Origin of the sequence: Vibrio sp. La 4.2.2 (assembly GCF_027586995.1) — a bacterium.
GTDB lineage: Bacteria > Pseudomonadota > Gammaproteobacteria > Enterobacterales > Vibrionaceae > Vibrio > Vibrio mediterranei.
The window spans coordinates 115,344-173,014 of record NZ_JAPPTJ010000008.1 but is presented as its reverse complement, the minus strand read 5'-3'; the positions used below and the strand labels follow the sequence as shown (position 1 = coordinate 173,014).

Below are 57,671 nucleotides of genomic sequence, written 5' to 3'. Positions count from 1 at the left end.
ATCGTAGCGATGCAACCTGACCTCATTCTTGTCTGGCCTGCGGGAAACCCTGCACGTGAATTGGAGAAACTAGAAAAGCTGGGATTTAACCTATTTTACTCACAAACCAAAACTCTCGATGATATCGCTATCAACATCGAGAAATTAAGCCAATATGCCGATGACCCTTCCATTGGCTTAAACGCAGCCAAAGAGTTTCGTCGAGGTTTAGCGCAGTTAAAGCAAAAATATGACACAGAAACACCCGTTCGCTACTTTTACCAGCTAAGTGAAAAGCCCATTATCACCTTAGCGCAAGGCAGTTGGCCGAGCGAAGTGTTTGAGTTTTGTGGTGGTGAAAATATTTTTGCCGATAGCAAAGCCCCCTATCCACAAGTCAGCCCTGAACAAGTAATAGTTCGCCAGCCCCAAGCCATTTTTACTTCAGAACATGCCATTAAAAACGGCACCATGTGGCACAAGTGGCAGCGGGAGTTACCAGCAGTTAGCCAACATCATGTGTGGTCATTGACGTCTGACTGGCTAAACAGACCAACACCAAGAACACTTCTAGCCATACAACAGGTTTGCAAGTATCTGGATCAGGTAAGAACTCAATAATAATTGAGAGATGGATCACATTCAGCTACGAACCACTAGGCGCAATCGTTAAATCCCGTAAAATTGGCGAACTTTCCTTTTAATGCTTCAGTGAGAAACTAGCTGTGGACTCCATGCTCTATTTGGTCGACTTATTTGGTACGGCAGTGTTTGCGATATCAGGAGTGATACTTGCAGGAAGACTCAGGATGGATCCTTTTGGTGTAATGGTACTCGGTAGCGTCACAGCGATAGGTGGCGGCACGATTCGAGACATGGCACTCGGTGCAACGCCAGTTTTCTGGATCACCGACAACACTTACCTTTGGGTCATTTTCATCACCTGTATTGTGACCATGCTATTGATTCGCCATCCACGTCGACTTCCTTGGTATGTGTTACCAGTGTGCGATGCCGTTGGTCTTGCGGTTTTTGTCGGTATAGGGGTTGAGAAGTCAATGCTATTCCAAGACTCCTATATGGTTGCAGTCATTATGGGGGTAATTACCGGATGCGGTGGCGGTATTATTCGGGATGTGCTGGCTCGCGAGGTCCCTATGGTACTGCGCCGTGAGGTATACGCAACAGCCTGTATCATAGGTGGTGTTTTCCATACTTCAGCTCTGTTACTTGGTGCTTCTTCAGAAGTGGCCTTCTTGTGTTGTATTGTTGCAACGCTGGTTATTCGCTTAGGCGCTATTCGCTGGCACTTATCCTTACCTACGTTTGCTTTAGATAAGTAACCTGATTACCAAAAGCTAGAGATAACAATCTCTAGCTTTTACTCTTCATTTTTCCCTTTCGCTTTAGTATGTTGGTTCATTCATCGTCTCTCAGACCAATGACAGGGAAAAGTCTATGGATGTCATCTTCAATCACGTTTCTTTTGACCAAGCTGGTTCTATCTCTATTCCAGATTGGCGCATTCAATCTGGTGAACATTGGGCAGTATTTGAAACCCAAGGCAATGTAGGCTCCTTATTAGGCGACTTATTGTGCCAAGAAATCCTTCCTAAAGAAGGGGAGATTCTTGGTTTACAAACCGGCATCGCACAAGTTTCTTTAGCAGAACAGCAGCGATTACTTGAACTAGAAAATGCCAATGACGATACCGACTTTATGGATCGAATCGATTTTGGTCGCACCGTGATTCAACTGGTATCCGAGTTTGCCAGCAACGAAACTGTAGCAGAGCAGTTGATTCAAGAGCTGGATCTTTTGCACTTAAAAGAGCGAGGCTTTAAGCAACTATCAACCGGCGAAACACGTCGCGTTATGTTAGCCAGAGCATTAGCAACCTCACCTAAACTGCTTATTTTGGATGAGCCATTTGTCGGCTTAGATACGCTGCATCGCAAGATGCTCGCCGACTACCTTCGCGACCTATCACTGCATATTCAATTGGTGGTGATCACCTCAAGGGAAGATGAAATCCCTGTTTGGGTTAATCATGTCGCGATGTTTGAAGATGGTACATTGACCGAGCAACTAAGCTACCAGCAATGGCGCGCTCACCCTGTCATTTCACAGCTACTGGCTCAATCTTCAGCTCAAAGCGAACAATGGCTTGCGCTAATTCGTAAGCATCAACATCAATCGAAGTTTCCAGACCCCTTGGTTAAAATTACCGATGGACACGTAGAATACGTCGACCAAAAAATATTCTCCGGCGTAAACTGGCAGATTAACAATGGAGAGCACTGGCAAGTTCGTGGACCAAACGGTTGTGGAAAAAGTACATTGCTCGGCATGATCTTTGGCGATCATCCACAATGTTATAGCAATGACATTCTGATTTATGGTTTGAAGCGCGGCAGCGGAGAAACCGTTTGGGACATCAAACAGCATACTGGCATGGTCTCTTCTGCACTTCACTTGCAATATCGTGTCAGTTGCAGCGCCTTGGAAGTCTTGCTATCGGGCTTTTTCGACTCTATCGGACTTTATGATAAGCCTAGCCAAAATCAGATAGATGCGGCGAAAGAGTGGTTAACGCTGCTTCATATGGAGCACTTGCACGACCGTTCTTTTAAGTCCCTCGAATATAGTCAACAAAGACTCCTTTTAATTGCTCGAGCTATTATCAAACAGCCTACTATCCTTATCTTGGATGAGCCTTATCAAGGGCTTGATTTTCTAGGCCGTAAGCTGGTGATGAATGCCCTCGATATGATAGCCAAAGAAAACTTAAGCCAGTTGCTCTATGTCTCCCATTATGTGGAAGATGAACTAGACAGCATTCACCATTTTGTCGATTTTATTAAAGATGAAGACGATGAATACTATCGCGTTGAACTCACACAGCCTATGTAGGAGATTGATATGTCAAACATCGCTATTGTTTACTTCTCTATGAGTGGAGCGACACGAGCACTCGCAAAAGCCATTCAAAGTGGCATCGAGTGTGCGCTCTGTAATGCCACTCTGTTTGAGATTGAGAGCCGTGATATTGAAGAGGGTCGTTACGTCAATAATCATTTACTTTCATCACTAAAGCACTTCGATGCTATTGTTTTCGGAAGTCCTACTTACATGGGCTCGGCCAGCGCTCAATTTAAGGCGTTTATGGATGCAAGTAGCGATGAGTATGTCCAACTCAATTGGCGTAATAAGCTCGCCGCAGGATTTACCATGGGCGGTAGTCTCAATGGTGAGCAGCAACAAACGCTGCTTGGTTTCTTTGCCTTAGCCTGCCAGCACGGTATGATCTGGGCAGGGTTAGATGTTTCAAAACACACAGATAACAAAGCTTTGAACCGCACAGGTTCCTCAATTGGCTTAGTGGCAAGCTACTATGACAATAAGCAAGTTCATCCTAATGACTTAGAAACTGCACATTACTTTGGTAGCCGAATTGCTGACTTAACCCACCAACGTCGTCATCAGGTTATGTTAGAATAATAAAATCTATTCCCAATTTTCATCAAAGCGCATGCTATTAGAAGGCATTGAGACCTTACTTGTGCTCTCACAAGAAAAAACCATGAGCCGTACTGGCAGCAGGCTATATATCAGCCAGTCGGCAGTCAGTAAGCGAATAGCCAATCTAGAGAGAAAACTTGGTAAAAAGTTAATCGAGCCAGAAGGGAGGCAAATAAAATTGACTCCTGACGCCCTCTCTCTTATCGATCGTGTTGGTCCAAGTCTGCATGAGCTTCGCGGATTAATTGCTGAAGAGCAGACCCTTGATGATCAAACGATTATTCGCGTAGATTGTTCGGAAACCTTAGTGGCAGGTTATCTCAGTGAAGTATTTCCCACGTTGCTGCTTAAAGACCCATTCCTCACCATTACCACCAACCATACGCCCCGAATCATTGAACACGTTAAAGCAGGGGACGCGGCGATTGGACTCTGTGCAGGGCATCTTAATAGTCGTCTTGGCCTGCATGCTACCCATCTATTCAACGAACCGTTTCGAGTCGTGAGCCATCAACCGCTTACCGCACCGCCCGCTAAACTCATCACTAACGACCTCAACAATCCGGCCAATACCTATCAAGCGGGCTTACTTCAACAAGCGGGTATTATTCCAAGCATGCAGATGGACTCCTATACTGCAGCAGCCCAGTTGGCAATCAAAGGTGTCTCTGCCGCTTTGGTTCCTTTATCAATTATAAAAACCCTTCACATTGATGAAGGGCTTTGCTTTGACTTCGATTTTCTTGCTACGTTGACACGTCCCGTGCACCTTGTTTATCGTCCTTCAGCACTGAAATTAGAACGAGTTAGAACAGTGATTGAAACCATTGAGGATGCTGTTCCCAAAGTAGCTTCAATGCCATGACCATTGACATGATCACAACCAATGGGCGGATGAATTTTTTCCCCTTAGATACAACGACCTTAGCTCCCATTCTGGCACCCAAAAAACCGCCAACTGCCATAACTAAGCCGATTTCCCAAACCGGTAAGCCTGCAATAATGAAAAAGATTAATGCGGCTAGATTGGAAGTAAAATTTAGTACTTTGGTTTTTGCTGTAGCGTGAACAATCGACAGTTGTGCGATGGCGACAAAACAAATGGTAAAGATAGAACCGGTACCCGGTCCAAAGAAGCCGTCGTAAAATCCGACACCAGTACCTACGGAAAAGGCAAATAGGGTTTCTGACATTTTAGGTTTGCCACCGCCCTCTCCTGCTTGTGGAGCCAGCAAAAAGTACAGAGAAATCCCCAGCAGTAAAACTGGAATCAAGCTCGTCAGCACCCCTGCATCAATATGCTGTACTAATTCAGCACCAACTGCAGATCCTATAAAAGTACATAGAATCGCAAGTCGCATTTCCTTGAGGTCAACAATACCATTGCGCACAAAATACCAAGTTGCCGAAAAACTACCAAATGAGCTTTGCAGCTTGTTAGTTGCCAATGCTTGGGTTGGGGGAACACCGACAGACAGGAGAGCAGGAAGAGTAAGCAACCCTCCACCACCAGCCATCGCATCAATAAAGCCCGCTAATCCTGCGACCAGGAAAAGGAGTCCAAGAATTTCTATTGTAACTTCCATTATGCTAACTCAACGTTAAATATCGTCTCATTTTACTCGCGACAAATATCAACACTAGCGAAATCATGGATACAAACCTATTCCCTTAAGGAATCAATTAGAAGTAGTAACTTAAGCCGATATTGACTGCATTACCTTTATAGGACTTGCTTTGAGCTAAAGAGACTATTCTAATGACCCTTTAAGTTTATCCGTAAAGGTATAAGAGACACCGGCACCTCCCGAAAAATACCCTTTCGTTTGACTACTTGCGGAATATTCTTTCGCAAAGTTGACCCCAGCTAAGGCGTAGATCGAAAAAGTGTCACTGAGTGGATAGCTTGCTTTGGCATAAATTTGCGACTGGTGTTGAGGCAAAGAACTTGTACGATTGAGTGCATAGAAATATCGCCCCTCAAGGGCAAAATGCTGATTGAGTGAGTACCCGGCCTGAAGTCCTAAATTACTAATATTGGAAGTCGATTTGTCAACGCTCTCATCCGCTGCTCGCACCGTACTATATATGGTACCTAGGTAAAAACTATCGTCAGCCAAAGCTGAAAAAGACAATGTCATTGCCGCCGTTAAGATGGATAAAGTATGTTTAATTTTCACTGCTAATTTCCTACGTTTTAATTAGGGGTAGGAATATAACGACTAAAATAATTGATTAAAAAACACTCTCTGAATAAAGAATGCGACACAAAAAAAGCCCGCTCAAATGAGCGGGCAATGAGGTTGTCTAAAAGGCAGGCGCTAGACCTGCTTCTTAGTTTTTATCTATTAAGCACTTTTTACTTGTGCGTGAAGCTCTTGAACCGATGTCACTGTCGACTTCGCATCTGCGGTATGAGACATACAGGTTGCAAACGCCGCATTTAGCGTTGTAGTGTAGTTCACTTTCTCCGCAAGCGCGCCACGACGTAGAACTTTTGAGTCCTCAATCGCTTGACGACCTGCTGCCGTGTTAACGATGTAGGTGTACTCGTTGTTCTTGATACGGTCTAGGATATGTGGACGACCTTCGTGTACCTTGTTTACAAGACGAGGGTTGATTCCAGCTTCACCTAAGATTACTGCTGTACCGTGTGTTGCATCTAGTTGGTAGCCAAGCTTAGTTAGCTTAGAAGCTAGGTCAACTACGCGCTCTTTATCACCTTCACGAACAGACAGTAGCGCACGACCACCTTCAGGGTAAACATTGCCGCAACCTAGCTCTGCTTTCGCATAAGCTTCAGCAAATGTCGCACCGACACCCATTACCTCACCAGTGGAACGCATTTCTGGGCCTAATAGTGGGTCAACGCCAGGGAACTTGTTGAATGGCAGTACCACTTCTTTCACTGAGTAGTAAGGAGGAATAATCTCTTTAGTGAAGCCTTGCGACTCTAGAGATTGACCCGCCATAACACGAGCAGCAATCTTAGCAATAGGTGCACCTGTTGCTTTCGATACAAACGGAACGGTACGCGCTGCACGTGGGTTAACCTCAATCAAGTAAACCTTGTTGTTCTTAACCGCAAACTGAGTGTTCATTAGACCACGAACACCCAACTCAAACGCTAGCTTTTCAACTTGCTCACGCATTGTATCTTGGATTTCTTGGCTTAGCGTGTATGCGGGAAGTGAACATGCTGAGTCACCAGAGTGAACACCTGCTTGTTCGATATGCTCCATAATACCGCCGATAACCACTCGCTCACCGTCACATAGTGCATCGATGTCAACTTCAACGGCATCGTCTAGGAAGCTATCTAGTAGCACAGGAGACTCGTTCGAAACACTCACAGCTTCGTTGAAGTAACGACGTAGGTCTTGCTCGTCATAAACGATTTCCATTGCGCGACCACCTAGTACATACGATGGACGAACAACCAATGGGAAGCCGATTTCACGAGATTTCTCTACCGCTTGCTCCATTGTCGTTACTGTTGCGTTTTCTGGTTGTAGAAGGCCAAGACGGTCTACCGCTACTTGGAAACGCTCACGGTCTTCTGCACGGTCGATAGCGTCAGGGCTAGTACCAATGATTGGCACACCAGCAGCTTCTAAAGCACGAGCCAGTTTCAGAGGCGTTTGACCACCGTACTGAACGATTACGCCCTTCGGTTTCTCTACTCGAGCGATAGCCAATACATCTTCCAGTGTAACTGGTTCGAAGTACAAACGGTCAGACGTATCGTAGTCAGTAGAAACCGTTTCTGGGTTACAGTTAACCATGATGGTCTCGTAACCGTCTTCGCGTAGTGCTAGAGACGCGTGTACACAACAGTAATCAAATTCGATACCTTGGCCGATACGGTTTGGACCGCCACCTAGGATCATTATTTTGTCTTTATCTGTTGGATTCGCCTCACATTCGTCATCATAAGAGGAGTACATGTAAGCGGTATCAGAAGAGAACTCAGCCGCACAAGTATCAACGCGCTTGTAAACTGGATGGATATCGTATTGGTCACGTAGGCGACGAATTTCACTTTCCGCTACACCTAGAATCTTAGATAGGCGCGCATCAGCAAAACCTTTACGCTTAAGCTTGTTTAGCTCTTGCTTATCAAGACCTGCAAAACCTTTCGATCGCAACTCTTGCTCTAGTTTCACAATCTCTTCGATTTGAACTAGGAACCAACGGTCGATTTGTGTCAGGTTGAAGACACCATCTACAGATAGACCAGCACGGAATGCGTCAGCGATATACCAAATACGCTCAGCACCAGCTTCTTTCAGCTCGTGGCGGATTTTAGACAATGCATCTGGAGCATCAAGGTCAACCATTTCGTCAAAGCCAGTCGCGCCAACTTCTAGGCCACGAAGCGCTTTTTGTAGCGACTCTTGTTGGTTACGACCAATCGCCATTACCTCACCAACTGACTTCATCTGTGTTGTTAGACGGTCGTTAGCGCCAGCAAACTTCTCGAAGTTGAAACGAGGAATCTTGGTCACTACGTAGTCGATAGTTGGTTCAAACGATGCTGGTGTTGCACCACCCGTGATATCGTTCATCAGTTCATCTAGTGTGAAGCCAACCGCTAGTTTCGCTGCAATCTTGGCGATAGGGAAACCCGTTGCTTTAGACGCTAGAGCAGAAGAGCGAGATACACGTGGGTTCATCTCGATGATAACCATACGGCCATCTTTCGGGTTGATACCAAACTGAACGTTTGAACCACCTGTTTCAACACCAATCTCACGCAGTACCGCTAGAGAAGCGTTACGCATTAATTGATATTCTTTATCTGTCAGCGTTTGCGCTGGTGCGACTGTGATTGAGTCACCCGTGTGGATGCCCATTGGGTCGAAGTTTTCAATCGCACAAACGATAATGCAGTTGTCCGCTTTGTCACGAACCACTTCCATTTCGTATTCTTTCCAACCGATAAGTGATTCATCGATAAGAAGTTCGTTCGTTGGGGAAAGGTCTAAACCACGGCGACAGATTTCTTCGAATTCTTCTTTGTTATATGCGATACCGCCACCAGTACCACCCATAGTGAAAGAAGGACGAATGATACAAGGGAAGCCAACCATATCAAGAACCGCGTACGCTTCTTCCATAGTTTTCGCAGTATCAGCGCGTGGACATTCTAGGCCAATTGATTTCATCGCTTTATCGAAGCGAGAACGGTCTTCTGCTTTATCGATAGCGTCGGCCGTTGCACCAATCATTTCCACACCGAACTCTTCAAGTACGCCGTGCTTCTCTAGGTCAAGTGCACAGTTCAGCGCGGTTTGACCACCCATTGTAGGTAGAACCGCGTCAGGACGTTCTTTAGCGATGATATTACGAACAACTTCCCACTGAATAGGTTCGATGTACGTCGCATCCGCCATGTCCGGGTCAGTCATGATTGTTGCAGGGTTCGAGTTCACTAGGATAACTCGATAACCTTCTTCACGTAGCGCTTTACACGCTTGTGCGCCAGAATAGTCAAACTCACAAGCCTGACCGATAACAATCGGGCCAGCACCAAGAATTAGAATACTTTTAATGTCAGTACGTTTTGGCATTCTCAACTACTCCGAATTACGCTTTGTGTTTTTTAATCAGTTCAATGAAGTGGTCAAACAATGGTGCAGCATCGTGTGGACCTGGGCTTGCTTCAGGGTGACCTTGGAAGCTAAATGCCGGCTTATCAGTGCGATGGATACCTTGAAGCGTACCGTCAAATAGAGACTTGTGCGTCGCACGCAGGTTTTCAGGTAACGTCTCTTCATCAGCAGCAAAACCATGGTTCTGAGAGGTAATCATCACTACATTGCGATCGAGATCTTTTACCGGATGGTTGGCACCGTGGTGGCCAAACTTCATTTTCACAGTTTGTGCACCTGATGCTAGCGCCAAAATTTGGTGACCCAGACAGATACCGAAGATAGGCAGTCCGTTATCTAGGAAAGTCTTAGTTGCCTCAATAGCGTAAGTACAAGGTGCTGGGTCTCCAGGGCCGTTCGATAGGAACACGCCATCTGGGTTAAGCGCGAGCACTTCTTCTGCTGAAGTTTGCGCTGGAACCACCGTTAGGCGGCAGCCGCGGTCAACAAGCATGCGCAAGATGTTACGCTTGGCACCGAAGTCGTAGGCAACAACGTGATATGGCAATTCACTGTCGTCTTTCGCTTCAGGAAGTCCACCCTCGAGCGTCCACGAACCTTGTTTCCATTGATACGTTTCTTTTGTTGTAACCTCTTTCGCAAGATCCATACCTTTCAAGCCTGGGAATTCTTTTGCTTTAGCAAGTGCTAGAGCTTCATCTAGGTTATCGCCCGCTACGATACAACCGTTCTGCGCACCTTTTTCACGAAGAAGGCGAGTCAGCTTACGTGTATCGATATCAGCGATACCAACGATGTTCTGAGACTTGAGATAGTCTGAAAGGGATTGTTCGTTACGGAAGTTTGATGCGATAAGAGGAAGATCGCGAATCACAAGGCCTTGTGCGTGGATTGCTGAAGACTCTTCGTCTTCTTTATTAGTACCAGTATTGCCAATGTGAGGATAAGTAAGAGTTACGATCTGTTGAGAATAGGAAGGATCAGTGAGGATTTCTTGGTACCCCGTCATCGAGGTATTAAAAACAACTTCACCAACGGATAAACCATCTGCTCCAATGGAAACACCGTGGAACACTGTCCCATCTTCTAGGACTAACAGTGCTGATTTACTCAAGACAACCTCCAGAATAAAAATGCATAAATTTTAAATTAAATTGCAGATTTGCCTTCCTCTTCGCTATAAATAAGCGCTTTTAGGTAGTTCAGACAAATTGGCGGTATTCTAATGATGCCCGTGACAAGTGTCAACAACTGCCGAAAAATAAAATTAAATTTTATCGCCATTGACCATTTTTTTACTCTAAACCCTCAAAAAAACACATTTCAAGAGCAAAAATCAATCAGTTATGATTCCGCATAGTTTTTCGTGCTAGCAAAGTTAATAACAACCCCGCAATTTTTACCTCATAACTACGCAAACGTTAACCGAAACAAGTTAACATATAAAAATAAGACATAAGAGACGATTTTTATCTCAAAGCTACAAAACTCACACATAAATCCATTTATTTTGTACAGTTATTGTGTTTTTGGTCGATTTAGCGAGATGGCTATTCATACCCTAGAACAATACTGACCTTGAGAATAATTATGTAAAACAATTGAGCTTTGAGATTCGACGCCATGAGATATAAAAAAAGCGCCGACTGGCGCTTTTCGTTAAATGCTATCGAGACCGAGAACTTCAGTCATGGTATAAAAGCCCGCAGGCTTATCATTGAGCCATACTGCAGCTTTAACGGCCCCATTGGCAAACGTCATGCGATCGGTCGCTTTGTGGGTAATCTCGACGCGCTCACCAATATCAGCAAACATAGCGGTATGTTCACCAACAATATCGCCAGCTCGAATCGTAGCAAAGCCAATTTCGTCACGAGTGCGCTCACCAGTGATGCCTTCACGAGCATAGACGGCTACATCGTTGAGTTCATTACCCATTGCGCCTGCAATCGCTTCTCCCATACCTATAGCAGTACCAGATGGAGCATCTACTTTATGGCGGTGGTGCGCTTCAACAATTTCGATGTCGCAGTAATCGCCCATAACTTTCGCTGCTTTCTCAAGAAGCTTAAAGACTAGGTTAACCCCAACGCTGTAGTTCGGCGCCATAACCACTGGCACAGATTGAGCAGCCTCATCGATGATCGCTTTCTCTTCTTCGCTAAAGCCAGTTGTACCAATCACCATTTTTTTGCCATGCTGTTTGCATAGCTCTAGATTCGCAAGGGTACTTTTTGGCGCAGTGAAATCGATGATAACGTCAAAGTCATCAATAGACTTATTAAGATCATCCACCAAAGCGACGTCAAATCGCCCTTCACCACACAATTCACCAACATCAACACCAACTAAAGATGACTCTGGGCGTTCAGAACCTGCGCCTACTTCAGCCTGATTGTTGTGAAACGTTGCTTTCACTAGGTTGCGACCCATGCGGCCCGCTGCTCCTGCAATCGCAATTCTTACCATTGCGTTATTCTCCGTTGTTTATGTTGTTACCAATGTAACGCAAAGACACTAGGGCTACCAGAGTCGTTACAGATTTTAACGGTATTTTTCGACCACTTTATTTAGGATGGGTACATTCGCTTCGGGGAATACATAATTCGGTAAATCGGCAATATTTACCCAACAGCCTTCCTGTCCCTCTTTTCCGTATGGTTCATTGTCAAACGACGTCACCGAGATAAAATCAAACTCCAACGATTTTTCTGGGTAGTCATGAAGTAGGTGCTCGAACAACTCAAACTCTTTAACTTTTATGTCGATCTCTTCGAACAGCTCACGAGTTATCGCCTCGCCGACTGATTCTCCTACCTCGACTTTACCCCCAGGAAACTCCCAGAAGCCGCCTTTATGAAGGTTATCAGGACGTTTAGTGATATAGATTTGCGACTTATCTTGGTTAAAGATGATTGCGGCAACGATATGAACTCGCTTCACGTTTTTCCCCACCTATTTCTGTGTTTCTCGTAAATTCAGATTAAAAAAAGAGCCGCATAATGCGACTCTTCATTTTTACATCATGGTTTAGTTAATCTTACCATGGCATTGTTTGTATTTCTTACCAGATCCACAAGGACATGGTTCATTGCGCCCAACCTTACGTTCTTCACGAACCATAGGCTGTTGTGAACCATCACCAGACTCTTCTGAGTGATCAGCAAGTTGGTTCTCAGCATCCGCGTGTTGAGCATGTGCTTTTGCTGCTGCCGCCTCTGCTTGCGCTTGACGCTGAGCTTCCATACGCTCAACTTCTTCTTGCTGTTGCACACGTACTTTTGAAAGTATAGTGATCACGTCAAATTTCAGAGAATCCAACAGTTGCTCAAACAACTCAAACGACTCACGCTTGTATTCTTGTTTCGGGTTCTTCTGAGCATAACCACGAAGGTGAATACCTTGACGTAGATGATCCATAGCCGCTAGATGCTCTTTCCATAGCGTATCTAGAGTCTGCAGCATGACCGATTTTTCAAAGTTACGAAGTACTTGTGCACCAACAGTTTCTTCTTTCTGTTGATAAATCGTTACTGCTGTATCAAGGATTTTCTCACGAAGTGCTTCTTCATAGAGCTTGTCATCTTCATCAAGCCAAGTTTTGATTGGAAGCTCTAAATCGAAGTCGTTCTTCAGACGTTCTTCTAGACCCTCGATATCCCACATATCTTCTAGAGATTGAGGTGGGATGTACTCATCGATAACAGAAGTGAACACATCAGCACGGTTTTGCTCAAGCATTTCACTAATGTCTTCTGCCGTCATTAATTCATCACGAAGCTCGTAGACTACTTTACGCTGGTCATTGGCTACGTCGTCAAACTCAAGCAATTGCTTACGGATATCGAAGTTACGACCTTCCACTTTACGCTGAGCTTTCTCAATAGATCGCGATAACATCTTACTTTCAATCGCTTCACCTTCGTCCATACCACTTTGGATAAGGCTAGCCATACGATCAGAAGTGAAAATACGGAGTAGTTGATCTTCCATTGATAGATAGAAACGAGACGAACCAGCATCACCTTGACGACCAGAACGACCACGTAACTGGTTATCGATACGGCGAGATTCATGACGCTCTGTACCAATGATATGTAGACCACCAGCAGCAAGAACTTGATCATGAATCACTTTCCATTCTGCTTTAATGGCATCGATTTGCTCTTGCGTAGGCTCAGAAATCTGTTCAACTTTAGACTGCCAGCTACCACCTAACACGATATCGGTACCACGACCCGCCATGTTAGTTGCGATAGTTACCGCACCTGGCGTACCCGCTTCAGCAACGATTTCAGCTTCGCGTTCGTGGAACTTCGCGTTAAGAACGTTGTGCTTGATCTTAGCTTGCTTCAACGCATTAGATAACAGCTCTGACTTCTCAATCGAAACCGTACCAACCAGAATAGGCTGACCTTTTGCACTGCGCTCTTTAATGTCCTCGATAATCGCGTTGAATTTTTCAACTTCAGTACGATAAACCACATCAGCCATGTCATCACGAACCATTGGTTTATTGGTTGGGATAACAACTGTTTCTAAACCATAGATAGACTGGAACTCAAACGCTTCAGTATCTGCCGTACCTGTCATACCCGACAGTTTTTCATAAAGACGGAAGTAGTTCTGGAACGTAATAGAAGCAAGTGTTTGGTTTTCGTTTTGAATCTTCACCCCTTCTTTCGCTTCAACAGCTTGGTGAAGACCTTCAGACCAACGACGGCCTGGCATAGTACGACCAGTATGCTCATCAACGATAACTACTTCGCCTTGCTCGTTAACGATATAGTCAACGTTTTTCTCAAATAAAACATGAGCACGAAGGGCGGCGTTCACGTGATGCAATAGGCTAATATTGGTTGGCGAGTAAAGTGTGTCACCCTCTTCCATCAAACCATTTTTGATCAATAGTTCTTCAACAAACTCCTGACCTGTTTCGGTTAAGTGAACCTGTTTTGATTTTTCATCAACCGTGTAGTGACCATCACCACGGTACTCTTCTGAGTCTTCTTGATCTTGTTGTTCAAGCTGAGGAATTAACGTGTTAATACGTGTATATAGCTCTGAACTGTCTTCAGCAGGACCTGAAATAATAAGTGGAGTACGAGCTTCATCAATTAAGATTGAGTCCACTTCATCGACAACAGCAAAGAATCGCTCACGCTGAACTCGGTCTTCCACACGGAAAGCCATGTTGTCACGTAGGTAGTCAAAACCAAATTCGTTGTTGGTACCGTATAGAATGTCCGCTTGATAAGCTTCTTTCTTTTCTTGTGGGTGCATGTTTGGCACGTTCACGCCAACACTCATGCCTAGGAATTCAAATAGAGCGCGGTTTGTTTCAGCATCGCGTTTTGCTAAGTAGTCATTCACGGTTACGATGTGAACGCCTTTGCCCGGTAGAGCATTTAGATAAGCAGGCAAAGTTGCTGTTAGCGTTTTACCTTCACCAGTGCGCATCTCTGCAATTTGACCAGAGTTCAACACCATGCCACCGATAAGCTGAACGTCGAAATGGCGCATCCCGAAGACACGTTTAGACGCTTCACGAACTGTAGCAAATGCTTCTGGCAGAAGTTGGTCTAGGTTTTCACCTTTATCCAATCGCTCACGAAACTCTACTGTTTTTGCTTTCAGTTCTTCGTCAGACAATGCTTCGAACTGTGGCTCGTAGTTATTGATCTGCTTTACGATTTTTCTTAGTCGACGCAGTGTTCTGTCGTTACGACTACCGATGACCTTTGTCAGTAGGTTAGTAATCATTGTGTTTTTATTCTCTCTACCATTAGATCATATCGACCTATTAAAATTGCCTTCCGTCTCGACTAGGGTCTACTGACCTAACTGAGATAAAATCTATACCAACTGATATTGAGTTCAAGCTGTTAAATTTCAAGGCAGATATACCAATTAATGGCACATAGTTTAAGGAATTTTTGCCCTAACAACCAAGCTTCAATACAAACTAACCGTAATTAGTTTGATGTGTTTGGAAGTTTTGTCATATAAAGCCGTATTCAGCGCAGCATTGTGGCGGATATTTCTAAACGGAGATAGCGGCAGCATACATCAAAAGTGAAAACTTAAACTGCACAGCGAGTATCATTTAAAGCAACCAAACTGCAAGATCACGAAGATCCACTGCAGATCTTTGCCACTATTAAGTAAAGTGCAACAGGCAACAAACTGCCACTTCACTGTTTAATAGGCATAAAAAAACCAGACTCAAGGTCTGGTTTTTTTTAAACACTAGTAGTTTTTTAAGCGAGGACCATGTTTGGTTCTGCAAAAGCAACTGGAGAACCAGCTTGCTCTTCGAATGTAGCCCATTCCCACGCTTCTTGGTCTGCCAATACCGCACGCAGTAGTTGGTTATTTAGACCATGACCTGACTTATACGCAGAGAACTCACCAACAATCGCGTGACCAGCCATATAGAGATCGCCAATCGCATCCAACACTTTGTGAGTAACAAACTCATTATCGAAACGAAGACCCTCTTCGTTAAGAATACGGTATTCATCAAGAACGATAGCATTATCGAAGCTACCACCTAACACAAGATTTTGTGATTGTAGGTACTCGATGTCACGCATGAAACCAAAAGTACGAGCGCGAGCGATATCTTTAATAAAGCCTTGCGACGAGAAATCAAACTGCAGACGCTGTTCGTCAGCATCAATTGCAGGGTGGTTGAACTCAATCTCGAAATCCATACGGAAACCGTTGTATGGACGAAGCTCTGCCCACTTATCACCATCTTCGAAACGCACTGGTTTCTTGATACGGATGAAACGTTTTGGTGCATTCTGAGTTTCGATGCCTGCTTGTTGTAGCAAGTATACAAACGGGCTTGCACTGCCATCCATAATAGGGATTTCAGGCGCATCAACTTCAACGATGATGTTATCAATGCCCATACCCGCTAATGCTGCATTCAAGTGCTCGACTGTTGAAATACGAACACCGTCATCATTAACAAGCGCAGTACATAGCATTGTGTCGCGCACAGAAAGAGGATCCGCAGGAAAATCCACAGGCGGATTCACGTCAGTACGACGGTAAACGACACCAGTATTAGCAGCCGCTGGACGCAAAGTTAGTGTTACTTTACGGCCAGAGTGGAGACCCACTCCTACAGTAGTCACTATTTCTTTAAGCGTACGTTGTCTGATCATCTACAAACCTCTTCTTCAACGCTACAAATCACGGTTGATTATGTAAGCAACCGCGAATCCTACCAGATTTTTGAGCTGTGTCAAATTTAAGCAGACAGCTTAGTCTGCTTGACGACGCAAAAATGCTGGAATATCTAAGTAGCCACTTTCCTTTTCAGGTTTAGGTGCAGCACTAGTATTCGCGCCAGATGCAGGTGCATTTGATCCCGAATGACTCGGTGTGTTCACTTCAACCTTGTCCTGACTATTTACAGGCAAAGTTTGTGCCACTTTCTCTTCAACTTTCGCAGCTGGAGCTTGCGTTTGTTGTTGTGGCTGACTTGCTGTTACTGGTGTTTTACCACCTGCAACAAGCGTGATGTCAGGTTTGCGCTCATTACCGATACCAGTAGCAACCACAGTCACGCGAATTTCGTCGCTCATGTCAGGGTCTAGCGAAGTACCAATTACCACTGTTGCATTATCAGAAGCAAAAGCCTTCACTGTATTACCGACTGTTTCAAACTCGTCTAAACGCATATCCAGACCAGCAGTAATGTTCACTAGAACACCACGAGCACCAGCAAGATCGATATCTTCTAGAAGCGGGCTAGAAATCGCCATTTCAGCGGCTTCTTCTGCACGGTCTTCGCCTTTAGCAACACCGCTACCCATCATCGCATGACCCATCTCAGACATCACAGTACGTACGTCCGCAAAGTCGACGTTAATCATGCCTGGGCGAGTAATTAGCTCTGCAATACCTTGAACGGCATTCTTAAGAACATCGTTCGCACTTGCAAAGGCTTCTAAAAGCGTAACACCACGACCTAGTACTTTAAGTAGCTTTTCATTTGGAATAGTGATTAAAGAGTCAACATGCTTTGATAGCTCTTCAATACCCTGTTCTGCAAATGCAAGACGCTTTTTACCCTCGAAGCTAAATGGTTTAGTCACCACCGCAACAGTAAGAATACCAAGCTCTTTCGCTACTTCAGCAATAACGGGAGCTGCACCGGTTCCGGTACCACCACCCATACCAGCTGCGATAAATACCATATCGGCGCCAGTAATGCTTTCTTTAATTCTTTCTTTATCTTCGAGAGCTGCATCACGTCCAACTTGTGGGTTTGCACCCGCACCCAAGCCTTTTGTAATATCGCCGCCGATTTGAATGACGTGACTAATACTCGTTTTGCGAAGTGCCTGAGCATCCGTATTCACACTAATGAAATCAACCCCTTCGATTGACTCACGAACCATGTGTTCTACAGCGTTACCACCGCCACCGCCGACTCCAACTACTTTAATGACTGCTTCGTCAGACATTTCCATCATCGGTTCAAACATTTGTTATCTCCGTTTTCCTGCAACTCAGGTTAAAACTCTTTTTGTATCCAATTACGCAACTTTCCAAAGATTGTCGACACCGATTGACGTTTTGGTTCGTTATAATCATTGTCGTCATTGATCTGACTGTCTCTTGCGTAATGAAGTAATCCAACGGCCGTAGAATGATACGGCTCCTTTACATAGTCCGTGAGACCGCTAACCTCTAAAGGCTTGCCTACACGAACCTGATTGCGGAAGACGCGCTCTGCACACTCCACAACCCCTTCAATTTGTGCTGCGCCGCCCGTTAAGACCACGCCTGCTGCTAGATGATGTTTTACACCATTCTCTCTTAGTTTAGCTTGAACATTATCAATGGTTTGATTTACTAGTCCCATTAACTCTGTATAGCGTGGTTCTATCACTTCTGCCAATGTTTGGCGTTGCAAACTACGAGAAGGTCGACCACCAACGCTTGGAACGTTAACTGTATCATCTTTGCTCACTAGTTCGCTTAGAGCACAACCATACTTTACTTTTATTTCTTCTGCATCACTAAGAGGTGTACCAAATGCAAATGCAATATCACTGGTCACCGCATTACCAGCATAAGAGAACACTTCTGTATGTCGAAGTGCACCACCGGTCCAAATAGAGACATCCATGGTTCCCGCGCCAATGTCTACGACACAAACGCCCAGCTCTCGTTCATCTTCAGTAATAACAGCGTTACTGGAAGCTAATCCAGAGAAAACCAACTGCTCTACCTTTAATCCACAACGCTCAACGGCCTTGATGATATTTCTTGCCATATCATTGTGACAAGAAATCAGATGAACACTCACTTCCATTCGAACACCAGACAAGCCAAGCGGATTTTTTATCCCTTCTTGATAGTCTATGGTAAATTCCTGAGGAATCACATGAAGAATACGTTGTTCATCACCAATTTTAATGGATTTCGCGGTATGAATCGCTCGGTCCATATCATCCTGTGACACTTCTTCCTCAGAAATGGTTCCCATGCCTTTTTCAATTCGACTCGCAATATGCTTGCCTGAAAGAGAAATAAATACATTGCTAATCTGGCATTCTGCCATCAACTCAGCTTGATCGATCGCACGCTGCACGGATTTAACCACTGACTCTAGGTCGTTTACACCGCCTTTGTCCATGCCTCGAGAAGGACTGGAGCCAGCACCAATGATATTGACCTGACCGTCGGGTAATACTTCACCGACCAACGCAGATACAGTTGCAGTGCCTATATCAAGACCGACAATAATATTGTCATCCGTGGTCTTCGTCATCTGTACTCTCTTTGTTATAGATATTTCAATTTCCAGCGAACAATCTTGTTGCTCAATGTCCAAACTGAACTTAGGTATCGATAAATTGCTCTACCGATACGTAATACCAGTCATCCTACTTTTTTGCTCTCTGCGTGAGCGGTTCCAGCCTCTTCCGCAGGGAACCAGCCAACCGCAGCGCCGGTATCATATCTTAAGTCGATATAACTAATTTTAGAGACTTGATCGCCCAACTTTCGATAAAGCGAAATAAAGCGCTCCAAGCGCTCCTGCATCGAGTCTTTACCCAACTCTAAACGGATACCGTTGTCCAAAATAACTTGCCAAGCTCGGCGTTCGTTCAGTACCAATGATGATATGGATAACCCAAGCGGTGCTAATTGCCCGTTGCTGTCTCGATAAGTTTGAAGTACTTGTAACTCAGTGCCTTTTGGCCCATAAAGTTTTACTTTCTGCTCTTCAATTGCCGACACATCACCGCTAAACACAACACCGTTTGTGTCTAACATATCAATACCATTCCAGATGGCACTAGCCTGATGCTCTGTAAGAAAGACTTTTACTGTATCTGGCCATTGTTTGCGAACGGAGGCCTGAGATACCCAAGGGATTTGCTCGACGCTTTGCTGCAGCACATTGATGTCTTGAGACATAAAAGTGCCAATGTGTTCAAGGTTGGCAAATGCGTGTTGCACATCCTTGGCAGTTACATGAGTTAAATCGCCCTGCAACACTATCTTTGATAAAGGGAGGCGCTGGTCGTCCCACATCCAGCTAATGGTGGAATAAAGTGTTGAACCTATTACGGTGATTACAGCTAATAAAAAAACAGCCCCGACCCCATGTTTAGAAAACAAGGTAATTCGACGCGTTGATTCTGCACTGCTCTCTGAAGTTTCAGTCAAACTCTTTGGTCCTTTATTAACTTCTCTTCGCCTTTCCTTAAGATAGTGGAATAAGAGTCTAATCTAATATTGTTAACCTTAGGATTATACTAATGAATATCAAACTATCAAACACTGAACCTAAGAAATATCGGCTTTTACACATTGAAATAACAAAAATGTTCGACTAAGCGATCAAAATTCTCGATAGCTCGGTCGAACAGTTAAGTTTTTTACTAATTGAACTGACGTTGCTAACTATTCTGCATTAGCTGGATATCTAACTTCATCTGCTCAAGCTTTCTGGCTACTTTACCGATATCACCAGCACCTTGCGTCAGAAGAAGGTCGCCTTCTTGCAAAAGATTCGATAAAACAGATGGTAACGCATTCACGTCTGGAACAAAAACAGGATCCAACTTACCTCTTGTACGAATAGTACGACATAGTGAGCGTCCATCAGCCCCAGCAATCGGAGCCTCTCCTGCCGAATAAACATCCAACATCACTAAAACATCAACTTGTTCCAGCACATTGGCAAAGTCATCATATAAATCGCGAGTACGACTATATCGATGAGGTTGGAAAATCATCACTAAGCGTTTTTCTGCCCAGCCATTGCGCGCCGCTTTAATCGTAACATCCACTTCTGTTGGGTGATGGCCGTAGTCATCCACTAGCATCACTTTACCGTTACCTGTTTCAAACTCACCAAGGTGCTCAAAGCGTCGGCCAGTACCTTCAGTCCCTAACATGGCGTTAACGATAGCTTCATCGGCAATATTATCTTCCGTTGCAACAGCAATCGCCGCCGCTGCATTAAGAGCATTATGTTGACCTGGAATATTTAGAGTAATTTCTAAGTTCTCTCGGCCTTTTCTGACAACCGTGAATTTACCTTGCTGGCCGTCTTGACGATAGTTCTCAATTCGCACATCTGCATCATCAGAAAAACCATAAGTAATCACTTGACGACTAACACTTGGAATCAATTCACGAACTACCGGATCGTCAACACACATCACCGCCTGACCGTAGAAAGGCAGGTTATGTAAGAAATCGATAAAGGTTTGTTTTAGCGTATCAAAGTCTCCACCATAGGTATCCATATGGTCAGCTTCAATATTAGTCACAATACTCACCATCGGTTGCAGGTGAAGGAAAGACGCATCACTTTCATCCGCTTCAGCGATCAATATTCGGCTTGAGCCTAATCGAGCATTAGTACCAGCACTTTTTACCAAGCCACCGTTAACAAACGTCGGATCCATTCCAGCTTCCGAATAAATCTGAGTAACCAGTGCAGTCGTCGTGGTTTTACCGTGCGTACCAGCCACAGCGATCCCATGTCTAAAACGCATCAGTTCCGCTAGCATTTCAGCACGGCGAACTACAGGAATTCTCAGCTCTTTTGCAGCAACTAATTCTTGGTTTTCTGGATCGATAGCCGTAGACACCACTACCACACTTGCATTTTCAATATTGCTCGCCTGATGGCCAATATAGACAGTGGCACCTTTTTGAGTCAGACGCTCTGTCACAGCATTTTCAGCAAGATCTGAACCGGTAATCTGATAGCCTTCATTAAGCAGTACCTCTGCGATACCACTCATGCCAGCACCACCAATTCCGACAAAGTGAATACACTTCACTCGTCTCATTTCAGGTATCAGGGCCCGTATTTGTGCTAGGTCTTGAGTATGTTGCTGTGTCATGGATTAAATCTCGTCAATCTATTTTGTTAATTCGATAATTTCTTGGGCGACGCGTGTATCTGCATCAAGTTTAGCGGCTTTTCGTGCATTCTTCGCAAGCTCTAGTAGTTGCAGTCGATCGAGCTGTTTTACCTGTTGCGCCAATTTTTCTACCGTTAAATCCGGCTGTTCAATCATATAGGCAGCGCCACTGTGCACTAGGTGATCACCATTAAGTGCTTGCTGCCGATCTTTGTGCATAAATGGAATAAATATTGCGCCTACGCCGACCGCAGCTAATTCAGAAACAGTCAAAGCACCAGAGCGACAAATTACTAGGTCAGCCCAACGATAGGCTTGGGCAACATCGTCGATAAACTCAGTAACGTCTGCATTGTCAACTGCATTGGAGCGATATAGCTCAGCCACTTCTTCGCTATTACCTTTACCCGCTTGATGACGGATTGTGTAGCCTGAACCAAGCTTTGCCATTACGGGAGGTAGCGTCTGGTTTAAAATACGTGCACCTTGACTGCCACCCATGACAAGAATACGAATATCACCTTCGCGGCCTTCAAGTCGCTGTTGCGGTTCTTCAGTATCAATTAAATCTTGTCTTACTGGGTTCCCAACTACTTCAGCGTTAGGGAATGCACCAGGGAACGCCTGGAATACTTTCTTGGCAATTTTCGACAACCATTGATTGGTTAATCCCGCTACACCATTTTGTTCGTGTAATACAACTGGAATGCCCATGGTCCAAGCCGCAATACCACCAGGGCCACTCACATAACCACCCATGCCTAGCACGGCATCCGGTTGCCATTTTTTTAGGTGCTTTCTAGCCTGTAATATAGCGCTAAATATCTGAAATGGCGCTTTCATAAGCTTGGTAATGCCTTGTCCTCGAAGACCTTTCACTTTAATGAAATCGATCTCAATACCATGCTTGGGAACCAAGTCGGCTTCCATACGATCAGCCGTTCCTAACCAGCGAATCTCCCAACCTTGTTCTTGTAGTCGATGCGCAACAGCAAGCCCTGGAAACACGTGACCACCAGTACCACCAGCCATCACCATCAAACGTTTATTCTTTTTCATCTTTGGCTTTTTTCTTGTCTTTCTCAGGAGGCGCTTCCTGAGGTGTAGGTTCATCTATGTCTGGTAACAGACGGCATTCGTGGTCGATACGTAGCAGTATCGACACCGCAACGGACATAATTATAAGACTGGAGCCACCATAACTGATTAAGGGCAATGTCAAACCTTTGGTAGGAACCATACCAGCAGCAGCACCAACGTTGACTAACGTTTGAAAAGCAAACCAAATTCCGATGGCAAAAGAGAGATAGCCCCCAAACAGTTGCTTCTTCTCAAAGGCACGCTTGCCGATGTACAGAGCTTTAATCACCAAAGCAAACACCAACATCAACACGAGAAGCACACCAATAAAACCTAACTCTTCAGCTAAAACCGCAAATACGAAGTCAGTATGCGCTTCAGGCAGGTACTCCAATTTTTGTACCGAGTTACCTAACCCTTGCCCCATCAAATTACCGCGGCCGAACGCCATCAATGATTGTGTTAGCTGGTAGCCACTTCCGAAAGGGTCTTCCCATGGGTCAAGGAAAGATGTCACTCGGCGAACACGATAGGGCTCCACCAAGATCAGGGCAATAACCGCACCAACACCAGCTACCAATAACGCGATAAACTGAGACAGCTTTGCGCCCGCTATAAACAGCATACCAAATAGGGTCACCAACATTACCACCACGGTTCCTAAGTCAGGCTGACCAAGCAACAAAATAGCAAAGGTAGTAAACACCATGATAGGTTTGATAAAGCCGCCAAAGAAGGATTGCCTTACCTCATCTTGCTTGCGAACTAGATAGCTCGACATGAAAATGAACAGTGACAATTTAGCGACTTCAGCGGGCTGCAGGTTAAAGAGCCCAAGAGGGATCCAGCGCGAAGCACCATTAACCGACTTCCCGACGGCCAATACGACGACCAGAAGAAATATCGACAGCGCAAGCAAATAAGTACTGTAACGAAACCATTTTTCCGTTGGAACTTGGAGAACAATGGACGATGTCCCAAGCGCTAGCACCAAGAAAATCGCATGTCGAAACATGAAGTGGAATGGTTGGTCAGTGAGTCTTGAACTAATAGGAAAAGAAGCCGATGTTACCATAACCAAGCCGGTAATCATCAATGCAAACGCTAACCACACTAACTGTCTATCGTAGAGGGCATCAGGAGCTGGATGTGAAAACCAACCTGTTACCCTTTGTCGAAATTGATGGAACATAGTAGCGAGTCCGTTTAACTAACTTGTTTTGAAAATTGCTGAGCCAGCTGGGTAAAGTCATCTCCACGAGCCATAAAATTGGCAAACTGATCAAAGCTTGCACAAGCTGGAGATAACATAACCATATCACCCTTTTGCAGTTCGGGTGTAATATCGGTTAGGACATTGTTGAGCGTGTCATATCGAACCGCCGATGGATGCAAGGCCATGAACTCCTCACCATCTCTCCCAAAACAGCACAACTTCACATTCAGCTCAGACAGTGGTTTGGCTAACTCAGAAAAGTCAGCGCCTTTGCCAACGCCACCTACCAAAAGATACAGTTTACCCTCTAAGGTTAAGCCAGATAACGCCGCAAGTGTGCTCGCCACGTTAGTAGCCTTGGAATCATTCACCCACTTGACGCCCTTTTCATCTGCAACCACTTGGCAACGATGACTCAAACCAGTGTACGCAGCCAAACACGCCAAACCTTTTCGGTAGTCGATACCGCTCAGTTTGAGCAATGCACAGGCCACCAGCGCATTGGACCAATTGTGCTTGCCAACCAAACGAAGTTGGTCGGTGGAAATAATGGTTTCATCGTTATCGACTAGCCAGACTTGTCCGTCGATTTCACGCATACCGAAGTCTTGCTCATTAAAACCAAACGTTGCTACAGGAAGCCCGCTCAGCTCAGGGGAAGTCTCTGGCTCATCACGATTCACCAAAGCATGTTCTGCATTGAAGAAAATACGTCGTTTCGCTTGTGCATAATCTTCCATCCCATGGTAGCGATCCATATGATCTTCGGACAGATTCAAAAATGTCGATACTTTGGTTTTTAGAGAATAGGTTGTTTCGAGTTGGAAGCTAGATAATTCTAGGACATACAAGTCGGCATTCAGTTCCAGCAAATCTAAAGCAGGAACACCAATATTACCGCCAACACCGACGTTGATACCCGCAGCTTTGGCCATTGCCCCTGTTAGGTCGGTCACTGTACTTTTACCGTTGGAGCCTGTAATAGCAATAACAGGCTTGGTAGTTGCCCACGCAAACAGTTCAATATCGCCAACAACGCGAATACCTTTTTCCAGTGCCTGCTGAATTTCTGGTGTTGCCAAAGCAATACCAGGGTTGCAAACAATCAGGTCTGCTTGATTCAACCACTCAGTATTAAAGCTTCCAGCATGCAGTTCTGCACCTTCTGGCAACTGCTCAGCACCGGGAGGGTTCTCCCGACTGTCCATCACACGAACAGTCACGTCAGGATGGTTTTTACTAACATGATTAACGACAGAGAGCCCGGTAATACCGAGCCCAACTACAACGACTTGCTTTATGTCTTGCCAAGAATCCATGAACTGATTGTCCTACTGCGTTTCTAACGTACTTTAAGAGTGGCTAATCCAATAAGAACTAGTACGATTGAAATAATCCAAAAACGAACAATAACACGTGGTTCCGGCCATCCTTTTAGCTCGTAGTGGTGGTGAATAGGCGCCATACGGAAAATACGCTGGCCACGCAGTTTGTATGAACCTACCTGAAGAATAACCGACAGCGTTTCCATTACGAATACACCGCCCATAATAACAAGCACAAACTCTTGACGAACCAACACCGCAATCACACCAAGTGCACCACCAAGTGCCAGTGAGCCAACATCACCCATAAACACTTGTGCTGGATACGTGTTAAACCAAAGGAAACCAAGGCCAGCACCAACCATTGCGGTACATACAACGACCAACTCTGAGGTATATGGGATATAAGGAATATGTAGGTAGTTAGCGAAGTTAACGTTGCCCGTAGCCCAAGCAATAACCGCAAAACCCGCCGCTACAAGTACTGTCGGCATAATAGCCAAGCCATCCAAACCATCCGTCAGGTTTACAGCGTTACTTGTGCCTACAATAACAAAATAGGTGAAGACGATATAAAACAGCCCCATCTGCGGCATTACGTCTTTGAAGAAAGGCACAACCAGCTGAGTTGCAGCCGTATCTTGTCCATGAGCATATAAAGCGAAAGCCACGAACAGAGCGATAACTGACTGCCAAAAATACTTCCAACGAGCAATCAAACCATCAGTGTTCTTACGGACAACTTTGCGATAATCGTCGACAAAACCCACTGCGCCGTAGCCAAGTAAAACAACCAATACAGCCCAAACATAAGGGTTGCTTAGGTCAGACCACAACAACACTGTTAATGTAATCGCAAACAAGATCATCACGCCGCCCATGGTTGGCGTTCCGCGCTTACTAAAGTGCGATTCAGGACCTTCGTTACGAACAACTTGACCGATTTGCAACATTTGCAGGCGAGCAATCATTTTAGGTCCCATCCATAAGGACAACCCTAAAGCGGTTAACACACTGACTATGGCTCTGAATGACAGGTATTCAAACAGTCGAAAAAAAGAAAAGTATGGCTGTAGTAATTCCGCAAGCCAAATAATCATGTGTAAGTCTCCTTCAGTGCATTAGCAATGGTGTACATGCCTGCACTTAGTGCCCCTTTCACCAATAAGGTATGAGAGGTCTGGTTTAGCTGTGTTAAATTGCGCTCGATATATTCAAGCATGCTGTCGTGACTCTGAAAATGCATACCACCACATAGGTCACTGATAATCTTCGCATCTTCACCATAGGTCAAAACATGTTCAAATGCGAAAGGAGCAGCATGTTGTCCGACTTCTTTGTGAAGTGCAAGACTTTCATGCCCCAATTCTGCCATATTACCCAGAATCAACCAGCGCTGCCCTTGCTTAAACTGTGCAAGCAAGTCAACCGCCGCTTTCATCGCAGGCACACTGGCGTTATAGCTGTCATCAATTAAGGTAATGTGCTCAGTAAGTTTTTCGACATCAACACGACGTTTAACCTTACTTAGCGATTGCAAACCTATTTTGATTTGCTCTAAGGTCGCACCACATTGAATCGCCAAAGCACTCGCAGCAACGGCATTCGCCACATTATGCTCACCTAGCAATGACAACTGCAGTTCGACATTGCCGATTGGTGTGTGCAGTGTAAATAACGGATAACCCTCTGATGACATCGCTATGTCAGAGCCATAAAAATCGGCGTTAGTGTTTTGTTTAGAGAACGTTATAAGGTTTTTATCTTGTAAAACTTCTGACCAAATCGACTCACCTTGACTATCGAGATTGATCAGCGCTGTCCCGTTGGCTGTAAGACCCTGGTAAATTTCACCTTTCGCAGTTTTCACGCCATCAAGAGAACCAAAGCCCTCTAGGTGCGCTTCTGCCACATTATTAACCATGGCAATATCAGGTTTCACCAGCGCCGTGGTGTAAGCAATCTCGCCAATATGATTCGCACCTAGTTCGATAACAGAAAAGTCATCTTGTGGTGTGCTGCGAAGTAATGTCAGTGGAACACCAATATCATTATTGAAGTTGCCAGCTGTGTATAGCACTTGTCCAAGGCCAGATAAGATACTCGCCACCATCTCTTTTACTGTGGTTTTGCCACAGCTACCAGTAATGGCAAGAGTTTTTGTCCCACAACGACGATGCACTTCAGCCCCTAATAAGCCAAGTGCAACTTTACTATCTGCTACGATAACCTGCGGAATATCAATATCCAGTTGACGTTCAACAATGAGTGCGGCGGCACCTTTATCAGCAGCTTGCTGGCAGAAATCGTGAGCATCAAAGCGCTCACCGACTAACGCAATAAACAGTGCTCCAGACTGAATCGCACGAGTATCTGTCGTGACTTTTTGGATTTGAACCTCACCGCCACTCTGCGTACCTTCAACAATATTGGCAATGTCAGATAGTGTTAATGCAATCATAATGTAAGTCCCAATAATGTTGCGGCCGATTCTCTGTCCGAGTAATGCACCGTTTCGGTGCCAATAACCTGATAGTCTTCGTGACCTTTACCAGCGAGTAAAATAATGTCCGATGCCCCAGCTTGGTTCATCGCCACCTGCGCCGCATCAAACCGTTTGTGTTCAACAATAGCAGCTTGCGGTTGGCTCATACCGGCCAACATATCTTCGACAATAGCAGCAGGGTCTTCACTTCGAGGATTATCATCACTAAGAATAACGTGGTCAGCTAAGCGTTCAGCGATCGCCGCCATCATTGGTCGTTTACCTTTATCTCTGTCACCACCGCAGCCGACAATCACCCAAAGTTTACCTTCACAATGTACTCGCAACGCCAACAGCGCTTTTTCAAGAGCATCGGGGGTGTGAGCATAATCGACAACTATTTTAGGTTTACTAGTGGTTTGGAATAGTTCCATTCTGCCAAGCACTGGTTGCAGTTTCGGCGCAGTTTGTTGCAGATGTTCGATATCAAAGCCGAGCGCTAATAACGACGCAAACGCCAGCATGAGATTGCTAGCGTTAAACTGACCAATCAGTGGGGCATGCAAATTGCCTTGCCCAAAGTAACCATCAAATTCAAGTGAGATTCCGCTATCGCTGTATTCTACTGTTGTTGCCCACAGCCCTCTTTTACCCTCTTGACGTCCTTCAACAGACACCGCGATGGCATCACTTCGTTCCGACAACCAACGGCGACCAACGACATCATCAATATTGAGAACCGCATGTTCGCAATGATGGCCGGTAAACAGGAGCTTCTTCGCGGCCTCGTATCCTTCCATTGTGCCGTGATAATCGAGATGATCACGGCTCAGATTGGTAAAAATACCCAGCTTAAATGGCACAGCGGCAACGCGACCTTGAACTAAGCCGTGAGAAGACACTTCCATCGCTGTATAGTGCGCACCTTGCTGATCTAACTTTGCTAAGATTCGCTGTACATCAATGGCATTGCCTGTGGTGTTTTTTGCCTCTTCAAGCTGATCTAAGAAGCCATTGCCCGTCGTGCCCATAATGGCGGCTTTATCACCGAGTAAATCAATCCATTGAGCAATAAGCTGGGTGATGGTGGTTTTGCCATTCGTCCCAGTTACACCAATGACTTGTTGCTGATATTGATATAGGCGTGCCGCGATGACAGAAAGCAGCGTATCGAGTTGGTAGAGATGGATAATTGGCACGTCACCAATATAGGTCACTTCACCATGCTTATGCTCACTGTCTGCTTGAGCCAGCACAGACGTAGCGCCTGCTTGCACTGCTCTTTCGATAAACAGACGGCCATCGACAGTATGACCAATGATAGCGACGAAGCTATCGCCTTGTTGAATAGCCCTGCTATCTAATTCCAAATTGGAAACGACTATGTCATCAAGTGACAAGTAGCTCACTGAGCCTTCCATTTCGCTAATCCAAGGTTTTAGCAGTTTTGCCAATGTCAAAGAGGTCAACATTGTTTTCACCTATTTTTGAAACTGATTTTCATCAGGCGCTACATTTAATATTTGCAGCGAGCCTTTCATAATTTCTGAGAATACTGGGCCAGCAACGGCACCACCATAGTACTGATCACCTTGTGGTTCGTTAATCACCACAACAAGTGCAATGCGAGGGTCACTCACAGGAGCAACACCCGACGTAATTGCCACGTATTCGTCACTATAGCCACCTGCTGCTGCTTTTCGTGATGTACCTGTTTTGGCTGCAACACGATATCCAGGAACGGCAGCACGCGTCGCTGTACCACCTGGTTGAGTTACCGCTTCTAGCATGTGTAATACTTCAACCGCGTAGTGATGATCTATGACCTGCTTCGATAAATCTTGCTGGTTATTCTCGATAATATGCACTGGTTGATACAACCCGCCATTACCTAATGTCGCATAGGCATGCGCTAATTGCAGTGGAGTAATCGAAATACCATAGCCAAAGGCAAGTGTAGCAATTTCAAATTGAGACCAACGGCGACGGTTAGGGAAAATACCGGTGGTTTCGCCGACTAAGTTCAACCCAGAAAGCTGGCCAAAACCGATCGAGCTATACATTCCCAATAGCTCTTGCAGTGGCATTTCCAACGCAAGTTTAGCCACACCGATGTTACTGGACTTTTGAAGAATCTTCGCCAAGTTAGCCTTACCAACTTTTGAAGTATCACGAACACGACTCCCACCAATTTGCATGATGCCATTACCGGTATCAATCACGGTATTTTCATCGGCTACACCCGCTTCTAAAGCGGCTAACACAACAAACGGTTTAACGGTCGAACCCGGTTCCATCGCATCGGTTATCACTCGGTTACGCATGGTAAAGGATTGACGAGAGGAGCGATTATTAGGATTGTATGATGGTGCATTGACCATAGCCAACACACCGCCAGTCTTCACATCGATAATCACTGCACTGCCTGAGGTTGCGCGGTAATCAGCAACGGCTTGTTTTACTGCGCGATAAGCAATCGCTTGCAAACGCTGGTCAATAGTAAGTTCGAGCGGCTTACCTTCTTCGCGCTCCTCTAGAGAGATATTTTCTACGACTCGACCATAACGGTCTTTACGAATAATGCGTTTACCCGCCTCACCTGTCAGCCATTTATCATAGCTTCGTTCCACCCCTTCGAGACCATGACCATCAATGCCAGTGACCCCAACTAAGTGCGCGCTGACTTCACCAGCAGGGTAATAGCGGCGAGATTCAGCTTTCAGTCCAACTCCCGAGAGTTTTAACTCTTTGATGTACTTTGCCATGGCTGGGCTGACTTGGCGTTGCAGATAGATAAAGCGGCGAGTTTTGTTTTTCTCAATCTTATTGATAAGGGCCTGTCGGTCAAGACCAAGTACATCCGCTAGGGCATGCCAACGGTCAAGTTTTGCCAAACCATTATCTTTAAATATCGTAGCAGGATCTGCCCATACCGCTTGAACTGGAACACTGACCGCCAAGGGCTCGCCATTGCGATCTGAAATAATGCCGCGGGCAGAGGGAAGTGCTTTAACGCGAACCGAACGTAAATCGCCTTGCTTGATTAAGTTATCCGGTTCGATAACTTGGATATAGCCGATTCTGGCTACCAGTGCAGTGAAGATTAATAACACACAACCTAAGATGAGACGAAAGCGCCATGCAATCAACGTTGGAGCTTCCGCAGTTTGTGTACTTTTCTTCTTGTTGGAGGGTTTTACAACTTTTTTGCCTTTCATTTCAGGGAAACCACTACTTCCTTGTCAGCATCAGGACGCTTCATATCCAGTTCTTGCTTTGCCATCGCTTGGACTCGACTATGTTCAGACAACGCATTTTCTTCAAGAAGTAAGTTGCGCCATTCATTATCAAGCCTTTCACGCTCTTGGAGCGCCACATCTTTTTGGTTAATTGCCTGGCGAGTATGGTGAGTAGCAAAGACGACCCCCATCGCTGACGCGAATATTAATAGCAATACCATTAAAGGTACTCGACCCACCGTTATGATATCTATTCCGATGAGTTTGGCTAAGTTGTGTTTTGGCTCGTTAGACATCCACTTGTCCGCTACAGTTTTTCTGCAACTCGAAGTACAGAGCTGCGTGATCGCGTGTTCATTTCAACTTCTTGATCGGATGGTTTAAGTGCTTTACCAATTGTTTTTAGATTTGCACTCCCCAAGGCAAGAATTTGATCTTCCGTCATCGGAATACCGTGAGGCACTTGAGGGCCTCTACTTTCTTTCCGCATAAAACGCTTTACCATGCGATCTTCCAACGAGTGGAAACTGATCACAGATAAACGACCTTCTGGTGCTAGAATGCTTGCAGCTCCTTTTAGAGCAGTATCGATCTCTTCAAGTTCACTGTTGATATAGATACGAAACGCTTGGAATGAACGTGTCGCTGGGTGCTTCTTCTCTTTGAAGCTTTTTGGTGCCGCGTCAGAAATTAACTTCGCTAGTTGGCCTGTGCGAGTAAGTGGCTCTTTCTCTTCATCTTCACGATGAGCAACAATCGCTTTAGCGATTCGACGAGCGTGCTTATCTTCACCAAATTCACGAATAACCCAAGTGATATCATCTAGCTCAGCCTGAGCCAACCACTCAGAAACCGGCATGCCTGATGTTGGGTCCATGCGCATATCCAGTGGGCCATCTTTCATAAAGCTAAAACCACGTTCCGCATCATCCAATTGTGGTGAAGAGACACCTAAGTCCAGCAATACACCGTCAACTTTACCAACTAAATCATAGCGTTCCGCATATTCTGCCATACCAGAAAACGGGCCGTGAATAATGGTGAATCGTGGGTCATCGATTTTACCCGCTTCTTCAATCGCTTGAGGATCTCGGTCAATACTATAAAGGCGACCATTTTCACCCAATTGTGAAAGAATTTGACGACTGTGACCACCACGTCCAAACGTCCCATCGATATAGATACCGTCAGGTTTAATGGCTAAGCCATCGATAGATTCATGAAGTAGTACCGAAATGTGTTGGAATGATTCGCTCATTGGTGATCTCGAGAGTTGCTAAAGGCAAAGTAGACAAGTGTACTGATTTCCTTCAGTAACGTCATCTGGTTAAGTTCAGCCTAACGTAAAGATAGGTGATAAAAAAGCAAAAAACCCATCACAAAATCAATTTGTAATGGGTTTTTTTATAATAGGTGAAGTTGACCTGTACGCCGGGTTCTGTATCCGCCGAAGCGGTGATAGCCATTCGTCTAGGCCAGCAATCGCTCACTGGCTCGAGCAACCTACCCGCCTCCATACGCGAGCAACGCAATGTGGAAGCCTATTTGGTCTTGCTCCGGGTGGAGTTTACCTTGCAACGAACTGTTACCAGTCGTCCGGTGCGCTCTTACCGCACCCTTTCACCCTTACCTGTGCTCCTTCCGAAGAAATGGAGCCATCGGCGGTCTTCTCTCTGCTGCACTTGTCGTGGGCTCACGCCCCCCAGGCGTTACCTGGCACCCTGCTCTGTGGAGCCCGGACGTTCCTCCCCTCCGTCAGTCTCCCCCAAGACAAGCTCAAGGGGACGTCAACGAAGCAGCGACTATCCAGTCAACTTCAGGGCGCGGATTGTAGCGGAGCGCGAGCAATTACTCAAGGTTTTCTAAACCCCATTTGTACAATGCGTTCTTTTTCAGGTTATAAATCTCTGCCGTTGCTGCCGCAGCTTTCTTCAATGGTAGCTCTTTAACTAAGATAGTTAAGGTTCGAGTAGCCTCGTCAGGTAGCGTGTCCGTCACGGGTTCGCGGTATCCATGAATTAATAAAACCATCTCACCGCGCTTGCGGTTTTCGTCTTCTTCAATCCACTCAACCAATTCACCTAATGGCAGGCCCTGTATGGTTTCGTAAGTCTTTGTCAGCTCACGTGCTAATACAACTTCACGCTCCGGACCAAGAACCTCAAGCATATCTGCCAACGACTCAGTGATTCGATGTGGTGACTCATAGAAAATACAGGTACGCTCTGCCTTAGCAATTTCCATAAACTTGTCTTTACGACCTTTGCTTTTTGCTGGCAAGAAACCTTCAAAGCTAAATCGATCAGATGGCAGACCTGAGGCGCTCAAGGCAGTTATTACGGCACACGCACCAGGTAATGGCACAACTTTAACGCCCGCTTGACGACATTGAGACACTAAATGGTACCCTGGATCGCTGATCAGTGGCGTACCCGCATCAGAAACCAATGCGATGGATTCGCCCGCTAACAATTTATCGACTAAAACTTGTGCTTTTTGCTGCTCATTGTGATCATGGAGCGCAAATGTCCTAGTTTGAATATTGAAGTGCGATAAAAGTTTACCCGTATGACGAGTATCTTCAGCAGCAATAATATTGACGCTGTTTAAGACATCGAGCGCTCTTTGTGTGATATCACCGAGATTTCCAATAGGAGTCGGTACAATAAAGAGCGTTGGTTGCTCAATATAAGTGGTTTTGTTGCTTGTCATTTGTTTACCAGCACTTCAACGATTAATATAATGATTTTACACGAATAGTGATTAAAGAGCTCATGGCAATGATGAACCCAAAGAGAAATAGTGTAACACGCCTACTGACTCCAATTGCATTGGCTTTGTCCATTGCCGCTTGTTCTACTCAGCCAAGCGCCCCAACGAGTGTTGATATCACCCTTGCTCCAACCGCATCTTCTGAAACGTACTTAATGCGTGCCGATGCCGATCAAGGTGGTTTTGCTAATGAATGGCTAATTCTAGCGTTCAAAGCATCGATTCAAGAAGGCAACTACGAACAAGCTAAGCGACTTTCTAATCGTCTAGCCAAACAAAACCTAACCGTTATTCAGCAAGCAGAATGGCAATTAGCTCGTGCCGAGCTTAACCTAGCGCAAGGTAATGCACAGGATGCATATCTACAACTGAACTTCCCAGCGGAATGGCCTCTTGCCCAACAGCAATGGCAACGCTACTACGAGTTAAGAGCGCAAAGTCTGGCTCAATTAGGCCGCTACTTTGAAGCGAGCCGAGAGTTGATTGCCATGTCAGGTTTCGCACCACGCGAAGAGCAGCAAGGCATCAATGATGAGATTTGGAATAACCTCAACCAGTATTCTGCTGAGCAGCTCTCAACCCTAGTCGCAGAACCTAAAGAAGAAGTTCTTGATGGCTGGTTACAGCTTGCAACTTATATGAAAGCACTAGGTGGTAGCCTTCCACAGCTACAAAATACCTTAAAGAACTGGTTGGCCGAGAACCCGGACCATCCCGCTGCTGAATACACCCCACAAAGTATCTTAGACATTTTAAGTTTAGAGATCACGACGCCTCACAGCACTGCACTGCTGCTTCCATTAACGGGCAAATATGCGAAACAAGCGCAGCTGGTTCGTGATGGGTTTATGATGGCAATGATGGACGATGAGCAACGCGACCCAGAGGCAATTTTTACCGTTATCGATACTAATGAAACGGCTCCAGCAGATATCAAAGCACAACTAATTGCCAATGAAGTGGACTTCATTGTTGGTCCACTTATCAAAGAAAACGTTGAGAAGCTGCAACAAGCACAAAAACAATCTGAAACGCCAATTCCAGCACTTGCACTCAATATTCCTAGCGAGTTAGAACCATCACAAATGATGTGTTACCTAACGCTTTCCCCAGAGCAAGAAGTAGCGCAAGCCGCCGCTCATCTTTCTGAAGGTAACTATGAGTATCCTCTGGTCCTAGCACCAAGAGGCAACCTCGGTGACCGCGTAGTGAAAGCATTTGAAGAAGAATGGGCGAAAGTCAGTGACAACAAAGTGGCTATTGCACAATATGGAAATCGCGCTCAGCTGCAAAAAACCATCAATAATGTATTCGGTCTTCAGCAAAGTCAGCAACGCATCGCCCAAATGGAAGCGTTGACAGGCATGAAGCTAGAGAATCAACCACGTAGCCGTCGCGATATTGACTCTGTTTATATCGTTGCCAATAGTGCAGACCTGACGTTGATCAAACCGTTTATTGAAGTGGCGATTAACCCAGATGCGAAGCAACCTCAGTTGTTTGCTGATTCACACAGCCACACTAGTAAACGTCAATACGAGGATCTCACTGGCGTAGTCTACAGTGATATCCCTCTGCTGATTGACCAAGATCCTCAGCTTGACGCACAAATGACCAAGTTCTGGCCGAAGAGCTCGAATGCAGAGAAACGTCTGCAAGCATTGGGAATGGATGCTTACTCATTAACTAAAGAGTTACCGCAGTTAAAAGCCGTTCAAGGTTATTCTGTAGATGGCCAAACTGGCACATTGAGCGTTGATTCTGACTGTGTTGTACAGCGCCAAATTTCGTGGGGTGTATATGGTCAAAAGCCGACTCAAGTAACGGAAGCTTCTGAGACACAAGCGCCTAACACGGAAGAAGGTACGGATGGCACTGCTACCGTGGAACAACCGATCAGCCAATAAAAGAGCGGTTGGCAAAAACTACGAAATTCTCGCTAAGGACTATCTAGGTCGACAAGGCCTGGTAGCCTTAGCGGAGAATTACACCGCTAAATGCGGTGAGTTGGACCTCATCATGCAAGACGGTTCCACTCTTGTCTTTGTCGAGGTAAAGTATCGTCAAAGCACTCAGTATGGCTTAGCTCAAGAGATGGTGACGCCCTCTAAAGCACGAAAGCTTCAAAAAGCCGCCACCCTTTGGTTGCTGCAAAACGGCTTATCGCCTTACGATACTGATTTTCGATTCGATGTCGTTGCCATTCATCAGCAAGGCAATGACATTAACTGGATAAAGAACGCGATCACTCAAGGATAACCATGCGCGATAGCATTAAAGAAAGTTTCACTGAAAGTATTCAAATTCAAATTGCGGCTGCAGAAGCGCTTCCTGACGTTATTACCCACGCAGCACAAGCCATGGTAGCAACACTACTCAACGGTCACAGAATTCTTTGCTGTGGTAATGGCGGCTCAGCTTCCAACGCCCAACAGTTTGTCTCTTGTTTACTGAACCGCTTCGAAACTGAACGTCCCAGCTTACCCGCTATGACTCTAACTGCCGATAGCACCACTATGACGGCAGTAGCAAACGACTATAACTTTGAAGATATCTTTGCCAAGCAAGTACGCGCCTTTGGTCAGGCTGGAGATATATTGCTTGCGATTTCTACCAGTGGTAACAGTAAAAACGTCATCAAAGCTATGGAAGCAGCAGTAACTAGAGATATGACCATCATCGCCTTTACTGGTAAGGACGGCGGCGAAATGGCAGGTCTGCTGGGTGAGAATGATGTTGAAATCCGTATCCCATCTCACAGAACCGCACGCATTCATGAGGTGCATATGGTAACTCTGCATTGCTTATGCGATCTTATTGACCAAGTTCTGTTCCCTTCCCACGAAGAGTAATACCATGAAGATGTACAAAGTTCTGACTTTGCTATTGGTTAGCATCATGTTGTCTGGATGTGCGGGCTTGTTTGTCGCTGGCGCTGCAACCACTGTCAATTTAGTGACTGATACTCGAACCACAAAAGAAATTTGGAACGATAACTCATTAGAATCCGAAGTTGCGGGGATGAGTAATAAAGCCCCCTACGTAGGCCAAGTACGCGTGGTTGCAAGTTCTCAACGCGGTACCGTGGTTCTGATGGGACAAGCTAAGACTCAAGCACTAAGCAACCAACTTGAAGCGCAAGTCAAAGGCTTAAAAGGTGTTAAACGAGTTTATAACCAAATTCGAATTAAAGATCCGATCAGCTTCACGAGTGTCAGTAATGACAGTTGGTTAACGACAAAAGTGAAATCAGCGTTGCTGACCGATGAGCGCCTTAACGGTGTAAAAGTTAAAGTCATCACTGAAAACAAAGAAGTGTTCTTACTCGGTTATGTTTCTAAAGAGCATGCAGATGTTGCCACTGAAATCGCTCGTAACGTCTCTGGGGTAAACCAAGTTATTCGTGCTTTCCAATTTAGTGAGCAGCAAGACAAACTCAATACCGAGGCTCCAGTAGAAGAAACAAAACAGCCAGAAGCTCAGGTTAAAAATGCCGAACCTGAAGAAGAAATGAGACCAATTATTGAAGAGCCTGCACCTTTTCATGAAATAGAAGGTTAAAGTCCTTTTAAACGTAAAAAGCGAGCTTGGTGCTCGCTTTTTTAATATCTGTGGTTAGTCTTTAACTCTATGGTTTAAGTGCTCGCTCACCACGAGCAATACCTACGATACCACTTCGTGCAACTTCCACCACATCAGTCACTTCAGAAAGTGCTGAAACAAACGCATCCAACTTCTCTGCGGTGCCCGCGAGTTGCACGGTATACTGAGAAGCCGTCACATCAACAATCTGACCACGGAAAATATCTGCAGTACGCTTTACTTCCGCACGAGCGAAACCACTGGCTTTTACTTTCACCATCATCAGCTCACGCTCAATATGGTCAAACTCAGTTACTTCTTGAACCTTTAGAACATCAATAAGTTTGTGGAGCTGCTTTTGAATCTGTTCAAGTTCCATTTCGTCTGACTCAGTCGTGATGTTAAGACGAGACAGAGTTTCATCATCCGTTGGTGATACGTTGAGTGACTCGATGTTATAACCACGTTGAGAGAACAAACCTACCACTCGAGAAAGTGCACCCGGTTGGTTTTCCATTAGTAGTGAAATGATATGTCTCATATTATGTTCTCTCCGTTTTGCTTAGCCACATCTTATCCATGCCTTCCCCTTTAATTTGCATTGGGTAAACATGTTCTGTTTCATCAACATTGATATCGACAAACACTAAGCGATCTTTCATTTCTAGCGCTTTCTTCAAACCAGACTCAAGCTCGCTTGGGTTGGAGATTCGAATCCCAACATGGCCGTAAGCTTCTGCAATCGCAGCAAAGTCAGGAACAGAGTCCATATATGAGTTTGAGTGACGACCTTGATAAATCATGTCTTGCCACTGTTTTACCATTCCTAAGAAACGGTTGTTTAGGTTAATGATCTTAACTGGCACATCGTATTGCATCGCCGTCGACAGCTCTTGAATATTCATTTGAATACTGCCGTCACCGGTGACACACACCACTTCCTCATCGGGATGCGCAAATTTCACGCCCATGGCTGCAGGGAAGCCAAAGCCCATGGTCCCTAGACCACCAGAGTTGATCCAACGACGAGGTTTGTTGAATGGGTAATAAAGCGCTGCAAACATTTGGTGCTGGCCAACATCCGACGCGACATACGCATCACCGCCAGTCAGTTTGTGCAGCACTTCAATAACTTGTTGTGGTTTAATGCGTTCTTCTGAGGTCTCATAACCTAAGCAGTTGCGCGCTCGCCATCCTGCAATGTCATCCCACCAAGCATTAAGCGCTGCTTCATCATTAGTTCCGCCTTGCTCCACAAGCAATCTAAGCATGGTCTCAAGCACCACATCTGCAGAGCCTACAATCGGCAGGTCAGCACGAACGTTTTTAGAAATCGACGATGGATCGATATCGATGTGAACCACTTTGGCATTAGGGCAGTACTTATCAAGGTTGTTAGTTGTACGATCGTCAAAACGTACACCTACACCAAAAATCAGATCAGCATTATGCATTGCCAAGTTCGCTTCGTAGGTGCCGTGCATACCCAGCATACCTAGTGCATTTTTGTGAGTACCAGGGAACGCGCCTAGCCCCATCAAAGTACTAATAACAGGTAAGTTAAGCGTTTCAGCTAGCTTAATGATATGCTGGTCGGCTTCTGACATCACCGCACCACCACCGACATAAAGCACCGGTTTCTTCGCTTCTAGAATCGCTTTTAGTGCTTTTTTGATTTGTCCTTTATGACCCGTCATTGTCGGGTTGTAAGAGCGCATCTTAATCGTTTCCGGATACTCGTAAGGAAACTTAATTTGCGGATTCATGACATCTTTTGGAACATCAACAACAACTGGACCTGGACGACCTGAAGAGGCGATATAGAACGCTTTCTTTAATGTTTCAGGTACATCTTCTGCACGTTGTACTAGAAAGCTGTGTTTGACCACCGGACGTGAAACACCCACCATGTCACACTCTTGGAATGCGTCATTACCAATCAGGTTATTTGGTACGTTACCAGAGATAACGACCATAGGGATAGAGTCCATGTATGCGGTTGCAATACCAGTAATCGTATTGGTTGCACCAGGACCAGAACACACTAATACAACACCAGGTTTACCGGTTGCACGTGCGTAGCCATCAGCCATATGGGTCGCAGCTTGTTCGTGACGAACGAGTACGTGTTGAATGTTTTCGCGCTTTTCATGCAGCGCATCGTAGATATCGAGAACGGAACCACCTGGGTAGCCAAAGATTTGTTGAACACCTTCGTCAATCAAAGATTGTACGATCATCTCTGCACCAGATAGCATTTCTGGGGTTGAATCTGCCATATTGTCTCCTTACCAGTTATCGCAGCAATTTGGTTATTGCTGAGCTGGCATTACATAGTTAGGTCTTATTCGTAGCCTAAATCGAAATTACTCACTTTCGGCTATGTCACGCCTAGCTTGTCATAACAAGCCATTCGTTTACGCAACAACTTTAACTCTTTCTTAGCACAAGATCTAACCCTATCAAGTTCTCAAAAAACACACTCCACTTTTAATGAGTCGTTTTGCAAACATTTGTTACAAGCTTGAACCACTAGCCAAACGATCAACAAGGACATCAATGAAAATTCAGTATTAAATTCTTTCAAATAACCCTAAAAACCGCGCAAACCTATCGTTGAGTTGGATAATTCACAATAAAGATATCTGCAGAAAAAACAAAAGCCTCCCAAAGGAGGCTTTTGTTTTTGAAGGCTCTATCTTTTTAAGCCGCTTTTGCTGGAGGCTTTCTCTTACTAAAGCGCCAACGCTTGAAGATGGATGGTTTAGATTGCTTCTCTTCTCGCTTCCCTAACATTAACAAACAAGGAGTTAATACTAATGTCAATACTGTCGCGAATGCCAAACCACCAGCGATAGCTGTTGCTAACTGCGACCACCACTGAGTGCTCGGAGCCCCAAACTCTATTTTTTGGTTAATGATGTCGACATTCATCTCCAGCACCATTGGCATAAGGCCAAGTATGGTCGTTACTGTAGTCAATAAGACGGGACGCAAACGCTGCACTCCGGTTCTCAATATGGCATCTCGCTTGTCTAATCCTCGTTTTAGCAGTTGGTTATATGTGTCGATAAGCACGATGTTATTGTTCACGACGATCCCAGCTAAAGCGATAACCCCAATTCCCGACATGATAATGCCAAATGGTCGCTGGAAAATAAGCAGACCTGCAAATACCCCCACTGTCGAGAATATAACGGCACTTAAGATAAGGAAGGCTTGATAGAAACTATTAAACTGAGTTATCAGAATCAATGCCATCACCGCTAGTGCAACCAAAAACGCACTTTGCAGGAAATCAGATGAGTTCTTCTGTTCTTCGTTTTGACCACGAATTCTATAATCGATACCGGCTGGTAAATCGATATTACTCAGTTGCTGCTGAAACCCTGGCAGTTCGACCGCGAGGTTATACCCTTCAGCCATATCAGCCTTAACACTAATAATACGAACGCCATCTAAACGGTTGATCGTATCTTGTTTAGGCTGAGGAGTTATCTCTGCAAAGTTGGTAATAGGCACCAATCCCGCTGGGGTTTTGATACGGAGCTCATCAAATCGGCCAATATCTCGTTTGTCACTTGGGAATCGAACGAGAATATCCACCTCCTCCGTCGAGTCGTCAGGCAAATAGTCGCCAATTTTCAATCCATTAGTGACAAACTGTACCGTATTTCCAACCAAAGTCGCATCTGCAGCAAACCGTGATGCATCATCGCGACTGATATCAATTTGCCAATCAATACCCGGCTTATTCGAGGTATCACTGATATTGGTCAGCTTAGAGTTACCATCAGCCCAGCGACGTATCATTTTAGCGGCTTCATCGAGCTTTTCTGGGAAACGCGCTGAGAGCTCAATTTCTAGATCGTGTTCAACAGGCGGTCCAGCATCTGGGAATTTGTACTCGATTTCGACACCAGCAAACTGATCCGTGGTCTGCTTTAGCTCTTCGATAATAACATTCACACGGCGACGATCTTGCCAATCAACCGGAGTGATCTGAATCGTACCAATTTCATCCTTACCACCGGTTTTGGTATAGACGCTCTCAAATTCTTTGTGGTTAAACATTACCTGTTCCACCACTCTCATCACTTCATCTTTCTCCTTGATCGATAAGTCACCGTGAGAACGCACTTTTACATTGAAGTAAGGAGGATCTACCTCAGGGAAGAACTCGGCACCTAGACCCGCTTTGTTGTAGGCGAACCCGACCCCTATCGCCATCAAAATCGCCAACAACAGTATTTTCAATGGGTGACCGATGGCAATATCTAGTGTGTGGTAATATAGCTTAGTGATACCGGTTGCTTGATCAAATTCACCGTTATGTAACGCAACCATCTGTTGCTGGCGCTTCTGTGAAACATACTGAGGCTTGCCAATCAAACCACCGATCACAGGTACGAACAACAGTGCCATGACAAGCGATGCAGTGAGGGTTGCGATAAGAGTCAACGGTAGGAATTTCATAAATTCGCCGGTGGTGTCCGGCCAGAATAATAGCGGCGCAAAAGCTGCTAGCGTAGTGGCCGTTGAGGCTGTAATTGGCCAAGCCATTCGCCTTGCAGCATCTCGATAAGCTTGTTTACGAGGGGTACCCTCTTGCATTCGACGGTCAGCAAACTCCGTTACAACAATGGCCCCATCAACCAGCATCCCCACAGCCATGATTAGTGAGAACAGCACGATAATATTGACCGTTAAACCAAATACTGAGAGCACCAATAAGCCCGTTAGGAAAGAGCCGGGAATTGATATCCCTACCAACAAGGCCGTGCGTACACCAAGAATAGCAATAATGACGATCACTACTAAAATGATGGCCGAAAGAATATTGTTTTGGAGATCATTAAGCATGATCTTTACGTCTTTCGATTCATCTTTGGTGAATTTCACCAGAAGGTTATTTGGCCACTCCGGTAGCATTTGCGCTTGGCGTAATACCTCTTTAACGAGATCTACCGTTTCAATAATGTTCTCACCCGAGCGTTTTTTGACATCAAGTACCACTGCCGAACGACCATCTAAACGAGCAAAGCTGTCAGGATCTCTAAATGCGCGGCGCACTGTCGCCACATCACCAAAAGTAATCACCTGTTTGCCATCGACCTTAACTGGTAGCTCCAATACATCTTTCAAGCTATCAAATACGGAAGGAACTTTAACGGAAAAACGTCCATATCCAGTATCGACAAAACCCGCAGCCACCACCTTATTGTTCAATGCGATTAAATTGTAGATATCGCCCTGATCTAAGCCATAGCTTTCCATCAACAATGGATCGACAACGATTTCAACGATGTCTTCACGGTCACCCGCGATATCCACTTCAAGGATCTGCCTATAGCTCTCCAACTTATCCCGCAATTGGCGAGCGAGTTGAACAATTGTGCGCTCTGGAACAGTACCGTAAAGAACGACTGATAACACAGGTTGCTCAGAGGCAAGGGTTACTTCGTTTACCGTCGGTTCATCACTGCCATCAGGCAGTTTAGGTTTCGCTAAATCCACCGCATCTCTGACATCGGCCATCGCTTTGGCTAGATCGACACCTACGTTAAATTCCAACGTCACTGAGCCATGTCCTTCTGAAGCCGTTGCCGTCATCTCTTTCACTCCCTCTACGGAGCGCATCTCTTTTTCAAGAGGACGAACTAATAGTCGTTCACTGTCAGTAGGAGAAATACCTTGGTGGCTAACAGAAACATAAATGATTGGAATGGTAATGTCGGGGCTCGACTCTTTTGGTATCGAGTTATAAGTCGCAATACCAGCAATCAAAATTAGAACCAGTAAACTCAACATGGTTCTGGAGCGAGACAGCGCCGCATCAATTAATGCAAACATAGCAGCTCCTTATTGCTCTTGCTGCTGGGCAATTTGATTGGCTTGGTAAACACTGATGGCTTCAACGTTGTCCCCATCACGAACAAACCCCTGTCCGAGCACAATAATGTCAACTTGCTTGCCCAGTCCGGTCAGCCAAACGCCATCTTGCTCAGCTTTAACAAGCTGAATCGGTATAAAGGCGACTCGATTTTCCTTTAGAGTTTTCACCCCTAGGTTGCCACTTTCATCTAGCGCCAGCATTGCAGGCGTAATCTTAATCGCTAATTGCTCATCTAACGCAAGTTCAACCTCAGCACTGATACCAGCCGGAATACGTTGATTAGGATTTGGTACTTCGATTTCAATCGGGAAAGTATTCGTCGACTCGGAAGAAACTCGAGAGATATAGCGCAACTTTCCAGTCACTTCATCACCGTTAATAAAGCGGATTTGCGATGGCTGGCTAGTGACCAATTGCTGAATATGTCTCTCGCTAACATCCGCTTCGATGATCAACGTTTCTAAATCAATCAGCGTCGCCACAGGGTCACCAACCGAAACAAAATCACCAAGTTCAATATATAGATGGTCGACAATACCGGTAAATGGAGCTTTGACTGATGTATTGCGTAATGCCAATTTCGCCGCACTCACCATAGCTTTCGCTTCAGTTAAATTTGCGGCAGCGGTTGAGTAAGCTACTTCTCCTTGAAGTCCTTTGCTTTTTAAAGATTTAGAGGCATTGAATTCTTGCTGTCTGACATTTAGCATCGCTTGAGCACGCTCTAAGCGTATCTGCAGATCACCGAGATCGATTTGAGCGATTGACTGACCTGCTTTAACTGAATCACCTTTTCGTACATTCAGTTTAATGATCTTACCTGCAATCTCAGCACCCAATTTCGCGGTACGATCTGGCGCTGTTCGGCCGTAGAGATCGATTTTCTTCTCGACTTGTTGAGCATTAAAAGTTTGATATACAACGCGAGCTAGAGGCGCAGGATCATCGGAAGGTGCGGTAGATTGATTTTCTTCAGCTTTTAACACGCCTAAACCTAGCCACACACTAAGTATGAAGATACAGAGCAGAGAAATAAGCCAAGGACGTTTCGAAAAAAAACTGCCAGATTGACTGATTGGCATAATCATTTCCTTATAATTGTGTTTTTGACGCTAACGGTTAGATACGTTGCTCTAAGGCAACTAGTTCTAAAAAATTATTAGCAATCAAACATTAAACGACATCCTATGTTTAATGTGGTGACTGAACTACTTTACTCAGCCTAGAGAAATAGACAACTAAACTTCTCTCCTAATCTGCTCTTAATGGGGAATTTTTCACAATGTTAAAAGCGAGATCAAAAAAGGCGAACACATGGTTCGCCTTTTTATTTGCTATACGCTAAAAGATGCGCCACAGCCACAGGTTGTGGTCGCATTTGGGTTATTCACGAAGAAACGAGAACCTTCTAGTCCCTCAGTATAATCAACCACACCACCAACTAAATACTGCAGGCTCATTGGATCAACCACTAGAGTTACACCACATTTCTCAATAGTCGTGTCACCTTCGTTCACGTTCTCATCAAACGTAAAGCCATATTGGAATCCACTACAACCGCCACCCGTAATATAAACGCGAAGCTTAAGCTGTGGGTTTTCTTCTTCTGCAATTAGGGTCTGTACACGCGTTGCCGCGGCATCTGAAAAATCTAAAGGAATAGCTACATCACTCACGGGAACCTCTCTTGCTACTCAATCGCAAATAACACCCTACCACAACCTAATGATGGGCAGATATCCCCTGCGATGAAAAACGACGGCCCAGTTGCTCACCAGACCTTGCATATAATTTTTAAAGTTATTGCACCAGATTATCTAATACCTGACTGCTTCGTTCAAGTATTACGCAAAAGCAAATTAGCTTTACAGCAGATTCAAACGCTAATTTACGAAAATGTGCTCAAAACACTACTAGAATCTGTGCGGAGATGTACAATGCTGCTCAACTTGGTCCGAACAAGCAAAGAGGAACTTTCCATGACCAAATCAGCTGAGCTGTATGAAAAAGCGCAACAGACCATCCCGGGCGGTGTTAATTCTCCGGTTCGTGCCTTCAACGGCGTAGGTGGTTCACCTATTTTTATCGAACGTGCCGATGGTCCATTGATTTTTGATGCTGATGGTAAAGCGTACATTGATTACGTAGGTTCATGGGGTCCTATGATTCTAGGCCACAACCACGCTGCAATTCGTGATGCTGTGATAGATGCAGCACAACGTGGATTAAGTTTCGGTGCACCAACTGAAATGGAAATCAACATGGCGGAATTAGTTCGCAAGTTGGTGCCATCAATGGAACAACTGCGCATGGTTAGTTCTGGTACAGAAGCAACCATGAGTGCGATTCGTCTAGCGCGTGGCTACACTGGTCGTGACAAAATTCTTAAATTCGAAGGTTGCTACCACGGTCATGCTGATAGTTTATTGGTTAAAGCAGGTTCAGGTGCACTAACACTTGGACAACCAAGCTCTCCAGGTGTACCAGCTGACTTTGCTAAATATACACTGACGGCACGTTTCAACGATCTAGATTCTGTTAAGGCTCTGTTTGAAGCAAACAAAGGCGAAATCGCTTGTATTATCGTTGAGCCTGTTGCGGGCAATATGAACTGTATTCCGCCAGTGGAGGGTTTCCATGAAGGTCTACGTCAAATTTGCGATGAGGAAGGTGCTCTACTTATTTTTGATGAAGTAATGACAGGTTTCCGTGTTGCTCAAGGTGGCGCACAGGCACATTACAACATTAAACCAGACCTAACCACGCTAGGTAAAATCATTGGTGGTGGTATGCCAGTTGGTGCTTTCGGTGGTCGTAAAGAAGTGATGCAATACATTGCACCGACAGGTCCTGTTTATCAAGCAGGTACGCTATCAGGCAACCCAATTGCGATGGCGGCTGGTTACGCTTGTTTGACGCTACTTTCTGAAGAAGGCAATGAAAAACGCCTAGCGAACAAGACTAAACAACTCGCTGATGGCTTTAAGCAACTTGCTGACAAACACGGTGTACCACTAGTCGTGAACCAAGTAGGTGGCATGTTCGGCTTCTTCTTCACTGAGCAAGAAACTATCACTTGCTATGAAGAGGTTGCTAAGTGTGATGTTGAACGTTTCAAACGCTTCTTCCACTTAATGCTAGACCACGGTGTTTACCTAGCCCCATCAGCATTTGAAGCCAGCTTCACATCGTTGGCACACGGCTCTAAAGAAATCGATGCGACATTAGAAGCAGCTGATCGCTGTTTCGCCATCATTGCTAGCGAAGCATAAGCAAGCATTGAAAAATATCTTAAGGGCTGATTAATCAGCCCTTTTTTATGCCTGCCAATTAAACAATGCCAGAATAATGAGCACTGCAATGGTCAGAGAAAACCAAGGAATAGCACGTTTTTGACGCTTATTCGATTGACACTTCTTGTCGTCGCTACAACACCCCATATCCCCTCCGTAAAGCCCATGAATGAAAAGTAATTAACGTTGATCGATCAACATTTTGCGTCCATTATATGACCACTATAACTAAGTAAAAACGCCTCGTCTGTAGGTGTTTGTCATAAAGTCATTACCCCTTCTTTAAGAAGGTCTGAGGAAACGTTGTGAAGAATAAAATGAATGTGACTGCTAGCCACTGGGTACTTATCCTTGCCCTTCTGTTTGCAGCGTTTGCTTGTTATTTATTAGTTGAACCCTATATGAACTCCATTGTTATGGCGTTCATCCTTTCTCTGTTGATGTTCCCGATTCATGAGTGGATTGAGAGCAAAATGCCGAAGCACAAAAACGTCGTCGCCTTGCTCTCATGTATTGTATTGACGTTTATTATCGTCATGCCTCTACTTTTAGTGTTTAGTGCTATCGTTCAACAGGGTTCCGTGTTTTCTCAAAACATGTATCAATGGGTCACTGGCGGTGGTATTCAAGAGGTTATCGCCCACCCTTGGGTAAAGAAAGGGTTGTCTTTTATCAATGACTACCTACCTTTTGACGCAATTAACGCTCAAGATATTGCTCAGAAAGCGGCTGAGTTTGCGACTTCGCTAGGTTCGAACTTAGTTGCGACTAGTGCAAAAATTCTTGGTGACGCAACAAACTTCCTGATGAACTTCTTCTTGATGTTGTTTGTTCTGTTTTTCCTATTGCGTGACCACGACAAAATCATCGCTGCGATTCGCCATATTCTGCCTTTCTCGCGCAGTCAAGAAGACCGCCTATTGAATGAGATTGAAAAAGTGTCGAAATCAGCGGTCATGGGTTCATTCTTGACCGCAATAGCTCAAGGAGCCGCAGGTGGTTTTGGTATGTGGATGGCAGGTTTCCCCGGGCTGTTTTGGGGCACAATGATGGGCTTTGCGTCCTTTATTCCTGTTGTAGGAACCGCACTTATATGGATACCAGCTACCGCTTACTTGCTCATTACCGGCGATACCACGTGGGGCTTGTTCTTAGCCGTCTGGAGCATCGCCGTCGTAGGCTCTATTGATAACGTACTACGCCCGCTGCTAATGCAGGGCAGTGCGGGTATGAATACTCTGATGATATTCTTCTCTCTCTTAGGTGGTATTCATCTATTTGGCTTAATTGGATTAATTTACGGCCCTCTTATCTTTGCCATCACTATGGTTCTGTTCAATATGTACGAAGAAGAATTTAAAGACTTCTTAGACGGACAAGATAACAGCTAGACACTTTTTTCAGGGAGGGCTTTGTGAGAGAATCCCCTCCCTTTTTACTTCCAGAGATAACTCGTCATGGCAACCTACATCGCACCTAGTCAAATCGCGGAAAGGCAACTCGAATACTTCGCACAAAAGCGTGTATTGGTCATCGGCGAAATAGAAGATCAGTTCCCTGTCGAGCTTAGTAAACACTGCGACAAGGTGACAGTATTTACCAGTAATTACATCACCTACCGCATGTTAAGCTCTTCAAGTAAAATCACGACGTTGTTCGGCGCTTCATTATCGAGTGACATTGATGCCGATATGATTTTACTCTACTGGCCAAAAGCGAAAGCCGAAGCGCAAATGCTACTCGAAATGGCACTAGCAAAACTTGGCAACAACACTGAGATTGCTGTTGTAGGTGAAAATCGCTCTGGCGTAAAGAGCATCGAAAAAATGTTCAAGCCTTACGGACCAATGAACAAATATGACTCAGCTCGACGTTGCTCATTTTACTGGGGCATGTGTCAGTCAGCCCCCGAGTCATTTGAGCTTAAAAACTGGTTTAAAAGCTACCAAGTAGAGCTCAATGGATTACCCATCACAGTTAAAAGCCTGCCAGGCGTCTTCAGTCACGGTGAATTTGATAGTGGTAGTCAGTTGCTCCTAAACAACCTACCTGAACTGAAAGGTAAAGTGCTCGACTTTGGTTGTGGTGCCGGTGTTATTGGCGCTTACATGGGGCTAAAATATAACGATATTGAACTCAATATGTGTGATATCAATGCATTTGCCATTGAATCAAGCAGGCAAACTCTATTAGCGAATAATTTAGAAGGGCAGGTATTTGCGTCAGACGTCTACTCCGATGTCACCCCAGGACTCGACTTTATTATCAGTAATCCACCGTTTCACGCTGGCTTAGATACCAGTTATTCAGCAACAGAAACCTTATTGTCTGTCGCACCTAACTATATGAATAGCAAAGGGCAGTTAATGATTGTCGCCAATAGCTTCCTCAAATACCCCCCTATTATTGAGCAGCAATTTGGTCACTGTCACACTGTCGATAAAAATCGTAAGTTTGCTATCTATCACGCAACAAAATAAGTCATCAAGAATCCAATTGGTTGGTATTCTCAACCCTTTCACCAACCAATTGAATTCATTTAAATAACTCGCTTCATTAGGCCCTTTCTTACACCACAAAGCTGATTGCATACGTTATTTTTGTGTTACTCAACACGGTTTATCGCCAACTTACTTGTCAAAGAAAAAAAAGTCATTAAATTGCTAAGGTTAACTCTTTCTTAATTCGTCATACCGAGAGCTAAGCGATAAATATGTTCAAGTTGTATCGAAAACAGAAATTCAAGCGACTGCAAAACACCTTGATGATGGCTTTTTTGGTGCTCAGCATTACGCCCTTGACGGTCATCGCTCTATTCTTTCTCAACGCACACAGTCAGGATCTAAAAGATCAAAGTACCTCTCATCTGGTATCGATAAGAGATACTAAAAAACAGCAGTTGATCAACTACTTTCAAGCTCAAGAGTCTGAAGTCATGGGATTTGTACGTTCAGAGCTAGCTTATGCCAGTGGTGGGCGATTCTATGGACTGGTTAATGCGTTTCAGCGCCTCGGTGACGATATAGAACAAGCAAGAGAACATGCGCAAGAACGCTATATTCAAGGTTCAGGCAATCAAGTAAAAACCGCAATCCTTCCAGACTCTAGTAGTTATGTAGGAAGTGAGCGCTACCGTCTTCTACACAAGCGCTATCATAGGGCGTTTATGGAGCACCTGAAACGCTCAGACTTTGATGACATCATACTGGTCGATCTTGCAGGCAACGTCACCTACTCCGTCTATAAAAATCGTTATTACGGCACAAATTTAGAAACGGGCGAGTTTTCAACTCAGATCCTTGGCGAAACCTTTGATCGTTTGAAATCAGAAGTCACTCACAAACGCAAAGAAAACGAAGAGTACACCCCGGTTGTTATTTCCGATTTTGCCCTACAAGATGACCAACAGTACGCTTGGCTTGGTGCACCGATTATCCAGCAAGGTTATCTTCACAGTTATGCCATGTTCAGGCTTCCCATCAAAGGAATCACTAAACTCATCACTGACGGCAAACCAGATGATATTAAGCTGCTGCTGGTCGGTAGTGACCATGCCGCCAAGATACTTGGGCTTGAACAAGACACCATAGACAACAGCAACGAAGTTATCTCACAAGCCTTATCGGGTCTCACCATGGTGGGTAGCTACACCAATGCCAAAGGCGAAGACTACTTTGCGGCATTCACTCCTATTCAACTCAATGAAACCAATTGGGCACTGGTTGCCGAAACACCAGAGGCCATCGCTTTTGCTAGCGTTAAGCAACTAGAAAAACTGTTTGTTATTGCAATGCTGACCGCGATTGTGCTGGTTGTCATTGCTTCACACTACCTTTCTAACTTCATTACTTCTCCACTGCTTAAGCTTACTTGGGCAGCCGAAAGAGCCTCTGGTGGAGACTTAGAACCTTCGATTATTAGCGCAGACCGTAAAGATGAGATTGGCCGATTGGCTCTGAGTTTCGAGCGTATGAGGCGCTCAATAAAAGAGAAGATCGAGCTCATTAAGAGTCAGAACCAAGAGCTAGAGCAGAATTTAGTCACGATTAAAAAGCAAAACGAAGAATTACAGCTAGCAAACAAGCTGAAAGATGAATTCCTTGCAACCACCTCTCACGAACTTCGCACTCCACTTCACGGCATGATTGGGATTGCAGAGGCAATGATCTCTGGTGCCAATGGACCAATTGGCGCCAACCATAAGTATCAGCTTGATATCATTGTTAACAGTGGCCAGCGCCTTGCTGGATTGGTGGACGATCTTCTCGATTATCACAAGATGCGTTACGGCAACTTAGATATTGAACGTTCTGCTATCAGCTTAACCGGTGCAACACAGCTGGTCTTGGAGCTGTCACATCACTTGCTTGGTGAAAAGAAGATTCGAATTATCAATCAAGTCCTCGAACCATTGCCTTATGTCTCAGCCGACCCACAGCGCTTAGAACAGGTACTTTATAACCTTGTAGGTAATGCCATCAAATACACCAATGAAGGTAAGATCGTATTATCGGCCACCGCCATGGATGATCATATTCGAGTGCAAGTTGTGGATACCGGCCAAGGGATTCCTGCTCAACAGCTTGAACATATTTTCGAGCCGTTGGTTCAAGCTGGCCATGATTCAGGTCACTACCGCCAAGGTGCAGGGCTTGGCTTATCGATAAGTCGACAGCTTATTGAGTTAATGGGCGGTTCTCTTTATGTCAGTAGTCAGCCTCATGTTGGCACCACGTTCAGCTTCACCCTTCCTTTAGCGACACAGGAAGAAATAGAGCATATGTCTCAATTAGGACAAAATAGTCACTTCCATATCGCCGAGCCGACTGAGATCAATCCCGAAGAAGAGGAAGTCCTTCCAGAGAATCCTGATGGACCAGTGTTGCTTGTCGCGGATGATGAGCCAGTGAATTTACGTATCCTAGAGAGCTTTTTAAGACTAGAAGGCTATCAAGTGAAATTGGCCAAAGATGGCTTAGAAACACTGGATATCATTGAGCATGAAAAACCAGACTTACTGCTACTCGATATTATGATGCCTGGAATGAGTGGCTTTGAAGTGTGTGAAACCATTCGTGAACAATACGATCATGCCGCGCTGCCTATCATTATGCTCACTGCTTTGAATCAATCAGAAGACAGAGTTCGTGGTTTTGAGCTCGGTGCCAATGACTACCTTGCAAAACCGTTCAGTAAGCCGGAGCTAGCGGCACGCATCGCCGCTCACCTTCAAGCAAGCAAAGCTGAAGAGAGACGCGCCGAAAATCAACTTCTCAAGTATGAAATCAAGCAACGTGCGCTGGTTGAAGCAAGTTTGTTAGAAACACAAGGGCGCTTGATCGAGCAACTCGATAGTGCGCCGGAAGCGATTCTATGCATCAGAGAAGACCTCAAGGTACAGTTTGCTAACCAAAGTGCCGGACGTATGTTTAAACGCAGTGTTGAACAGCTCAAACGCTCCAATGTTGAAGAGCTAATTGCGCCTAAATTTATTCACTTGTCTCAGGAGCATTATTGCGGCGATATCGATATTTTTGTCGATGATGTACGCCAACATATAAACACCGATATTCTCACCTTACCTGAAGGTTCGGGGTTAAAGAGCATTTACATATTCGAACAAGGGCAGTCCCTAGATCAAACGCGCGTGAAGAACCTAGAAACCGCTATTGATGCGTTATCTCGATATGCGATTGAAGGTGATAAGGCGAAACTGCTGGAACTCAAAGAGCTGGGCGGAGAATTTACTCAATTAGCGGATAAAGCCGTCGATGAAGAGAAGTCTCGTCCTGAATTGATGCGCGAGTTATTGGTAGATACCATGACCAATGCGCTGGAGTATTGGGAAAGTGTTACTGGACAAAGCAAATTTGCCTTTGCTGAACAAAGTGGCTTGTGGCGTGTTTACTTGGACCGCAGTACCTTGCAAACGCGCACATTGGATAAATATTTGCGCTTAGAGACGTTACCTAAAACACCTCGTTGGCGCACAGTACTCAGCTCCGTAGAATACATACTCGACCATTGTCACCGTCAAGGCCCAGAGCGTGACCATATTATTGCTCTGCGCGACAAGCTGCAAAAGTTGCTGACCAATTAGCCTAGAGCAAATCACTAACTCAGCGCATAAAAAAACGGCCACTCAAAGTGGCCGTTTTTTTATTCAGTATAGAGCTCTTAGCAAGCTCTATAATTCACCATTAAGCAGGCTCTTGAAAGATGACTGTGTCTGCTTTCTCTGTGTACTGGCCCATACGGTGGAAGTTTAGATAGCGGTATGTATCTGCTGCCGTTGGGTCAATCTGCTTCATGTACTCTAGGTATTCTTCTTTCGTTGGAATCTTACCTAGGATTGCACCGACTGAAGAAAGTTCAGCTGACGCAAGGTATACATTAGCACCAGTACCAAGACGGTTCGGGAAATTACGAGTCGACGTAGACATAACTGTCGCTTCGTCAGCCACACGCGCTTGGTTACCCATACACAAAGAACATCCCGGTGTTTCGATACGAACCCCAGCGCGACCAAAGATACCGTAGTAGCCTTCTTCTGTTAGCTGGTCACGGTCCATTTTCGTTGGCGGAGCAATCCATAAACGAGTATCTAGTTGACCATTGTACTTATCAAGTAACTTACCAGCAGCGCGGAAGTGACCAATGTTAGTCATACAAGAACCAATGAAGACTTCGTTGATTTCTGTCCCTTGCACCTCAGAAAGTAAACGAGCATCATCTGGGTCATTTGGTGCACAAAGGATTGGCTGCGTCACGTCTGCAAGATCAATCTCGATAACATGAGCGTATTCTGCATCGCTATCCGCTTGCATTAGTTCTGGGTTAGCCAGCCACTCTTGCATTGCAACAATACGACGTTCGATAGTACGACGGTCACCATAGCCTTCTGAAATCATCCACTTAAGCATAGTGATGTTTGAGTTCAAGTACTCTTCGATGGACTCTTGAGACAGTTTAACGGTACAACCTGCAGCACTACGCTCAGCCGAAGCATCAGAAAGTTCGAATGCTTGTTCAACAGTTAGATGTTCAACGCCCTCAATCTCTAGGATACGACCAGAGAACTCGTTGATCTTACCGGCTTTCTCAACCGTCAATAGACCTTGCTGAATCGCATAGTAAGGAATCGCATGAACAAGGTCACGAAGTGTGATGCCTGGCTGCATTTCACCTTTAAAGCGAACAAGGATAGATTCTGGCATATCAAGAGGCATAACACCGGTTGCCGCAGCAAACGCGACCAGGCCAGAACCTGCTGGGAAAGAAATACCAAGAGGGAAACGAGTATGTGAGTCACCACCTGTACCAACGGTATCAGGTAGAAGCATACGGTTTAACCAAGAGTGGATAACACCATCACCTGGACGCAGTGAAACACCGGCACGGTTCATGATGAAATCAGGCAGTGTATGATGAGTATTCACATCGACTGGTTTTGGATACGCTGAGGTGTGACAGAATGACTGCATTACTAGGTCTGCAGAGAAGCCTAGACATGCTAAGTCTTTTAGTTCATCACGCGTCATTGGGCCTGTCGTATCTTGAGAACCAACCGTCGTCATCTTCGGCTCACAGTAAGTCCCCGGACGAACACCTTCAACGCCACAGGCTTTACCAACCATCTTCTGAGCCAATGTATAGCCAGCATCTGACTCTTCAACAGCTACTGGGCGGCGGAAAACTTCTGACGGCTCAAGGCCTAGAGATTGGCGAGCACGGTCTGTTAGACCACGACCAATGATCAGTGGAATACGACCACCAGCACGAACTTCATCAATCAGTACGTCTGTTTTTAGTGCAAACTCTGCTAGGGTTTCACCTGAATCGTGGTTACATACTTTGCCTTGGTATGGATACACGTCAATCACGTCACCCATGTTCAGCTTAGTTACATCCACTTCGATTGGCAGTGCCCCTGCATCTTCCATTGTGTTGAAGAAGATTGGCGCAATCTTGCCACCTAATACATAACCACCAGCACGCTTATTTGGTACGTTTGGAATGTCATCACCCATAAACCACAGCACAGAGTTGGTTGCTGATTTACGAGAAGAACCTGTACCTACCACGTCACCAACATAAACAAGTTGATGGCCTTTGCCTTTAAGTGCTTCAATTTGTTTGATTGGGCCGATTGAACCTGGTTGATCAGGTTCAATGCCATCGCGTACGTTTTTCAACATCGCTAGGGCGTGTACTGGAATATCTGGACGAGACCATGCATCAGGAGCAGGAGACAGATCATCAGTGTTGGTTTCACCCGTCACCTTAAATACTGTCAACGTAATTTTCTCTTGTAGTTCTGGCTTAGACAGGAACCATTCTGCCTCTGCCCAAGAGGTTAGGACTTGTTTCGCGTAAGCATTGCCTGCTTTTGCTTTCTCTTCAACATCATAGAAAGCGTCAAACATTAGTAGCGTATGAGACAGTGCTTTAACGGCAATTGGCGCTAGCGCTGCATCGTCAAGCAAGGCAATCAGTGATTCAATGTTATAACCACCTTGCATGGTGCCTAGGAGTTCAGCTGCTTTTTCACGGCTCACTAGTGGCGATTCTACTTCGCCCTTAGTTACAGCCGTCAGAAAACCTGCTTTAACATAAGCAGCTTCATCAACACCAGGTGGAATACGGTTCTCGAGGAGGTCTAGAATAAACTCTTCTTCACCCTGAGGTGGGTTCTTTAATAGCTCAACAAGTCCAGCAACTTGTTCGGCATCTAGGGGTCTTGGGACAACTCCTTCGGCAGCACGCTCTTCGACGTGTTTACGGTAGGCTTCAAGCACGACTTTTTCCTCTCATTGCGGTCCCTCCTTAATAATTAGAATTAGGAGTGGACATCCTTGGAAACTTGGCTCTCCCTCGCCTTATCTCGTCATCAAGTAACTGAATCAGCAGTGCCAGAGAGGCCAAACTGTGGGGCGAAGGATAGCAAATTTAACGTTAGATTAAAATCTTATCATTTTGACCAACATTGCAAGTTTGAGTAAAAACAAGCATTTTGCGACTAAAGTTGCAGCAGGTCGCTGCAATACTACCCTTCATTTAGAGTATTTATATTCAACATAATCTGGAGTGATAATGACGTTTAATAAGCAGCTCCAATAATCAAATAGAACGAGCGTAACCCTGTTTCTACTTGACCATAAGACAGCATAATAGGCCCGACAGGAGAGTCTATGCCAGCAAAGACCGACCCTGCCAGATACAGTGGCGCATTAGACAACGAACGGTCGCCATCCCAGACACCGCCGTACTCAGCACTTGCTCCTAAGTAAACTGGGGATTGGAACATGCCAAAGTCGTTATCGAACCAGCGATAGCGATACACGAGACTACCATAGAGCTTGTTCTGGCCAATCAAACTATTACGAGGAATACCCGACATATTCAAAAAGCCACCAAGTTCTCTTGGGCTCACTGGCAATGAGTCGTTTTCCGTCTCGATCATTTCGTAATCGAACGAGCCGACTAAGGTATTACGATTAAAGGTTTTTGCATATTTAGTAGCAATGCTAATTTCGTAGGCGTTATCAGAAAATTCTGAAGGTTCAGTTTGGATGTTTTGGTCGCCACTGTCTCTCGATAGCAAATACTCTAAATTCACCAACCAGCCTTTTGTCGGCAAACTATAATCATCTAACGTGTCCAGTTTGTAGTTGGCAAAAATACCTCGACGATCAAAATCAAACGTACCAGCAGAAGGTAAAGGTGATACATACGATTCACCAGTCGTATACCTTGCACCAATTTTCACTTCTTGCCATAGCGCTGGTTGATAACCAACCGCAAACTCTCCTTCCCACTCGCGATACGATACTGGAATAAAATCAGCATTGCCTTCAAGAGCTGGCTCCATGCAACCATCCCCGCTGGAGTTTAATTGACAGAGCACATTTCGCTTGTCGCTGTTGTAGCGAAGGCCACCTAACAAGAAAAAGTCTTGATTGAACATGAATGGCGAGTAGACCTCTGCTTCCACTCGCTTGTCAGTACCAAAGTCCGCGTTCACTCTCAGCTCTGCCCCGCGATCGTTCAAGTCGGTAAAGTTAGTGGTAACACCGATCGAATAGAAGCTGTTCGCATTGAAGTCTTCTTCAAGGTAGAAACGAAAGTCCATATAATTTGGACCCCAAGATTTCTCTTTTACATCGACAACAAGATCTGTTTCATCGCCTTTATCATCGTAACGGTATGTGATCAATTCAAAACGATCGAGCGCATAGAGCTCCTCGATATGCTTTTCTATCTCATCAGTTTCTAGAATCTCACCCGCTTCCAGCCCCAGACGGCTTTTGATTAACTCATCACTGTAGTGACTCTGGTTATTGATCACTATCTTATCGACTACGTTCTCATCACCGTACACCAACTTTTTACGTGCTAACTGTTTGGCATCGATGTATTGCTGAAACTTAGCACTGTTTACGGTCAGAGCTTTAAGCTGTTTCTCATTACGATAAGCCGCTTGATACCCTAAGTCATACGCTTTCGGCATCGCTGAAAAATCGGTGGTAGCGATCTGTCCCACATCTGGATGCATTAAGATGTCGTTGTCATCCAGAGCTTGCATTTGCTCTTCTGTACTGCGGCGTACCAAATAATTGGATAGCTGTTCGCCAACAGTTAAGAAGCTACTGAAATCCTCTCGGGTTTTGTAATCACTACTGATATCAACCGCGATGATAATATCCGCACCCATTTGCTTCGCCAGCTCGACAGGCATGTTATTGGTCACCCCACCATCAACCAGTAAATAGCCATCTAGCTCATAAGGAGGTAGTGCGCCCGGCACCGACATACTCGCCATCATTGCGTCCACTAGATAACCTTTATCCAGTACAACAGGTTCAAGTTTTAGTATATCCGTCGCTACCGAACGATAAGGAATGGCCAAGTCATCAAACGATTTAAACTCAGGAAGGTTGCCCGTAGTTTTGCGCAGAATGCGTAACATATTCTGGCCTTGTACCACCCCTTTTGGGGCTTCTATCGAGCCAAAATGTAAACCGATATCGGTGCGAATTTGATAGCGGTCTTCCGACTCCTTATCGCGAACTCGGCGTTGACTGCGGCTAACGCGGTCGCGATATCCATTATTCCAATCCACGGTATAGATGAAGCTTTCAATCTCATCGGCACTCATCCCGGTAGCATAAAGGCCACCCACATAGGCCCCCATGCTCGTGCCCGTGATGATATCAACAGGAATCTGCATTTCTTCTAGTGCTTTTAG

Annotated in this window: 43 protein-coding genes and 1 other RNA gene (2 of these 44 cut by a window edge); 13 read left to right on the top strand and 31 right to left on the bottom strand. The window is 45.1% G+C overall.

The window, feature by feature from the left end; all coding sequences use genetic code 11:
* The 5 genes from btuF to OH456_RS18880 all read left to right on the top strand — a co-directional run.
* A protein-coding gene (gene btuF / locus OH456_RS18900) for a vitamin B12 ABC transporter substrate-binding protein BtuF (RefSeq protein ID WP_006072890.1) crosses the window boundary here: on the top strand, positions 1 to 600 show its 3' portion. 219 nt of this gene lie to the left of the window's left edge; the window shows 600 of its 819 coding nt (coding positions 220–819); its start codon lies beyond the left edge, outside the window; the stop codon is at positions 598 to 600.
* A gap of 113 nt (positions 601 to 713) precedes the next feature.
* Positions 714 to 1,322 (top strand): TRIC cation channel family protein, encoded by a 609-nt coding sequence (locus tag OH456_RS18895; protein ID WP_412104864.1) that lies wholly within the window; start codon positions 714 to 716, stop codon positions 1,320 to 1,322.
* A 115-nt stretch (positions 1,323 to 1,437) separates the two neighbouring features.
* Positions 1,438 to 2,892 carry an ATP-binding cassette domain-containing protein gene (locus OH456_RS18890; protein WP_006072888.1) on the top strand — a complete coding sequence of 485 codons (1,455 nt, stop codon included), beginning with the start codon at positions 1,438 to 1,440 and terminating at the stop codon, positions 2,890 to 2,892.
* A 3-nt stretch (positions 2,893 to 2,895) separates the two neighbouring features.
* On the top strand, positions 2,896 to 3,480 hold the full coding sequence (locus OH456_RS18885; RefSeq protein WP_198558351.1) for a flavodoxin family protein: 585 nt from the start codon (positions 2,896 to 2,898) through the stop codon (positions 3,478 to 3,480).
* A 31-nt stretch (positions 3,481 to 3,511) separates the two neighbouring features.
* Entirely contained in the window at positions 3,512 to 4,366 is an 855-nt protein-coding gene (locus tag OH456_RS18880) for a LysR family transcriptional regulator (protein WP_038223974.1), read from the top strand.
* Here the strand turns inward: OH456_RS18880 and OH456_RS18875 are convergent.
* The 23 genes from OH456_RS18875 to rsmI all read right to left on the bottom strand — a co-directional run bounded on the left by OH456_RS18875 (position 4,308) and on the right by rsmI (position 33,592).
* On the bottom strand, positions 4,308 to 5,087 hold the full coding sequence (locus tag OH456_RS18875; protein ID WP_006072885.1) for a TSUP family transporter: 780 nt from the start codon (positions 5,085 to 5,087) through the stop codon (positions 4,308 to 4,310). The two genes, OH456_RS18880 and OH456_RS18875, sit on opposite strands and share 59 nt — an antisense overlap.
* Positions 5,088 to 5,252: 165 nt before the next feature.
* Entirely contained in the window at positions 5,253 to 5,681 is a 429-nt protein-coding gene (locus OH456_RS18870; RefSeq protein ID WP_270034044.1) for an outer membrane beta-barrel protein, read from the bottom strand.
* 168 nt (positions 5,682 to 5,849) lie between these two features.
* Positions 5,850 to 9,074: a carbamoyl-phosphate synthase large subunit gene (gene carB, locus OH456_RS18865; RefSeq protein ID WP_006072883.1), complete on the bottom strand. Its 3,225-nt coding sequence runs from the start codon at positions 9,072 to 9,074 to the stop codon at positions 5,850 to 5,852.
* Positions 9,075 to 9,090: 16 nt separating this feature from the next.
* A complete protein-coding gene (gene carA, locus OH456_RS18860) occupies positions 9,091 to 10,230 on the bottom strand; it encodes a glutamine-hydrolyzing carbamoyl-phosphate synthase small subunit (protein ID WP_062459866.1) in 1,140 nt (379 codons plus the stop codon).
* Between the two features lie 545 nt (positions 10,231 to 10,775).
* Positions 10,776 to 11,585 carry a 4-hydroxy-tetrahydrodipicolinate reductase gene (dapB, locus tag OH456_RS18855; protein WP_006075634.1) on the bottom strand — a complete coding sequence of 270 codons (810 nt, stop codon included), beginning with the start codon at positions 11,583 to 11,585 and terminating at the stop codon, positions 10,776 to 10,778.
* A 75-nt stretch (positions 11,586 to 11,660) separates the two neighbouring features.
* Positions 11,661 to 12,059 (bottom strand): 8-oxo-dGTP diphosphatase MutT, encoded by a 399-nt coding sequence (gene mutT / locus OH456_RS18850; protein ID WP_124940237.1) that lies wholly within the window; start codon positions 12,057 to 12,059, stop codon positions 11,661 to 11,663.
* A gap of 87 nt (positions 12,060 to 12,146) precedes the next feature.
* On the bottom strand, positions 12,147 to 14,879 hold the full coding sequence (secA, locus tag OH456_RS18845) for a preprotein translocase subunit SecA (protein ID WP_124940238.1): 2,733 nt from the start codon (positions 14,877 to 14,879) through the stop codon (positions 12,147 to 12,149).
* Between the two features lie 497 nt (positions 14,880 to 15,376).
* On the bottom strand, positions 15,377 to 16,294 hold the full coding sequence (lpxC, locus tag OH456_RS18840; protein ID WP_031494089.1) for a UDP-3-O-acyl-N-acetylglucosamine deacetylase: 918 nt from the start codon (positions 16,292 to 16,294) through the stop codon (positions 15,377 to 15,379).
* A 99-nt stretch (positions 16,295 to 16,393) separates the two neighbouring features.
* Positions 16,394 to 17,623: a cell division protein FtsZ gene (gene ftsZ / locus OH456_RS18835; RefSeq protein ID WP_031495612.1), complete on the bottom strand. Its 1,230-nt coding sequence runs from the start codon at positions 17,621 to 17,623 to the stop codon at positions 16,394 to 16,396.
* Positions 17,624 to 17,652: 29 nt separating this feature from the next.
* Complete coding sequence (ftsA, locus tag OH456_RS18830; RefSeq protein ID WP_038223983.1) at positions 17,653 to 18,915, bottom strand: cell division protein FtsA; 1,263 nt, start codon at positions 18,913 to 18,915, stop codon at positions 17,653 to 17,655.
* A 110-nt stretch (positions 18,916 to 19,025) separates the two neighbouring features.
* A complete protein-coding gene (locus tag OH456_RS18825; RefSeq protein ID WP_006072718.1) occupies positions 19,026 to 19,820 on the bottom strand; it encodes a cell division protein FtsQ/DivIB in 795 nt (264 codons plus the stop codon).
* Positions 19,821 to 20,053: 233 nt separating this feature from the next.
* Positions 20,054 to 21,514 carry a UDP-N-acetylmuramate--L-alanine ligase gene (gene murC / locus OH456_RS18820; protein ID WP_006072717.1) on the bottom strand — a complete coding sequence of 487 codons (1,461 nt, stop codon included), beginning with the start codon at positions 21,512 to 21,514 and terminating at the stop codon, positions 20,054 to 20,056.
* 18 nt (positions 21,515 to 21,532) lie between these two features.
* Complete coding sequence (murG, locus tag OH456_RS18815) at positions 21,533 to 22,594, bottom strand: undecaprenyldiphospho-muramoylpentapeptide beta-N-acetylglucosaminyltransferase (RefSeq protein ID WP_031494213.1); 1,062 nt, start codon at positions 22,592 to 22,594, stop codon at positions 21,533 to 21,535.
* Positions 22,581 to 23,807, bottom strand: coding sequence for a cell division protein FtsW (gene ftsW, locus OH456_RS18810; RefSeq protein WP_006072713.1), 1,227 nt, complete (start codon positions 23,805 to 23,807; stop codon positions 22,581 to 22,583). Before ftsW ends, murG begins: the two co-directional genes overlap by 14 nt.
* Before the next feature lie 14 nt (positions 23,808 to 23,821).
* Positions 23,822 to 25,150, bottom strand: coding sequence for a UDP-N-acetylmuramoyl-L-alanine--D-glutamate ligase (gene murD, locus OH456_RS18805; RefSeq protein WP_198558298.1), 1,329 nt, complete (start codon positions 25,148 to 25,150; stop codon positions 23,822 to 23,824).
* A gap of 23 nt (positions 25,151 to 25,173) precedes the next feature.
* A complete protein-coding gene (gene mraY, locus OH456_RS18800) occupies positions 25,174 to 26,256 on the bottom strand; it encodes a phospho-N-acetylmuramoyl-pentapeptide-transferase (protein ID WP_006072711.1) in 1,083 nt (360 codons plus the stop codon).
* A complete protein-coding gene (locus OH456_RS18795; RefSeq protein WP_270034043.1) occupies positions 26,253 to 27,617 on the bottom strand; it encodes a UDP-N-acetylmuramoyl-tripeptide--D-alanyl-D-alanine ligase in 1,365 nt (454 codons plus the stop codon). Before OH456_RS18795 ends, mraY begins: the two co-directional genes overlap by 4 nt.
* Entirely contained in the window at positions 27,614 to 29,113 is a 1,500-nt protein-coding gene (gene murE, locus OH456_RS18790; RefSeq protein ID WP_270034042.1) for a UDP-N-acetylmuramoyl-L-alanyl-D-glutamate--2,6-diaminopimelate ligase, read from the bottom strand. The genes OH456_RS18795 and murE overlap by 4 nt, the downstream gene beginning before the upstream one ends.
* A gap of 9 nt (positions 29,114 to 29,122) precedes the next feature.
* Positions 29,123 to 30,859, bottom strand: a complete 1,737-nt coding sequence (locus OH456_RS18785) for a peptidoglycan glycosyltransferase FtsI (RefSeq protein ID WP_006072706.1) — start codon at positions 30,857 to 30,859, stop codon at positions 29,123 to 29,125.
* Complete coding sequence (gene ftsL / locus OH456_RS18780) at positions 30,856 to 31,176, bottom strand: cell division protein FtsL (protein WP_006072704.1); 321 nt, start codon at positions 31,174 to 31,176, stop codon at positions 30,856 to 30,858. Before ftsL ends, OH456_RS18785 begins: the two co-directional genes overlap by 4 nt.
* A gap of 11 nt (positions 31,177 to 31,187) precedes the next feature.
* A complete protein-coding gene (rsmH, locus tag OH456_RS18775; RefSeq protein WP_270034041.1) occupies positions 31,188 to 32,138 on the bottom strand; it encodes a 16S rRNA (cytosine(1402)-N(4))-methyltransferase RsmH in 951 nt (316 codons plus the stop codon).
* A 153-nt stretch (positions 32,139 to 32,291) separates the two neighbouring features.
* Positions 32,292 to 32,698, bottom strand: an RNA gene (gene rnpB, locus OH456_RS18770) — RNase P RNA component class A.
* A gap of 30 nt (positions 32,699 to 32,728) precedes the next feature.
* Positions 32,729 to 33,592: a 16S rRNA (cytidine(1402)-2'-O)-methyltransferase gene (rsmI, locus tag OH456_RS18765; RefSeq protein WP_270034040.1), complete on the bottom strand. Its 864-nt coding sequence runs from the start codon at positions 33,590 to 33,592 to the stop codon at positions 32,729 to 32,731.
* A gap of 62 nt (positions 33,593 to 33,654) precedes the next feature.
* On the opposite strand from rsmI, the gene OH456_RS18760 reads away from it, so the two are divergent.
* Genes OH456_RS18760 through OH456_RS18745 form a run of 4 tightly spaced genes read left to right on the top strand, consistent with a single transcriptional unit; the run spans position 33,655 to position 37,213 of the window.
* The gene (locus OH456_RS18760) at positions 33,655 to 35,559 is read left to right on the top strand and encodes a penicillin-binding protein activator (RefSeq protein ID WP_235225328.1); all 1,905 of its coding nucleotides are present in this window, start codon (positions 33,655 to 33,657) and stop codon (positions 35,557 to 35,559) included.
* Entirely contained in the window at positions 35,522 to 35,911 is a 390-nt protein-coding gene (locus tag OH456_RS18755; protein ID WP_038224001.1) for a YraN family protein, read from the top strand. Before OH456_RS18760 ends, OH456_RS18755 begins: the two co-directional genes overlap by 38 nt.
* Positions 35,912 to 35,913: 2 nt before the next feature.
* Positions 35,914 to 36,504: a phosphoheptose isomerase gene (locus OH456_RS18750; protein ID WP_006072694.1), complete on the top strand. Its 591-nt coding sequence runs from the start codon at positions 35,914 to 35,916 to the stop codon at positions 36,502 to 36,504.
* 10 nt (positions 36,505 to 36,514) lie between these two features.
* Positions 36,515 to 37,213, top strand: coding sequence for a BON domain-containing protein (locus OH456_RS18745; protein WP_270034059.1), 699 nt, complete (start codon positions 36,515 to 36,517; stop codon positions 37,211 to 37,213).
* Positions 37,214 to 37,280: 67 nt separating this feature from the next.
* Here the strand turns inward: OH456_RS18745 and ilvN are convergent, their stop codons facing one another.
* The 5 genes from ilvN to erpA form a co-directional block, all read right to left on the bottom strand.
* A complete protein-coding gene (gene ilvN / locus OH456_RS18740) occupies positions 37,281 to 37,775 on the bottom strand; it encodes an acetolactate synthase small subunit (RefSeq protein ID WP_006072691.1) in 495 nt (164 codons plus the stop codon).
* Between the two features lies 1 nt (position 37,776).
* Positions 37,777 to 39,513, bottom strand: a complete 1,737-nt coding sequence (locus OH456_RS18735) for an acetolactate synthase 3 large subunit (RefSeq protein ID WP_006072689.1) — start codon at positions 39,511 to 39,513, stop codon at positions 37,777 to 37,779.
* A 424-nt stretch (positions 39,514 to 39,937) separates the two neighbouring features.
* On the bottom strand, positions 39,938 to 43,087 hold the full coding sequence (locus OH456_RS18730; RefSeq protein WP_270034039.1) for an efflux RND transporter permease subunit: 3,150 nt from the start codon (positions 43,085 to 43,087) through the stop codon (positions 39,938 to 39,940).
* Between the two features lie 9 nt (positions 43,088 to 43,096).
* The gene (locus OH456_RS18725) at positions 43,097 to 44,212 is read right to left on the bottom strand and encodes an efflux RND transporter periplasmic adaptor subunit (RefSeq protein ID WP_270034038.1); all 1,116 of its coding nucleotides are present in this window, start codon (positions 44,210 to 44,212) and stop codon (positions 43,097 to 43,099) included.
* 252 nt (positions 44,213 to 44,464) lie between these two features.
* A complete protein-coding gene (gene erpA, locus OH456_RS18720; RefSeq protein ID WP_006072684.1) occupies positions 44,465 to 44,806 on the bottom strand; it encodes an iron-sulfur cluster insertion protein ErpA in 342 nt (113 codons plus the stop codon).
* Between the two features lie 303 nt (positions 44,807 to 45,109).
* Between erpA and hemL the strand changes: the two genes are divergently transcribed.
* The gene (hemL, locus tag OH456_RS18715) at positions 45,110 to 46,402 is read left to right on the top strand and encodes a glutamate-1-semialdehyde 2,1-aminomutase (protein WP_006072683.1); all 1,293 of its coding nucleotides are present in this window, start codon (positions 45,110 to 45,112) and stop codon (positions 46,400 to 46,402) included.
* A gap of 45 nt (positions 46,403 to 46,447) precedes the next feature.
* Here the strand turns inward: hemL and OH456_RS18710 are convergent, their stop codons facing one another.
* Entirely contained in the window at positions 46,448 to 46,570 is a 123-nt protein-coding gene (locus OH456_RS18710) for a hypothetical protein (RefSeq protein WP_261359919.1), read from the bottom strand.
* A 170-nt stretch (positions 46,571 to 46,740) separates the two neighbouring features.
* Here OH456_RS18710 and OH456_RS18705 point away from each other — a divergent pair, with 170 nt between their 5' ends.
* The 3 genes from OH456_RS18705 to OH456_RS18695 all read left to right on the top strand — a co-directional run bounded on the left by OH456_RS18705 (position 46,741) and on the right by OH456_RS18695 (position 52,523).
* Positions 46,741 to 47,814, top strand: a complete 1,074-nt coding sequence (locus OH456_RS18705; protein ID WP_006072681.1) for an AI-2E family transporter — start codon at positions 46,741 to 46,743, stop codon at positions 47,812 to 47,814.
* Between the two features lie 66 nt (positions 47,815 to 47,880).
* Complete coding sequence (gene rsmC, locus OH456_RS18700) at positions 47,881 to 48,903, top strand: 16S rRNA (guanine(1207)-N(2))-methyltransferase RsmC (protein WP_270034037.1); 1,023 nt, start codon at positions 47,881 to 47,883, stop codon at positions 48,901 to 48,903.
* A 233-nt stretch (positions 48,904 to 49,136) separates the two neighbouring features.
* Positions 49,137 to 52,523 carry a response regulator gene (locus OH456_RS18695; protein WP_239914114.1) on the top strand — a complete coding sequence of 1,129 codons (3,387 nt, stop codon included), beginning with the start codon at positions 49,137 to 49,139 and terminating at the stop codon, positions 52,521 to 52,523.
* 100 nt (positions 52,524 to 52,623) lie between these two features.
* On the opposite strand, the gene acnB is transcribed toward OH456_RS18695, so the two are convergent.
* Both acnB and OH456_RS18685 read right to left on the bottom strand, forming a co-directional pair.
* Positions 52,624 to 55,221 carry a bifunctional aconitate hydratase 2/2-methylisocitrate dehydratase gene (gene acnB, locus OH456_RS18690; RefSeq protein ID WP_038224012.1) on the bottom strand — a complete coding sequence of 866 codons (2,598 nt, stop codon included), beginning with the start codon at positions 55,219 to 55,221 and terminating at the stop codon, positions 52,624 to 52,626.
* A gap of 302 nt (positions 55,222 to 55,523) precedes the next feature.
* Positions 55,524 to 57,671, bottom strand: partial view of a patatin-like phospholipase family protein gene (locus OH456_RS18685; protein WP_270034036.1) — the 3' portion only. Its footprint extends 171 nt past the window's final position; only the last 2,148 of its 2,319 coding nucleotides appear in the window; its start codon lies beyond the right edge, outside the window — the gene reads right to left on this strand; the stop codon is at positions 55,524 to 55,526.

Excerpts from the sequence above, each read along its gene's own strand:
- murC (WP_006072717.1), bottom strand. The coding sequence starts at position 21,514 with ATGACACAGCAACATACTCAAGACCTAGCACAAATACGGGCCCTGATA.
- OH456_RS18760 (WP_235225328.1), top strand. The coding sequence starts at position 33,655 with ATGGCAATGATGAACCCAAAGAGAAATAGTGTAACACGCCTACTGACT.
- secA (WP_124940238.1), bottom strand. The coding sequence starts at position 14,879 with ATGATTACTAACCTACTGACAAAGGTCATCGGTAGTCGTAACGACAGA.
- carB (WP_006072883.1), bottom strand. The coding sequence starts at position 9,074 with ATGCCAAAACGTACTGACATTAAAAGTATTCTAATTCTTGGTGCTGGC.
- ftsW (WP_006072713.1), bottom strand. The coding sequence starts at position 23,807 with ATGTTCCATCAATTTCGACAAAGGGTAACAGGTTGGTTTTCACATCCA.
- dapB (WP_006075634.1), bottom strand. The coding sequence starts at position 11,585 with ATGGTAAGAATTGCGATTGCAGGAGCAGCGGGCCGCATGGGTCGCAAC.
- ilvN (WP_006072691.1), bottom strand. The coding sequence starts at position 37,775 with ATGAGACATATCATTTCACTACTAATGGAAAACCAACCGGGTGCACTT.
- OH456_RS18795 (WP_270034043.1), bottom strand. The coding sequence starts at position 27,617 with ATGATTGCATTAACACTATCTGACATTGCCAATATTGTTGAAGGTACG.
- OH456_RS18710 (WP_261359919.1), bottom strand. The coding sequence starts at position 46,570 with ATGGGGTGTTGTAGCGACGACAAGAAGTGTCAATCGAATAAGCGTCAA.
- rsmH (WP_270034041.1), bottom strand. The coding sequence starts at position 32,138 with ATGAGCGAATCATTCCAACACATTTCGGTACTACTTCATGAATCTATC.
- OH456_RS18785 (WP_006072706.1), bottom strand. The coding sequence starts at position 30,859 with ATGAAAGGCAAAAAAGTTGTAAAACCCTCCAACAAGAAGAAAAGTACA.
- OH456_RS18705 (WP_006072681.1), top strand. The coding sequence starts at position 46,741 with ATGAATGTGACTGCTAGCCACTGGGTACTTATCCTTGCCCTTCTGTTT.
- murD (WP_198558298.1), bottom strand. The coding sequence starts at position 25,150 with ATGGATTCTTGGCAAGACATAAAGCAAGTCGTTGTAGTTGGGCTCGGT.
- OH456_RS18745 (WP_270034059.1), top strand. The coding sequence starts at position 36,515 with ATGTACAAAGTTCTGACTTTGCTATTGGTTAGCATCATGTTGTCTGGA.
- rsmI (WP_270034040.1), bottom strand. The coding sequence starts at position 33,592 with ATGACAAGCAACAAAACCACTTATATTGAGCAACCAACGCTCTTTATT.
- ftsZ (WP_031495612.1), bottom strand. The coding sequence starts at position 17,623 with ATGTTTGAACCGATGATGGAAATGTCTGACGAAGCAGTCATTAAAGTA.
- mraY (WP_006072711.1), bottom strand. The coding sequence starts at position 26,256 with ATGATTATTTGGCTTGCGGAATTACTACAGCCATACTTTTCTTTTTTT.
- OH456_RS18730 (WP_270034039.1), bottom strand. The coding sequence starts at position 43,087 with ATGTTTGCATTAATTGATGCGGCGCTGTCTCGCTCCAGAACCATGTTG.
- OH456_RS18880 (WP_038223974.1), top strand. The coding sequence starts at position 3,512 with ATGCTATTAGAAGGCATTGAGACCTTACTTGTGCTCTCACAAGAAAAA.
- ftsL (WP_006072704.1), bottom strand. The coding sequence starts at position 31,176 with ATGTCTAACGAGCCAAAACACAACTTAGCCAAACTCATCGGAATAGAT.
- OH456_RS18750 (WP_006072694.1), top strand. The coding sequence starts at position 35,914 with ATGCGCGATAGCATTAAAGAAAGTTTCACTGAAAGTATTCAAATTCAA.
- murE (WP_270034042.1), bottom strand. The coding sequence starts at position 29,113 with ATGTTGACCTCTTTGACATTGGCAAAACTGCTAAAACCTTGGATTAGC.
- OH456_RS18895 (WP_412104864.1), top strand. The coding sequence starts at position 714 with ATGCTCTATTTGGTCGACTTATTTGGTACGGCAGTGTTTGCGATATCA.
- OH456_RS18695 (WP_239914114.1), top strand. The coding sequence starts at position 49,137 with ATGTTCAAGTTGTATCGAAAACAGAAATTCAAGCGACTGCAAAACACC.
- OH456_RS18890 (WP_006072888.1), top strand. The coding sequence starts at position 1,438 with ATGGATGTCATCTTCAATCACGTTTCTTTTGACCAAGCTGGTTCTATC.
- murG (WP_031494213.1), bottom strand. The coding sequence starts at position 22,594 with ATGAAAAAGAATAAACGTTTGATGGTGATGGCTGGTGGTACTGGTGGT.
- OH456_RS18735 (WP_006072689.1), bottom strand. The coding sequence starts at position 39,513 with ATGGCAGATTCAACCCCAGAAATGCTATCTGGTGCAGAGATGATCGTA.
- hemL (WP_006072683.1), top strand. The coding sequence starts at position 45,110 with ATGACCAAATCAGCTGAGCTGTATGAAAAAGCGCAACAGACCATCCCG.
- OH456_RS18875 (WP_006072885.1), bottom strand. The coding sequence starts at position 5,087 with ATGGAAGTTACAATAGAAATTCTTGGACTCCTTTTCCTGGTCGCAGGA.
- lpxC (WP_031494089.1), bottom strand. The coding sequence starts at position 16,294 with ATGATCAGACAACGTACGCTTAAAGAAATAGTGACTACTGTAGGAGTG.
- ftsA (WP_038223983.1), bottom strand. The coding sequence starts at position 18,915 with ATGACGAAGACCACGGATGACAATATTATTGTCGGTCTTGATATAGGC.
- rsmC (WP_270034037.1), top strand. The coding sequence starts at position 47,881 with ATGGCAACCTACATCGCACCTAGTCAAATCGCGGAAAGGCAACTCGAA.
- OH456_RS18725 (WP_270034038.1), bottom strand. The coding sequence starts at position 44,212 with ATGCCAATCAGTCAATCTGGCAGTTTTTTTTCGAAACGTCCTTGGCTT.
- OH456_RS18755 (WP_038224001.1), top strand. The coding sequence starts at position 35,522 with ATGGCACTGCTACCGTGGAACAACCGATCAGCCAATAAAAGAGCGGTT.